The organism is Rhizobium terrae (assembly GCF_003425685.1).
GTDB classification, from domain to species: Bacteria; Pseudomonadota; Alphaproteobacteria; order Rhizobiales; family Rhizobiaceae; genus Neorhizobium; species Neorhizobium terrae.
This window is the reverse complement of sequence record NZ_QJKM01000025.1, coordinates 1-56,915: the sequence shown is the minus strand read 5'-3', so window position 1 is coordinate 56,915 and position 56,915 is coordinate 1. Positions and strand designations below refer to the sequence as shown.

The following is a 56,915-nucleotide window of genomic DNA, read 5'->3' as shown; positions in this document are numbered from 1 at the left end:
GGATTTCTTCGTCCGCACCGATCCGGATCTCTCCTACATGCCCGTGCCGGAGGAATTCCGTCTCCGCTTCGCCGCAAATATCAAGAACAGTCTTGAACCCTTCAGGAACGATGTCGAACTTTATGAGGCCGGCGCTGAGATCGTGCCGGGTCTGGCGACGATCGTCGCGTCTGGCCATACGCCCGGCATGGCCACTTTCCTTGTTCATTCGGGAAATGACCAACTGCTGCTGACGGCAGACCTTGCTTATCACCCCGTTGTGAATGTCGACAGACCATGGCTTCCAGGGCCCGACCGCGACAAGGAAACCGCCCTTTCGTCCCGCCGTCGCATCTTCGACAGAGCGGCGGCCGAGCGCATGCCGGTCCTTGGCTTCCACTATCCATTCCCAGGCCTCGGCCGGATGCTGAAGACCGATGGCGGCTACGCCTGGGTACCCGCCAACTGGCAGTTCTAACGAAAAAGCATCAGGAGCGATCTCATGGAGAAGTCGAAGATCAACAGACGCAGCTTCCTTGGAACGATGGGGGCAACTGCAACAGGGCTGGCGCTCGCGACCAACGCCACGGCGCAGACCCAGGCGACGAGCGCGACATCGCCAACTCCGCAATCAAACCAGAATGTGGTCACTCGTACTTTGCCGCGCACCGGCGAGAAGGTCACAGCCCTGGGCCTCGGCACCTTCCTGACCTTCGACCTGAAGCCAGGAGATCGGCGCGACGCTCTCCGACAGGTCTTCGAACGGTACGTCGCCGCAGGCGGTCGTGTGGTCGACACCTCGCCTCTTTACGGCTCGGCGGAAGTCAGTGTCGGCCAGTTCATGGGCGAGTTCGAAGGATCCTCCGAGATGTTCCTCGCCAACAAGGTCTGGTCGACAGGAGAATATCTTGGAGACGAAAGTCACGCGGTCGAAAGCTTCCGGCAGTCACGAATGCGGACATGGCGCGCGGCGATCAATCTGATGCAATGCCACAGCATCACCAATGCACCCGTCATCGTTCCGCTGATGAAGGCATGGAAGAAGGAAGGCCTCATAGGTCATGTCGGCGTGACCCATCACGAGTCGGCAGCGCAAGACCAGCTATTGACGTTCGTCCAACGCGGTGACGTCGACTTCATCCAGACGAATTACTCGATCTTCAACCGCGATGCCGAGCGCCGCCTTCTTCCGGCCGCGGCCGACAAGGGCGTCGGCGTCCTCATTAATCTGCCGCTGGAAAAGGCACGGCTGATGAAGGTGGTCGAGGGGCAGCCGCTTCCCGGCTTCGCGCAGGAGTTCGGGGCCAACAGCTGGGCGCAGTTCTTTCTGAAATGGGTCATGGCGCACCCGGCCGTCACGAGCGTACTCTGCGGCACGTCGAATCCCGATCACATGAGTGACAATGTCCAGGCGATGACAGGCCCGCTTCCGGACGAGCGGATGCGTGCCCGCATGGTTGCTCATATGGAGACGATTCCCGGCTTCGGCTCCATCGGCACGATGCCGTGGTATCCCGGCAAGGAGAATATGTATTCTGGCCTGATCCGAGAGGCGCAGGCGAACGCCGCGCAGCGCCTGCGGTAACGGCGCGTCGATTAAACCGCGATCACACTGGGAGACCGGCCTTGTCCTCCACCAGACGCTCGCTTCTGACGGCCTTTCTGACGCTGCCTCTCCTCGAGGCGGCGAGAACGAGAGCGTTTGCGCAGGCCGCTCCCGAACTGCCGCTCACTCCTGCATGTGACGACGGAGACGAACCGACGCTTGAACGGGAGGCTGGCCCCTTCTTCAAGCCGAACTCGCCGCTCAATCGCGATCTCTATCCAGATTCACCCGGCGGTGAGCGAATAACGGTCGCAGGGTTCGTACTCGACACTCGCTGCCGGCCCCTTAGCGGTGGTCTCGTGGAGATTTGGCATGCGGACGAAAATGGCGACTATGATAGCGTTGGTTTCCGCCTGCGCGGACACCAATTCAGCGACACGCAGGGACGCTGGTGGTTCAACACTATCGTGCCAGCGCTTTATCCCGGCCGAACACGCCATTTCCATTTCAAGGTCCAGCGCCCGGGTGGGCGCATCCTCACCACCCAACTTTATTTTCCCGCCGAGCCCCGAAACGCTGGAGACAGACTGTTTGACGAGGCGCTACTCCTCGAAATCAAGCAAGCCGGTGATGGAAGGTTCGCGCGGTTTGATTTTGTGATCTGACGACGGGTACGCCTGTAAGCGGGAAGTGTAAGGGACTCCGGCCCTCTCTCACTTTGAAATGAAGTGCATTACGTTTGCATAATGAAAACCGGCACAAGTCCGGTGCGGGGGTCCCAAACCCACGTGATTGCGTTTGCGACACATCACAGCAATCACCCTGGTCGCAGATGTGCGTACAACCCCTCACGGTCAGTTTCAGAACGCGACCGGCGAGCTCAGCCGTCTGCCGCAGGTGATCGCCGTCCTCCATCAAGCGCGGCCGGAAGCGCGCGCTTCAACAGACGCACTTCGGCTCCACCATCAAGCACCGCGGCGCTACTGCGTCCAGCTGCGTCGAACTATTCACGCAATCGCTACGATAACAGCAGATTAGCCACCCATTACGGCGTCGCATCCAAGGGTACGGGATCTCCCTCTGGTGCGGGCGCAGGGGCGTCGTCAGGCTTGCCGTCTTCGTTTTCCAAACCGAGTTGTTGAAGAATAAGGTCTTTGATTTGCTGTTCGATCGCCTCTCGATCTTTCTCGCTCATCGCAGCCAGCTTGTCTTCATTGAGCTCTCGATCCTTCAGGAAGAAATAGCGGATACGTTCGGCCGGCGTCATATTGGACACCTTCAAGAACTCGTCGGCCGCATCGGGTTTGTCGTCTTTGCTAAGAGCGGTGCGATTTGGCTTTTGGTCCAACACAATGCCATTGCTCTCCATTGACCACAGGGCATCGGCAAGCTTCGAGCCGTATCGAGTATCAAGAGAGACGGAGGGGGGATTTCCGCCTCCTTTTCCGTGCTGCGCCTCCCTGACGGTGTCTTGCCCAGGCAGGCGGGAGGTTGACTGCAGTAGGAGGGGAATTCTGGGGCTGCCTGCGACAATCATCTTATTGAGTCCCTTGAGCTATTCTACCTCTTGATCGCATCCGCGGCTTGCTCGTAGCTGTCGTTTCGGCGACCGAAGCCGACGACAGATTTGGCAGCGTTTCTGCCCGCGGCGTCAGCTCGGAAACTGTCTAAGGGACGTGGGGATCGACCATTGGCGCGCATCCTTCAGCTTCCGGCCCGGAGAGCTGTCGCTGCGTCTTTAAATGGGGCCGGAAGCTCCGTTCGTTCCGGCCCAGTGACGTTTCCTGCCATCCAGATTATGCGTTGAAGCCGGCGTCGACACTCAGAACGGCGCCGGTAATCAGACTTGCGGCAGGACCTGCAAGGAACGCGACTGCGCTTGCAACTTCACGGGGCTCGCCGAAACGCCCAAGCGAGGTGAGGCTGCGCTGATAATCCGCATTCTCGCCATCGGCCGGATTCATTTCGGTGTCCGTCGATCCCGGTAGAACGAGGTTGACGGTGATGCCTTGAGGGCCGAGTTCGCGTGAAAGGCCCCGAGTGAACGACAGAAGTGCCGACTTCGACATCGCATAGGCCGTGACGCCGGGGAAGGGGACGCGCTCCGCCAGAGAGGAGCCGAGAGAGATGATCCGGCCACCGGAAGACAGATGCGGGATTGCTGCCTGCGCAAAAAGAACCGGGGCGCGAACGTTCACATCAAGCATGGCCTGCAGGTCGGCGAGGGCCAGATCCGCGGTCATGCCGGCGGTTCCGATGCCTGCGCTGTTGACCAGGATATCAAGCCCTCCAAGCGCGTCGACCGTTTCGCTGACGGCCCGCCGAATGGCGTCCGGATCGGCACTATCGGCCTGAATCGCGAGCCCGCGTCGACCTTTTTCCTCGATAGTCTTGACCACCGATGCAGCTCTGTCAGCCGAGCGCTGATACGTAAAGGCGACATCCGCGCCGTTCTCGGCAAGCGCAACGGCGATCGCAGCCCCGATTCCTCGCGAGCCACCATTCACCAAGGCGCGTTTTCCAGACAATTCCATGATTTTCCCTTTCTGCAGTGATCGATGTACAAATGCGTAGAGCCGTTGCAAACGTCGGTCAAGTGATTTATGCAGTGGTCGATGCAAAATAAAATTTTGACACCTCCTCCCAGTCCACCATCGTCTCGCGCTCCACGCGGACGGCCGCGGGAGTTCGATCGCCAGGCCGCGCTTGCCACCGCCACAAGACTGTTCTGGATCAAGGGATATGAGGCGACTTCGATCGCTGATCTGACGGAGGCAATGGGGATCGGAACCAAGAGCCTCTATGCTGCCTTCGGTTCGAAAGACGAGCTCTATGCGGAAGCGCTCGAATACTACTACACGACCTATGAAGGGTTGGTCTGGACGCGCTTCCGGAAGGCGTCAACCGCGAGAGAGGCGGCGTTGGCATTCCTCGAGGATTCCGCGATCGCCATGACCGGCGGAGATAGCGATTTACCGCACGGGTGCATGGCAACGCTCGCTACTGTCGGCAGCGAAGGACACTCCGAACTGGCCGAACTCATGCGAGCGACGCGCGCAGGCGGCTTCGATCTCTTGAAGACGCGCTTTGACGCCGCGAAGAGCGACGGTGATCTTGAGCCCACGGCAGACACGACCAAACTGGCGAGGTTCGTGCAGATCGTCCAGAGTGGCATGGCAATCCGCGCCCGCGACGGAGCTGATCGCGCCGAACTGCATGCCGCGGCGGAATTTGCGCTTTCCGGCTGGGACAACATCACCGGCACCATCGATCAGAGCAAGGCCTGACCCTTTGAGAGTGATGGCCCCCGCAACTGGCTTTGAGGCCACTCCCTATTCAGAGCGGGACGAGCTTTCTGCGAAGCGGCTTGGAGAGCAGCCGACGGCTTTGGTGAAGGCGGTGCTGAACGCACTCGCCGACTTGTAGCCAACTGAAAAGGCGATTTCCTCCACCCTTGCTGTTCCAGTTTTGAGCGCCTCCTTGGCAAGCGCCATGCGCCACCGCAACAGGTACGAGATCGGACCGATCCCTACAAGCGACTGGAAACGGGTAGCCAAAGCGGAGCGGGAAACACCGGAAAGCTTGGCCAAAGTTTCGACCGTCCATTCGTGCGCAACATTCTCGTGAATGGCAAGAATGGCCTTGGCCGTGACCGGGTCTCGAAGGCCGGCAAGCAGGCCGCTGCTGGCTGGATCGACAGCTTGCTCCGGAAGACCCGACGTAGGCATTCTGAGTATTTCGACCAGCGCCAGTTCGACGAGACGCAAGATAATAAACTCGCTGGCCGGGCCGGGGTCGCGGCCTTCGGATTCCATCAACGTCAGCAGATTGTGGAGCCGATGGAGTTTGGGCGAATGAGATGGGATTTGAACGATCGGCGGGAGAAGCCCTGTCAGGAGATCCTCGTTGGCCGCTGAGAACAGAAATTTGCCCATGTGAAGCGAAATCGGTCTTTCCTGACCGGTGCCCAGCTTCAACCTTCCCTCCTGTTTGGTGGCCACCGCCGCTACGCTATCCAACGGCTCAACTTCCCGGCTGGAGGTGAGCGTGAAGGAAAGCGTTGTCCGAAGAAGCACGAAGTCGCCCTTTTCCAGCCATATCGGCTCGGAACCAGGTCGCACCAACTGGCAGATGCCGTCTTCTATCCAGAAAAACAACAGGTCTCCCAGTGCGGGGAAGCTCAGGCCCCAGTCGCCTGCGGCGTCCACGCCTCGGCCCAGGAGAGCGGCGCGCGGCCGAAGCAATCGGACGATATCAAGGAAGGGATCCATTTTGGGCTTTAAATAAAGTATCCTGGGGTTCGCATTATGGAGCGTGCAGAAGCGATAGCATATTCTGCCGGAAGATTGAACGAGGCCAAGGCCTCCATCGCCCGGAGTACCACAATGATTAAAGTCACCGCCGCTGATATCGACCGCTTTCTTGCCGAAGATGACGGCCAGCCCATCATCATGCTCAATCTCCTCCGCTTCAAGGCAGATGGGGGACGCCAGCGTTATCTCGACTACCTCGCCATGGCCGGACCGATCGTCGCCCGCTATGGGGCGGAAATCATGTTTGCCGGCGACGGCGCAACTGCACTCTGTGCTGAACCTGGTCAATCATGGGACGCGGTAGCGCTGGTGCGCTACCCGAAACGGGCATCCTTCGTCGACATGATCGCCGACCCGGCCTACGCCGTGGCAGATCCGATTCGGATGTCGGCGCTGGAAGAAGCGGTCCTGCAGCCGATAGAGGCAATGAAGCTTTAAGGGGAGGCATTCACGCACTTCGAAAAGGCTAGAAGGCCGTGCCGTTCTTTCCTCGCGGCGGTGTGAAGGAAAGGGCATTGATCGCCCTTTCCAAAATGCTTGTCCTTGCTGTCGACGAATTGCTGCTAGAGCAAATCTTCGATGCGGATTGGCAGGTGCCGGATCCGTCTGCCAGTCGCATTGTAGACGGCATTGACGACGGCTGCGGCCGCTCCGACCATCGCGACTTCGCCAAGTCCCTTGACGCCTGACATGTTGAGCTTGAAGTCGGGCTGGTCGATGAAATCGACGTCGATTGCGCCGATGTCGGCGTTGACCGGCACGACATATTCCGCAAGATCGTTGTTGAGCACGCCGCCGAAGCGAGGGTCTGTTTCACCGGCCTCACGAAGTGCCGCACCAATTCCCCAGACGACACCGCCCCTGACCTGGCTTTCCGCCGTGCGCCGGTTCATGACCCGGCCGCAGTCGGCAACGCTGACGACGCGTTTGACGCGCACACGCGCGGTTGACCTCTCCACGTGAACTTCAGCAAAATGGGCGATCCAGCTGAAGGCCATGAAGTCTGGATATTCTGGGCCGGTGGTGGATGGGATACCTCTGCGCAATTGCTCGATGATCTGTGCGTCTTTGCCGAGCGGGATCGTGTTGACAGTGACTTCCAATGAGGGGCGGCGGGTCCGGGCAAGCTGGACATGAACCGGTTCTTCCGACAATGGGGCACCGGTCAGAACGCTAAGCTCTTCCCGCAATTTCATGGCGGCGCTTCGCGCTGCCGGCGCAACGCTGCCCGTTCCCCATGAGCCGGCGGTTATATGCTGCGGCGCATGTCCGGTGTCTCCAATGTGAATATCGAGCTTAGCCGGGTCTACGCCCAGTATTTCGATAAGCTCAGCAGCGATGACGCTGCGGATGCCTTGTCCCATCTCGTGGCCGGAGGTTGCGATTTCGCATCGTCCGCTTGCGAAAAGACGAAGTGTTGTCACAGTGGCCGTCATCGATCCCTTGTAACTGCCGCATGCGACGCCGAGGCCTATAAGGTCGCCATTGTCCGCGACCAACGCGCCCGGATCGGCGATACGCCGGCTCCAGTCGAACATTTCGGCCCCGCGCCTCAAACAGCCCGCGAGATGACGGGATGAGTAGGGCTTGCCTGTGATCGGATCGCTTTGGGCGTCGTTAGCAAGCCGGAGTTCGACGGGATCCATTCCGACAGCCTCGGCGAGTTCATCCATCGCGCATTCCGTGGCATAGCTCGCGGGATGCTCATGGGGCGCGCGCTGATGTCCCGGGGTCTGGGTATCGACTCTGACGATCCGGTCATTTCCCTGCCAGGTATGATAGCCATACATGCGCGGAGGATTGGCGCCGTGATCACACGCAAACCCATCATATCGGCTGTTCTGCTGGACGGTTTCATAAAGCCCCGCCAACAGGCGCCCTTGTCCGTCCGCACCGAGCCGGACGCGGTGGCGGCTGCGCGGTCGATAGGACGCAGTATGAAACAGCTGACCGCGTGGCATCACGAGTTTTACCGGTCGGCGTAGCAGGGCGGCGGCACTTGCGACGAGCACGCTCTGCTCTTGAATCCCGTTCTTCTGTCCAAAGCCTCCTCCGGTATAGGGGCTTACGCCACGCAGCCGTGTGGGTTCCAGACCCATCATACCCGCAAGGCCGCCGGCGAAGGCTGACGCCGCCTGCGTCCCCTCATAAATCCTGAGTTCGCCGTCCTCGAATGCGGCAGTCGTCGAGATCAACTCAATCGGGTTATGATGCTGCTGGGGATGCAGATATTCGACATCGATACGATGATCGGCCGCAGCAAAGGCTGCTTCGGCGTCACCGGAAGAAAGCTGGCGGTCGGGCTGGGCCTCAGGACTGGCAAGCTCGTCTTCCATGCGAGCGCTAAATGGCTCCGGCGCATAGCGGACCTTGACGGCTTCCGCACCCTCGATAGCGGCTTCCAACGTGTCGGCAACAACCAGGGCAACGGGTTCGCCTCGGTGGCGCACGACCGGGCTTGTCATCGGCTGATGACCCTTGCCGGGCTGACCATAGGCACCGCGAGCGGCAGGCGTCGTCTTGATCTGCGAGAAATCTTCATGTGTGAAAATACGAACGACCCCTCGCACATTTTGTGCGGCAGTCGCGTCGATCGCTTCGATACGTCCCTTGGCGATCGTCGCTGGAACCGTCATCGCATGAAGCAGACCGGCGATCGGTTGGTCTGCCGCGTATAGTGCTCGACCCAGCACCTTTTCATAAGCATCGACCCGAGGGCGGTCAGCGGTCCGTTCCTGTGTCATTGCATCTTCCTTCCAGCTGTCATGATGGCATCGGCAAGCGTGCGAGCACCGAGTTCAATCTTGAATGCGTTGTGCTCGCCGGGTCGGGCATCGGCGAATGCCGCTCTGCCAGCAGCCAGCGCAATGTCCGGTTCGATCGTTCGAAGGTTTAAAAGCGCCTCTGCCTCGCGTGCCCGCCATGGCCGGGTGGCAACGCCGCCGAGAGCAATATTCGCCTGCCGTATGTGATCGCCGTCCATCGCCAGCGCCACGGCTGCCGAGGCGAGGGCAAAAGCATATGACTCGCGATCGCGCACTTTGAGATAGGTCGAGTTGCGGCCGGCCTCCGTCTTCGGAACTGATATCCCGGTGACGATCTCGCCGGCTTCGATCTCGAATTCGAGATGGGGAGTATCACCAGGCAACCGGTAAAATTCAGCGATGGGAACTGATCGTGGTCCCGCCGGACCTTGGATCTCCACTGTCGCGTCCATCGCCGTCAGCGCAACCGGCCAGTCGCCGGGTGATACGGCCGTGCAAGCGTTACTGATGCCGAGCACGGCTTGCCCGCGATCAAGCCCCCCAATCGCTGCGCATCCGGAGCCGGGCGCTCGCTTGTTGCAGGGGTAGGCGCCAATTGCGCCGTTCCTGAAATAGGGACAACGGGTGCGTTGCAGCAGATTGCCACCGACGGTCGCCATGTTGCGAAGCTGCTGAGAGGCGGCTTTCGAAAGGCTCTCGGCCAAGACGGGATAGTCACGGCGGACGACATCATTTTCGGCAACGTCTGCCATAAGCGCTCCGGCGCCAAAAAACAGAACGTCACCGCTTGTATCAATCCGGTCAGCCCCTTCCAGAGAGGCGATATCGACCAGATGGGCGGGCCGCTCAACACCGAGCTTCATCAAGTCGTAAAGAGTGGTTCCGCCAGCAATGTAGCGCGCACCTTCGCCTGCCGCGGCATATGCTTCGATGGCTTCGCGCACAGTTTTGGCTTGGACATAGGATAGTGATCTCATAGTTCAGCCCCGCTCGATCTGAGGAGCGGCCTGTTCGATCGCCGCAACGATGCCGACATAGGCTCCGCAGCGACAGATGTTGCCGCTCATATATTCCCGGATGTCTTCTGGTGTTGAAGCGTGCCCCTCTTTTACACACGCAATCGCGGCCATGATCTGCCCGGGCGTGCAATAGCCGCATTGCAGGGCATCGTGGTCGATGAAGGCTTGCTGCATGGGATGCAGGCCGTCCGCGCTTCCGATACCTTCGATGGTTGTGACCTCACGACCATTGACCTTGGCTGCGAGCGTCAGACAGGAAGCAATCCGTCGGCCGCCAATATGGACGGTGCAGGCACCGCACTGACCGTGGTCGCATCCCTTCTTGGCACCGACGAGGCCCAGTCGTTCACGCAACATGTCCAGCAGGGATGCTCTCGCATCGATATCGATTGCCGTTGGCTGGCCATTGACGCGGCAAGCTATGTGAACGGTGGTCCCGTTCTCGGGCAGAGAAGGAGAGGTTGTCACCTGTGTTTGCGCTTGTGCGGTCGCCGTCGATATCATTCCGGAGGCTGAAACGACCGTTCCAGCTTCCAGGACCTGGCGCCGGGTAAGGGGTAAGAACTGTGTGTCTTGCGGGTCCGTCATTCGGATCTAGCCTCCTGATGATTGCAACTGCGTTCGTTCGGAACCATTCTCTTCAAGCCGCCCAACCTTCCTGAACCTAGAGCAGCCCGACCGGGAAGATTAGGTGATCAAAGCTGCGCAAGGCGGTAAGTCTTCCTTCGCAATGGTGGTTCAATCTCGAAATCTCGGGAGGGACCCACCACACTCACGCACCTCACGTCGCTACCAGTGATGGGCGCCGTCGCCGCCGACCGATGCGATAGACCGCAGCGGGCGGCACGTTCGCGAGTGTCCCGCCAATGAACGTCGCCTTCAGGCCTAGCCGATCAAGCAGGGGCCTCGGGATCGGGCATCGTGGACCGTAAGTGAACTGGTAAAATGCACCATCATGACGAAGATGCGAAAAGGCACCTTCAAGAATGGCGATCACTTTTCGGATTGGCATTGATAAAAGAGGAAGACCGCTCAGGACCGCGCCAATTGGCGCCGAGGTCTGAAGTTCGATCTTTCGCAGTTGCGCCGCGTCCATCCGAAGGGTGGCCGCCGCCGGGAAGCGCATCGTAAGCTCGCGGGCGAAATCTACGCCATATTCCACAAGAATGAGATCCGACTCGCAAACTCCACGATTGAGCAGAGCTTCGGTGAAGACGCCCGTTCCAGGACCAAGTTCAATGACGGTTCCGGTACCCGCAGAGATCTCGCTGGTCATAAGCGATGCGAGCGCGCGTCCTGAAGGCGTAACCGAAGCCACCTGCAAAGGCGCAGAGAGCCAGGCACGAAAGAACAGGAGTGCATCTGCCGTTTTGCTGCTCATTGCGAATCCCCGCTCGGCCAAGCTTGCTTCGAGCAGCGAAGTTGCAGCCGCAATATCACGGCAATCAGCACTTCCACGATAATAAGAAACGCCAGGATCTTGAGGGCAAACGCCGAAGAGTTAATGCCCGGAAGCGCCATGACAGCCAAGTACCCGGCGGCGATGAACAACCCATTCCACAACACGATGCCCACCGCCATGCCGGACGCGAAACGTAGCATGCTTGTCCCTAAAAGCGCTGCCGCCAGGGGAGAGATCAACCTTACCGTGGGGATGAGCTGCGATGTGATGGCTATCGTCTGTTCCCGAGCTCGGAGGGAAGATAATGTTTGGTCGGTGCGTTGCGGGGAAACACCAATCCACTTGCCGACGAAATGGAGAAGTGCGACGGACTTACTTTCTCCGATAGCGCGCACAAGAAGGTACAGCGCAAGCGCGCCAATGAAGCTCCCAACTGCGGTGCCGGCCACAGCGGTATGAACTGACCATGCATCGTCATTGGCGGCAATGCCGATTGCTACCAGCACGCCGTGGGACGGAAGCGCGGGGACGAAGCGTTCCGCGAGACCGATCGAAAGAAGTCCGACGACACCGTATAGCGCTATCCAATCGACGAGATCTGCGAGCGGATCCATTCTTAGCTCCCTTGTCTCAGAGTCTGCGCGACGACAAGCGCATCTGGCGTCGTTGTAGGTTGGCCCTCGTATTCAATGCCGACCAGCTTTTCCGAGATATCCCAAAGTCTCTTGGCGACGTGGAGCTCATTTGCCTGTGGCGGGATTTGCGCCTCGGTAGGGTGACCGCGGGTTTCGCTTAGTCGATCAGGGCCATAATACTTGCCGCCGCGGGCATGCTGAGACGTGGCGGCAAACAGAGTCGGCAGTGCCCCTTGGGACGCGGGTTGAAACAAGAACCACAGCAGCGACCGCAGACGTCCTTGCGCGCTGCGGCGTCCCGGTGCGTTGTGCAGCAGGTTCGTCCGGGAAATGCCGGGATGAGCAGCGATGGAGGTGATACCCCAACCAGCCTCCTCGCTGCGTCGCTGAAATTCGAGTGCGAACATCAGGCAGGCGAGCTTCGACTGGCTGTAGACGGGCATGGGCTTGTAGCTTCGCTCCGCCTGCAGATCGTCAAAGTCGATCGCGACGTTCTTGCCTTTTGCGGCGATGCTGGAGAGCGTCACAACCCTTGGATCTCGTCCTTGCACCAGTAGCGGCAACAGGTGGCCTGTCAGGGCGAAGTGACCGAGGTAATTCGTGCCGAACTGCAGTTCAAAGCCGTCGTCAGTCGTCTTGCGCATCGGGGGCGTCATGACGCCTGCATTGTTGATCAGCACGTCAAGATGATCGCGACTTCCTTTCAGCCGCTCGGCAAGCGCCTCGATCGAATTGAGATTGCCGAGATCAACCTGCTCGAAGGTCACTGAAGCGTTCGACACCTTGTCGTTGATGCGCCGGATGGCTTCAGCTCCTTTCGTAGGATTGCGGCCGGCGAGGATCACCTCAGCTCCGGCTCCGGCCAATGCGATGGCGTCCTCGAAACCCAGGCCACCGGTTCCGGTGACGAGGATCGTGCGGCCTTGCTGGGACGGTATGTCGTCAAGCGTCCAGGGTTTGGACATGATGAGTTCCTTGATTCAGTGTTGGAAAAGTGGCCCGCCGGAGATGCGACGAGGGGTAGGCATCTCCGGCGGACAAAGGTCGCTGGGGGCGGGGCGACCTTCCAGGATCCAGAATGGGGGTTCAGGATCCAAGCCTATTCGGCGGCGATGTCGTTGATTTCGAGCGGGGGTCGTTCCGGCGCCTGACGCGTTCGTTGCATCCAGGCGGGATATTCGGGGCGGAGTTTGCTCACCGCATCGAGTTCGGCCAGTTCGTTTACGTCGAGCGACACTTCGTTCGACCGGATGCTGTCGTCGAGTTGACTGACCGTCTTCGCGCCGATGATCACGCTCGTGACATGTGTTTGGTGCAGCAGCCAGGCGAGTGCTATGCGAGCGACGCTCACGCCCTTCCGTTGGCCAATGCGCTCCATCGCTTCGATGACGGCGTAGGCATGATCCATCGCGACAGGTGGGAAATCGAAGGTCGTGCGGCGGCTGCCTTCGGCTCCCTGTTTTTCGCGAGAGAATTTGCCACTGAGCAGACCGCCGGCGAGTGGGCTCCAGACAAGGAGACCAAGCTTTTCCGCGTCGATCAACGGCACGATCTCTCGTTCGATATCGCGGCCAGCGACGGTGTAATAGTTCTGCGTCGTTGCGATCCTTGCCAGATTGAGCCTCTCGCTATGGCCAATCGCTCTCGCCATCTGCCACGCCGACCAGTTCGACACGCCGACATAGCGAACCAGACCCTCCCGGACGAGCGTATCAAGAGCTGCCAGGCTTTCCTCAATTGGTGTCACGGTATCGACGTTATGAAGCTGGTAGAGGTCGATGTAATCGACCTGCAGCCGTTTCAGACTTGCCTTGACGCTGTTCATGATATGCGCCCGCGAGTTGCCCGCCTGGTTTGGACCTGCCCCCATCGGTCCGCAGACCTTGGTGGCGATCACCACCTCTTCGCGTTGGATACCCAGGTACTTGAGCGACTGGCCAAGAACTTCTTCGGAGACGCCGCCGGAATAGATGTCGGCGGTGTCGAAAAAGTTGACGCCATGGTCGAGAGCGCGGGCAATCAAACCTTGGGCCTCTTCCTGCTGGACATTGCCCATGTTGGACCAGATACCCTGGCCGCCGAAGGTCATCGTCCCGAGGCAAAGCTCAGAGACGAAAAGACCAGTATTTCCGAGCGTGTTGTATTTCATCAAGCGCTCCTTCGCGGTGATGGTGAGGTCTCGTTGTCGGGGGGAACCCCTTGGCCTTGTTGGTGGCCGAGGAGTGCTGTCGGCGGCCTACCGTCTCAACCGAGGCCGCCGTTTGCGAAGACGTTCTGTCCATTCACCCATGCGCCTTCCTTCGAGCACAGAAGGGCAATGGTGCTCGCGATATCTTCCGGCAGCCCCAGGCGGCCCAGCGGCGTCTGCTCGGGAATCCCTCTGAGCGCCTCTTCCCCGTGCTGACGAAGAAGCTCTGTATCGACGGCACCCGGGGCGACCGCGTTGACCGAAATGTCGCGACCAGCCAGTTCCTTTGCGAGCACGCTCGAATACAGAACCTGGACCGCCTTGCTCGCAGCGTAAGCTCCGGTCCCGGGCGGCGGCGTCTTGATGATGCTCGAGCTGAGGCTGATGATCCGGCCACCATCCCGGACGCGGCGTGCTGCTTCGCGCAGGACGTTGAAGCTGCCCTTCACATTGGTCGCGATCATCCGGTCGAAAGCATCGTCGGTCATCTGGGCAAAGGGTCCGACATTCATGATACCGGCATTGTTGACGACGACATCGACGCCGCCGAATGCCTCATCATTGGCGTCGAACAGCGCTTTCACCGCTGCCGGATCCGCCACGTCGGCCTGCCGGAAGATCGCGCGACCACCGGCCGCCTCGATGTCGCGGACCACCTGAGCCGCGAGATCACGATTGGTCAGATAGTTCACCGTCACAGCGTAGCCGTCGCGCGCCAGACGCTTTGCCGTGGCGGCGCCAATGCCGCGCGAAGAGCCCGTGAGGATTGCCACGCGTTGTTCTGTGTTTCGGGCGGCTGTTTGCGTGGTTTGGGCGGACGCGATGCCGCTCATGGCGAGAGCCGACGGGACAGCGGCTGCGAGAGCCAGGAACGTGCGGCGGGAATTGCCGGTATCAGACATTGAGGTGTCTCCGTTTGACTAAGTTCAGAACGGTTCTGATGTTGCGTGGACGAGGACGTATTCAGCGTTGCCGAAGGAAAGCGCTGACCCGTTGGTTGGCGACAAGAAGGGCAAGACCTGACAGGATGCTCGCTAAGGGCACGATCAACAGGCCGAGTGCGAGACCATTCGGAATGTCTGCGGCACTTGCAGCGTCGCTGGCCACACCCACGAACAAGGGGCCAAGGGCCGGTCCGATCAGGCCGCTCCCGATCATCACGAGGCTCGATGCCTGTGCCTGACGACCCGGCCCGGCGACGAGATGCGCTGCACCAAAACCCCAGGGCAGCATGAAGGAGAATGAGAGCATCGAAGGCACGAACAGGGCGATTGCCATCCATCCTACCGGGACGAACAAAGCCGCAGTCGTGGTGACGCTCGCCATCAGGAAGAGGATGGCGGGGGGACCCAGAACCTTGCCGGAACCGGAGCGTGCCGCAAGGTCAAACCAGCGTCCGCCGCCCAGCGTGCCGACAATCCCCATCAGGCCCTGCAACAGGCCGAAAAAGATCCCTACTTCGGTTGCTGTAAAGCCGTGGGTCCGGATCAGGAACGGGACTGAAAAGGCGTAGAAAGGCGCGCCGGCAAAGCCGAGAAGGATCGTGCCGAGGAACAGCCAGCGGAAGGCCGGGGATGCCAGGAGTTCAAGGCTTGTCATGAGGAAGGGTTCGTTGCGCGTCCTTGCGTTTTGCAGACGGGGCGTCGGGCCTGCGACCAGTATCGTCAACAAGCCGATCAAGATGCCGATAGCACCCGCACCCATCAACACGATGCGCCAGCCGAAGGCATCTGCCATGGCACCGCCAGCGGCAAAACCTGCCATGGTTCCCAGAGGGATTCCCATCGCGAATAGGCCGATCGCAAGGCCACGTCTTTCAGGTTCGATCTTGCGGGCGATCAATGCGTGACCGGACGGGACGGCTCCCGCCTCACCGAAGGCAACGCCGAAGCGCGTGAGCGCAAGGAACATGAAACTTGCAGCAACGCCACCCAGCGCTGTCATCGCGCTCCAAACCAAAACGCATGATACCAGCACGAGCCGCGGCGAGCCGCGATCGGCCGCACGGGCAAGCGGTAGCGAAAGAAGGGCGTAACAGACTGCAAAGGCAAGGCCAGTTAGCAGCCCCATCTGTGTATCTGTCAGTGACAGGTCCGCCTTGATTTTTTCCGCCAGGATGAATGGGAGGATGCGGTCAATCTGTGAAAAAGCATTGATCAGGAGAAGCGTGGCGCAGATTGCGACGAACCGCCAACTTCCGACATATTCACTGCTGTAAGGTGCAGGCTGTACCCGCTCCGTTGTTGGATCTCTTGACCCGGCGACAATTTCTGCCATTTTGAGGTTACTCCTCGCTTGGTTGCACCCTTAAGCTAGACGGAGTGTCCAATGACCAGAATGCCCGAACTCTCAAGAAACTTGCCTATTCCTGCAGAAGAGGAGCTTATGCCGGGGCGGAGCCAAGTGCTAACCTGGCCGCGCAAACAGCCGGAGCCGCGCATGAATGCACCGCTGCTGGCTGCCGTGACGGACTACATTGAGTCACAGGGCGGGGGCCAAGGCCTGTTCCCTACAGCCATCGACGGCTTCAATATCGTTCGCTCATTCCAGTCGATGATGCCGATGCGAAATATCTATCGGCCGTCGCTCTGCGTTGTGCTGGAAGGGGCAAAGGAGCTCCATTTCGGGGACGAGCGACTGAGCTACCGGACGATGGAGTGCCTTGTGGTAAGCGTCGGTCTTCCAGCGACCGGCCGCATTGTCGAGGCCAGCGAAGAGGTCCCCTATGTTGGCGTCTTGATCGATTTCGATGTGGCAACCTTGCGGAACGTCCTTGAACAACTGGACGCCCTTCCGGAACAATCAGAGGAATCGGGCCCCTGTGCATTTGTTGCCAAAGTTGATCAACCCTTGGCCGACTGCATTTTGCGCCTGGTGAGATTGTTGGCCACACCGAAAGCAATTCCCGTCCTGGCGCCGTCGATCGTGCGTGAAATATGCTACTGGCTGTTGAGCGGGCCGCATGGCGGTGAGATTTGCAAACTTGCGCTGCCGGAATCGAACATCGAACGCGTCGTCAGGGCCGTATCAGTGCTGCACACCAATTTCGCAGAGACACTCCGGGTCGAACAGCTGGCACAAATCGCGCGAATGAGCCCGTCGTCCTTCCATCAGCATTTCAAGGCCTTGACCTCCATGACGCCGCTGCAGTTTCAAAAGCAGTTACGCTTGCTCGAGGCGCGCCGTCTCATGGTGACAGAAGCCGCCAATGTCGCTGAAGCGGCCTACAAGGTTGGCTATGAAAGCGCGTCGCAATTCAGTCGCGAGTATTCGAGAACTTTCGGCGTCGCTCCGAAGCAGGATGCTTTAACCCAGCAGCGCCTCCACACCGCGTATGCAAGTCGGACAGTCTCCGCATCCCCCTAGACTGCGGACGACGAGCGTCTCCATGAGATCTTGCTATAAAGCCAGTTGCGCCAAGTGCTACTGGCTCGTCAGGTACGCATGGGGGGCCACAATGGGTCCCTCCTGCGTTCAGCCTTGTAAGTCCCTCGACATGTGCTCCGCAGCGTCTTTCGATTTGTTGTTCAAAGCGCAAGAGCCGTAAGTTCTGGAATGCACCTCAAAGAATGTTCCAGAAGTGGGCCATACGCCGCACAACGATCCGCATAAGCTTAGTAGTCGGAGAATCAGTGACTTAGAGATTCTGATGAGCAGGTCGCAAGTCCATATTCTTTCAAGAGCTTAAGCTTACGGCAGCTTTGCGCCGATATCGTTGAAAACATCATTCGACGCGCTGTCGAGCTTGCCAATGCATTCCGCGGCGGCAAAAATATTCAGTTCATGCCCGCTCTGGCCGAGCATTGATGTCGAGCTGCCGCCGCGAATACGCGCAGTCAAATGAGAGAGGGAATGATCGCCGACATCATTGATCCAGAAGTCGCTCTAGGATCGGAATACCTTGGCATACATTCAGGCGGGCAAGGGTGCAGCGGAGTTCACAATTCCTGATTCACGCAGCTCGCGCCAGAAATCCGCAGGGACGGTTTCTTGAAGCGCTGCCCGGTCTTCGGCAATACGGCCCGGCTGGCTGGCGCCCGGAATGACCGCGGCAACGGCGGGGTTGGCCAGCGCAAACTGCAGTCCGGCCGCCTTCATGCTGATGCCGTAACGGTCGGCGATCGTTTTGATGCGGGCGATCTTTTCCCTCATCGGCGCCGTCACCGGTGCGTATTCGAAATTCGGTCCGCCAACCAGCGCGCCAGAACTATAAGGACCGCCGACCACGATACCGAGCCCCCGTTCGGAAACCATCGGCATGACACGCTGCAATGCGCGATCATGGTCGAGCAGGGTATACCGACCGGCCAACAAGAAGCCATCCGGCCGCGGTTCCTGCAATTCGAGCAGAAGTTCGATCGGCTCGACGCGGTTGACGCCAAGGCCCCAGGCCTTGATCACGCCTTCGTCGCGCAGTTTGTCGAGTGCCCTGAAGGCGCCCTTGCGGGCGGTTTCGAAAACATCGAGCCATTCGTCGCCATAAAAGTCCTGGGCAACGTCATGGACGAAGGCGATATCGATATGATCGGTATTCAGCCGCTTCAGGCTGTCCTCGATCGAGCGCAGGGTCGCATCGGCGGAGTAGTCGTTGACGATCTTGTTGGGGCGGCCGTATTTAAAGACGTCGCCCTTTTCGCCGAGATCACGGGCGCTGACATCCTCGACCTCATCGAGAATGACGCGGCCGACCTTGGTGCTGATGACGTATTGGTCCCGCGGCTTGTCAGCAAGTGCTGCGCCCATGCGGATTTCCGCAAGGCCGGCACCATAGAAGGGTGCGTTGTCGTAGTAGCGAATGCCGTCGTTCCAGGCGGCTTCCACGGTTGCCCGCGCTTCCGGTTCGGGAATGTCGCGGAACATGTTGCCGAGCGGGGCTGCGCCGAAGCCGAGCTTGCCCGGCAGGATATCCTTGATTGCCATTGTTGTGGTCCTTTGTTTGCGTCTGCCGAGTCAGGCGATCTGTGCTGCATCCAGCACGAGAGCGGTCCGTTCGGCGATATCGTTGATCTTCGAGAAATAATTTTGGAAATGTGGTGTCTCGCGATGGGCGGCGACCGCGGCTGTGTCGGTATAAAGTTCGTCGAGCACGAAACGGGTCGGATCAGCCTGATCCAGCCAGACGTCCCAGCGAAGGTTGCCGGGTTCCGCCCGGCACGCATCCACCATGCCGAACAGCAGCTCCTTCAGGTCTTCAGCCCGACCGCGGCGCGCGGCGAGGATCGCCATGATCTTGACGGGTGCGGACATGTTCTTCTCCAATGATTTTGGCTGGCAGTGATCTTGATCGGCGGGGCGCCTCGCAGCGCCCCGTCATGCCGTCGACGGTTCAGGCGGCCTTGGCCGTGGCGAGCGAACGGTCAAGGGCAGCGACCAGCCTTGCAGCCAGCGGCTTGTCCGAACGCGGGTTCTGACCGGTGATCAGTTCGCGGTCCTCGATGACGTTGGGCTCGAAATTGACGGGCGTGGTGATCACCTCTCCGCCAGCGACCTCGAGGGCGTCGACCACATTGAAGTAGAGCTTGGCTTTCAGGATATAATCCTCAACGACCGTCTCTTCGGTGTTCGAGAACACCGTCATTTTGTAACCGGCATATTGCCAGTCCTTCGCCCATTCCTTTGCCTTTTCAGGCGCACCGGCAACGAGGGCGGCACGGAACTCACGGGCATGCGGCATGGCAGAAGCGATTGCGATCGGGCCATGGCAGAGAAGCGCGGTCGGCTTTGCCTTGTCATGGAAGTGGCGCAGGATTTCGCCGAGATCTGCATCCTGCATCAGATCGACGACGGGGGCCTGGCCGCCCGGAACGAAGACGCCCACATAGTTGTCGAGACCTTCCTCGAAGACCGAACGCAGCGTGCGCGGGGCGTTCATGGCCGGATCGTTGGCATAATAGTCCTTGCCGCGGCGATAAGCCGCCTCGTCGCCCTCGAAATGGTCGACGCTGTCGGATGCTTCGTCGATATGCGGCTTGGTGCCATCAGGCGTGGCGAGAACGATCTCGTAACCGGCGTCGACTGCGGCCATGGCCGGCACGACGGTTTCGTTGAGATACTGGCCCGTGGCGCCGGTGCGGCCGCCCTGGACTTCGATGCGTGTGGCGTTGGAGCCGATCAGAAGAAGTTTACCCTTGCTCATTTTAGTCTCCATCAGGTTTGCCGTGGGGCTTGGTTGCCATCCTTTTCGGATGTGCTGACTATGCTCCTGACCAGAACATTTCGGAAATTTATTTGTTTTATTCCAGATATTCACATGGCATTATAGCTGCATGCGATATGACCTGAACCTGTTGCCCGTCTTCGTGGTGCTCATGGAAGAACGGAACGTCACCCGCGCCGCCGAGCGGCTGGGCATCACCCAGCCCGCGCTGTCGAACGCTCTCAACAGGCTTCGCGAGACGCTGCGCGATCCGCTGTTCATCCGCGAGCGCTACGGCATGCGGCCAACTCAGCTTGCCGAGGAGATGGCGCCGATGATCGGCGCGGCACTCGCGCAGTTCGACGACCTGATCACAGGCCAGCAGGATTTCGATCCGGCCAAGGCAACGCGATCCTTCACGCTGGCGCCAAACAGCTATGTGGAATTCGTGCTCATGCCCTCGGTGGTCGCCCGGTTGAGAGAACGGGCGAAGGGCATCAAGCTTCGCCTCGTTCCCTATGGCAGCGACCTTGCGGAAACCGGTGTCATATCCGGAACCACGGAAATGGTTTTCGGCCGGATCATCGACCCGCCGGACAATCTCGTCGTGCAGCATCTGATGGATGACGGACTTGCCTGCGTCGTTCGGGCGGGTCACCCGGAGATATCAGACAGCATTTCCCGCGAGCAATATGAAGGGATGATGCATGTGAACGTCCTGCCGCCCGGCCGACTGCGCGCCGGCCTGTTCCAGGCGCTCGGTCGGCAGGGGCTGAAGCGCGACGTGGCCGTTTCGGTCACCCACTTTCTGGCCGTGCCCGAAATGATCGCGGTGACGGATTACTGCGCGACGCTACCGCGCCTCATCTGCCGCGGACTTGCGCGGGACCCCCGCGTAAAGGTGGTGCCTGCACCGGTCGATCTTGGCACGTTCCCCGTCGAGATGGCTTGGCATGTCCGTTACCGCAACGATCCAGCCCATCGCTGGCTGAGGACAGTAATAACCGAGGTCGCGAAAACAGTGTCGGCAGATGTGGCGTTGAAAGCGTGACTCTCGACGACCTCGAGCCGGGGCATAAAATACCCTTATGCCACAAGGCATGCTTCTCAGACATTGACGCTGGTTGGGCTACCCGTCGTCGGTTCGATTCCTTTCAACTGCAAGGCAGAAGCCGCTACATGGGAATCGTCTCTGTCGCCGAACTGGCGCAACGGAAACCCATGTGTCCGGTGGTCGAGTGCCGTGTATTGCTGCTTCGGGCGGCCACTCTGTAGCGATTGCAGTATGACGCATGGCAGAGATAGGAGCCGCCGCGAACGACCTTGAGTTCGCTTGCCGGAGGACCTTGCGGATTCTGCCGTGTCTCTACGCGTTCGGCCTGATGCCATGTCGCTCTGAAACTGTCGGCGCACCATTCCCAGACATTTCCCACGACTTCATAGAGGCCTAACCCGTTGGGCGGGAAGGCTTTGACCGGGGCCGTGCTCAGATATCCGTCGCCGCCGCTGTTAAAGCCTGGAAATTCCCCCTGCCATATATTGCACATATGCTGTCCGCCCGGGGTCAAATCGTCGCCCCAGGGATAGGAGGCCTGATCCAAGCCGCCGCGCGCCGCCTTTTCCCATTCTGCCTCGGTAGGCAGACGCTTGCCGGCCCAGACGGCGTAAGCTTGGGCGTCGTTCCATGAAACATGAACGACCGGATGATCCGTTTCGTGCATGTAATCTGATCCAGGCCCATACGGACATCGCCAATGGGTATGCCGGACGGCGAGCCACCACGGTGCGCCATCCACCGATGCGTCGATGATCTCGTGCTCGGCGTCGGGATGAAGTGCGGCGTTGAAGACGTAGGACCATCCAAACCGTTCCGCGTCGGTGACGTAGCCGGTGTCGAAACAGAATGCCGCGAATTCGGCATTTGTGACGGTCGTCGCGTCGATCATGAACTCATCGAGTTCGACGCTCCTGATAGGGCTTTCACCGTCTTCCGGAAAGCAGCCGCTGTCGCCGCCCATGCGGAAAGAGCCGCCGGGGACGCGAACCATGCCTCGAAGATCAGTCGCCGACCGGGCGCCAAAGCTCGTGACATTCTTTTCGTCCTTCATCCGACCCGACGGCGTACAGCAATTTCCGACCATGGCTCGTTTCCAGAAAAGTCATCTGCGTTCATTCGAGCAATATTGACAGATAGCTGAAACAAGCGAAAGGTAGGACGTCCAACCTTTGAGTACGTAAATGTCGATTATTCAGTCCAGCGAACGAATTCTTGCTTATGTCGATGAGGCTAACCTCAAGATCGGCGACCAGCTTCCGGCTGAGGTTGACCTTGCAAAGGCCCTCGGAATGAGCCGGAACTCGGTTCGTGAAGCCTATGCCAAGCTCACGGCGCGTGGTGTTCTCGTGCGCCGGCACGGCATCGGCACGTTTCTCGCAAGGCCCCAGATCCTGAACGATTTCGCCCACCGTAGCGGCTTCTGGCAGATGATCGACAATGCCGGGTTCGAGCCGTCGCTGCGCATCATTTCCGATAGTCTCTCGACACGCGACGACGAGATGACGGTGCACCTGGTGCCACAGGTCCAGGGCAAGGCAAGGCGTCTCGAATGGCTGTTCCTGGCTGACGATGTACCGGTCGTTTTCATTCAGCATGCGATTTCACCGGCAATGCGCCTCGATCATATCGACTGGTCTAAAGTCAATAATCTGCTCACCGCTCTGGGAGATCAGATCAATCCGGTCGATGCCGAGCTTGAGGTGATGAACACCGCCGTCAACGCGTCCACGCTCGTGGCCCGCTATCTCGACATGCCCAAAGGTGCGGCTGTTCTTCACGGCCATGCCAAGGTTCATGCCGGCGACGGGACGATCCCGATCGTTTCCCGGCACTGGTCGAACCCCGCATACACCGCGATCACCCAACGCAAGCCTCTCGCGGGGGACCGACTCGATCCCTCCGTCTAGTCGAAACGAAGCGCCAATCAGAAGGCGCACAGAAAACGAAAAAGGAACAGCCATGCACAGCCGCCGCAAATTCTCCAAACTTCTTGCTCTATCGACAGCCCTCGTAACCGGGTTTGCCGTCTCTGAGGCTGCAGCCCAGACAATGATCCCCGTTCGTCTCGGGGCCGATGCCTACACGACCGGAGCGCAGATCTGGGTCGCCAAGGACAAGGGTTACTTCAAGGAAGAGGGTATCGACCCGCAGGTGTCGATCTACGCAACGGGGATTGAAAGCCTGGATGCCGTCTTGACCGGCCGCACCGACATTGGCGTTGGCCTTGACTTTCCCACAGCCTTGCGCATGCAAAGCCGCCAGCTGACGATCCTGGCTTCCATCTTCAAGTCCAATCCGGGCTGGCACAAACTGGCAGTCGGCGACAAGATTAAAGGACCGCAGGATCTAGCCGGAAAGACCTATGGTATCGCCAGCGGAGCGGCGCAGCATCTGGTGACTGTCAAATACCTTGAAAATCATGGTGTTTCTCCGGACAAGGTGACGCTGACACCGTTCTCCAGCCTGATCGAGATCGTTGCTTCTCTCAAGGCAGGCCGCCTCGACGGCGCCTTCGTCTGGGCCGACGGAACGAAGCAGGCGACCGACTCCGGCTACAAGATCCTTGCCGATGATAGCGAGGCAAAGCTCAATCAGCGCGCCTATATCAATGCGAATACGGCGTTCGCCAAGGCTTATCCGGATGCCGTTGTCCGTGTCCTGAAGGCTATCGAAAAGGCGACAGCTTTCATCAATGAGCACAAGGAGGAAGCGGCCGTCATCATCGCCTCGAATACCAAGGCGCCCAAGGACACGACCTACAATCTTCTCAAGCTCAACGATTTCCAGCTTGAGCTGACCGATGACGACCGCGCGTCGTTCAAGACGATCGCGGACTTCGCCTCCGGTATCCTGAAAACAAAGGTCAGTTTCGAAACCGCGGTCGATCCCAGCTATTTGGCCAAGGCCGACCCGACAAAGGTCAATCTGTCCAAGTAATCAAAAAACGGACACGGTTATGTCATCGACTGTTCAACATTCTGACCGCGGCGGGTCGGCGCGGGCCGGCAGCGCTGTGGATTTTGCCGAAGTCGGCATGGCTTATCCCGGCCAGGCGGCCGGCAGCGAACTGATCCTCGCGGATGTTTCGCTCTCCATTCCCGAAGGCGAGTTCTTCGTTCTCGTCGGCCCGAGCGGTTCCGGCAAGTCCAATTGCTGAAGCTGGTTGCGGGAACCGCGTCGGCGACGGAAGGGGCGGTAACGACCTTCGGTGCGCCGATCATAGGCCCGGCCCAAAGCCGCGGTATGGTATTCCAGTCCATCGATGGCCCGCTTTTCGATTGGTTGACAGTTCAGGACAATGTCGCCTTCGGGCCGAAAATGGCTGGAGCCAGCAAGACCGAGCGCAAAGAAATCGCAGGGCGCTACATCGAACTCGTTGGCCTTAAAGGTCACGAAGGGAAATTTCCCCACGAGCTATCGGGTGGCATGAAACAACGTGTGCAGATTGCGCGCACACTGGCTGCAGGCCCCAAAATCATCCTGATGGACGAACCCTTTGCCGCTCTCGATGCCTTGACCCGGCGAGTACTGCAGCGGGAACTCGTTCGTATTTGGAGCGAGACAGGCTGCACATTTGTCTACGTCACGCACGACATTCGCGAAGCCGTTCTGCTCGGCCAGCGCATCGGCGTCATGACCCGGGGGCCACGCGCCAACATCCGACAGGTCTATGACATCGAGCTGCCCTATCCGCGCGACGATCTGGATTCGCGGTTCGCCAATATCGTCCGCTCCCTAGAGGCGGATATCGAAACGGAGGCTTCCGGCCAATGGGCAGACATTTAAATCCCAGCCTTTCCGTAGCGGGTGTCGTGGCGTTCGTTGTCCTTTGGCAGATCGTCTCGTCCACCATTATCGACCCGTTCTTCCTGCCGCCGCCTTCCGATATCGTCTTGGGCTCGTCGGAACTCGTTGCTGATGGCACGCTCGCCACCTCCATCCTGATCAGCCTCATGCGCATTTTGGCTGGCTGGCTGCTCGGTAGTGCCATCGCCATTCCACTTGGGCTGATGGTGGGGATCTCGCAGACGGCGCGGGCGGTGGTCGATCCGTTCATCCATTTCTTTCGTTTCATTCCTGCGATAGCGCTCGTGACGCTGTTCATCGTCTGGTTCGGTGTGGGCGAAATATCGAAGATCCTGCTGATCGCCTATGCAACCGCCTTCATCGTGATGGTCAACACCGCAAGCGGCGTCAGCGCCATCCCCGTCGATAAGCTCGACGCCGCGCGGTGTCTCGGTGCGCGGCCTTCCCAGCTCTTTCGCGAGATTGTCATTCCAGCCAGCATTCCCTCCATCTATGTCGGCATGAGGCTTGCGCTCGCCTCCTCTTTCTTGGTCATCGTTGCGGCCGAAATGCTCGCGGCGGAATCGGGCCTCGGCTACATCATCTGGACGTCGAGGCTCTACTTCCGGATCGACTGGATGTTTGCCGCGATCGTGGCGCTGGGGCTTCTGGGTTATCTGACCGACCGGAGTTGGAAGATTTTTGGGCGGCGCCTTCTCAAGCGCTACCTGCGCGACACGATCAAATATTGAACCGCACACCTAAAGAGGCGCGGCGAGAAAAGCCGCGTCTTGTCTCCCGCTGCCATTGTCCGCGGGGACGTCTCTTCATCCGCATTTCGGAGCATGTCATGGAAGATCGCACACGAGCTCATAATATCGGCCGCACCCATCATGAATCGACGCGCTGGTATGCGCCGAAAGTACTGCCGGCGGAGGGCAGCCCGAACGTCGTCTACGTTGTGCTGGACGATGTGGGATATTCCGATCTTCGCTGCTTCGGGTCGGATATCGAAACGCCGAATTTCGACAGCCTGGCCGAACAGGGGCTTCGCTACAGCAATTTCCATACAACGACACTTTGCTCGCCGACGCGCGCATGCCTGCTGACCGGCCGAAATCATCATGCAGTTGGCATGCGATACCTGGCGAATGTCGACATGGGCTGGCCGAGCGGCCGCGGTGCGATCACGCCGCATGCCGCGACCATTGCCGAGATGCTGAAAGACAAAGGATACAGCACTTTTGCCGTCGGCAAATGGCACTTGGCCCCGACGGAGGATGCCAATGCTGCCGGTCCATTCGATCAGTGGCCGCTCGGCCGTGGCTTCGAGCGGTTCTACGGCTTCATGAACGGCGGCACCAACCATTTCTATCCCGAACTGGTCGAAGATAACCGGCTCGTCAGTGCGCCGAAGACACCGGAGGAAGGCTACCATCTCTCTGAAGATCTCGTGGACCAGGCGATCCAGATGCTGTCGAACCAGATCTCGCTGACGCCGGACAAGCCGTTTTTTATGCACCTATGCTTCGGAGCAGGGCATTTCCCGCATCAGGCTCCCCGCCACATGATCGACAAATATCGCGGACGTTTCGATCATGGTTGGGATGAGGAACGCGTTCGTCGGCTCACAAAGCAGAAAGCCTCCGGGCTGGTTGGTGCTGATGTCGAACTTCCGCCGTCCAACGCAGGTGTCGCGAAATGGGAGGAAGTTGACGCCGACGAGAAGGCCGTCGCATTGCGCTTTCAAGAAACTTACGCGGCCTTCCTCGATTATACGGACGCACAGTTCGGCCGCCTCTTGGAATTCCTCGATCGTACCGGGCGACGCGAGAACACCTTGATCGTGCTGATTTCCGACAACGGCGCCTCAGTCGATTGCGGGCCGGAAGGCACAACCAATGTGCTGCGCTGGTTCAACCAGCTGCCCGAATCGGCATCGGACAACCTCGCACAGATCGATGAAATCGGCGGACCGAGCAGCTATGCGAACTACCCTTGGGGTTGGGCGCAGGCGAGCAATACCCCGCTGAAGCTTTACAAAAGCTATACCCATGGCGGTGGTGTTCGCGACCCGCTCATCGTGTCATGGCCGAAACGCATTGCCGACAAGGGAGGCATCCGCCATCAGTTCCATCATGTGACTGACATCACCCCAACCGTTCTCGAGATTTGCGGTGTATCGGCTCCCGAAACCTACCGGGGCCTTTCGCAACTGCCCATCCATGGCGTTAGCTTTGCCTACAGTTTCGATGCGGCTGAGATGCCGACCCGCAAGCAGACGCAGTATTTCGAGATGTATGGGCATCGCAGCATCTGGCACAAGGGCTGGAAGGCCGTGACCCGTCACCTGCCCGGATCATCGTTCGAGACGGAGCAATGGGAACTCTATCACCTCGACCGGGACTTCTCGGAGCTCCGCGACCTTGCGGCGAACGAGCCTGAAAAGCTTCAGGAACTCAAGGAGCGCTGGTGGGCCGAGGCCGGCAAATACGATGTCATGCCGCTCGACGATAGCGATAACCTCTTCAAGCCTAACCCGAAGCCTGGCTCCGTTCGTGGCCGCAATCGCTATGTTTATTACCCTCCGATTTCGACGATTCCGGCCGAAGCCGCCCCTCTTACACAGGATGTGTCCCATTCCATCTCGGTGGATATCGAGATTGACGACGGCTGCCCCGACGGCGCCATCCTGACGGCAGGAAACCTGCATGGCGGTTATGGCCTCTTTGTCGCAGAAAAGCGGCTGCAGTATGCCTATAATTACTGCGGGGATTATACCTATCTGGTGGCCGATCGGCCGCTTCAGCCGGGTCGGCACAGCGTAAAGTTCGTTTTCGAGAAAACCGGCACGCTGTCTGGAGACGGATCGTTGTTTATCGATGATGTGAAAGTTGCGGCGGCGCCCATACCGCGGGTTTTGTTGCGCACTTCGCTTGCTCCTTTGACGCTCGGTAGCGCGACGCAACCTCCGCTGACCCCAAAGCTTTCGGGAGTAAGCGCTTTCGACGGGCGTGTGAGGCGAGTAATCTACGAACTCGGCATGGATCGCGAGATGGTGCCGGACACGCTGGACGTCGACTGATGGGGTCGACCCAAGAGGATGGGTAAAAACACCGGGCTTTTTCGATACTGATCCCGGCGCAGAGAATGCGAAAGCGCTGCCGCTTCTGCGCGACGGTGCAAAGATCGCGGTCGCCTGTGCTGTCATCACATTCACGCCAGCCGATGGTGGCTATTAGGAGACGCGGGCTTGTAACAAAAGGGCCGCTCGTTCAATTCCTTCACATCAGGTTTTTTGTCAACGGTTCATTCTGTCGTCATTACAAAGCCTCCCTTGTTCGCGGATCCATGGTCTGAGCCCATCGCTTTACCGGCTCGTTATCGAGCCTGTACAACCTCACATCTGGTCGCCGCTCCTGGCGGCAGGCACCAACTTCCCGCTTTCGCGGGCACGGGCTCAGGAGAACGAGACCAATCTCAAGATCGGCACTTGAAGCCAAAAGGAATCCCGGTTCGTTCACCTGGATCCGTCAGGGCTGATCACACCCTGAGGATTTGAATTCTCGTGTCACAGGCAAGAGCAAGGTCCCTTCGCCGGGACGATGGATGGGTTAGGCCGCAGTGAGGTAAGCAGCCCCAGTGGACTGCGCGTTTCTAGATTGGCCAACCGGTCCTCAGCAGACCCCATAAAGCAGCGACCCCGCGTCGACTGCGGACAGAAGCAAGCACTCGGCGAGGGATTAGGCTCAAGAGGGATTGACTCGCTAAAGCCCGTTACAGAAGCGACCTCACTCTGCCACTGTGCGAGCCGCTACTCACCCCTGATGGGCTCTCAAGAGCAATATAAATCATCCGGCCTAGATTTTCTGGACCGCAACTTCGGCAAAAAAGTACATTCTCTTCAACCAAGCCAATCGACGGTTCACTGCAATGGCCACGGCAAGGCCAACTATAAAAAGACCTCAGTTAGACCGCAAGATACGTCAACCGGACTCTTGCCGGCAATTGGGATCTCGCCGAGAAGAGCCTTGACAAGCGCCTGCTGCACCGGCGGGACGGCCGCATATCCGTTGACGAATGTTTTGCATTCCGGCATGTGGTAAAGCAGGAAGGGCGTTCCTAGCGAGACATAGACGGTCGGAAGATAGTCCCATAGCCGTTCCATCGAATGCGGGAAGAGCCCGTGAAGATCTTCCCAGTGCGGCCCGAGGTTTTCTTTGGCCGAAACACCTTCTTCGGCCATCAGATACATGCCGATATCGTGGGCGGCTGCATCGATTGCATCGCCTTTGCGATGAAGCGTGACCTCAAACCCTCGTTCTCGCAGGATATCTGCTACCTGGAGCTGGGGCAGCGGGCCGGAAGGACTCATACGGCTGTTGAGTTGCGCCAGTAGAACGCGGCTGTGCCGCTTCGGATCTAGAGGCAGCAGGGCCTGGGTGTCCTTCACCAGCGTGATCGCGGCCTCCGATGCCGATCGCGACCATCCGACATGTTCGGCGCAGCCGAGGAAACGGGCGCGATCCGCTTCGGGCCATGGGCGACCGCCGGTTTGATGCAGCTTCATCGACGCCTTGAGGGCGAGGACGCGCAAGACGGCCTCATCGACTCGTTCAGGCGTCAGGGCACCGTTTTTGAGTCCTCCCTTCAAATAGCCGAGGTCTTCGTCGAGGTCCTCAGGAAACAGGAGAATGTCGCATCCGGCGGCGATGCAAAGCGGCACAAGATCGCGCCGGGCGCCGCGGGCATTGAAGCCGACCATGCCGGATGCGTCGGAAACAACTACGCCGTTGAAGCCCAGTTCCTCTCTTAGCAGCGTCGTGGTCAGGTCGTAATTCAGCGTTGCCGGCATATGCGCCGGGCTGTGGGCCGCCGATCCGAGTTCCGCGGTGTAAGCGGGGAGCGTGATATGACCTGACATCACGACCTGCACGCCCTTGGCAATCGCGTCGGCATAAATTCTGCCGAAGCTTTCGCGCCATTTCGCCATCTGCATCGTGTTGTGGGTGGTGGCGAAATGCTGATCGCGGTCGTCCAGTCCGTCACCCGGCCAGTGCTTGATCGAGCTTGCGAAGCCGGCGGATCGCGCGCCCTGCTGATAGGCGGTGGTCATTGCCATGACGGTCGCGACGTCCGAGCCGAACGAGCGGGTATTGACCACGTTGGAGCGGAAATTGACGGCAAGATCGGCAACCGGTGTCCAAGAGATGTTGAAGCCAAGATAACCGCCTTCACGACCAGCGACGACGCCCATGCGACGCGCGTGCTCGGCGTCTCCCGTCGCTGCGATCGCCATCTGGTTCGGGTAGGGGGTCCCCGATGCGACGCTGCTCTTTTCGGAAAACTCGATATCGCAAGTCATCAGGAGTGGAATCGCGGTATGCGACTGGAGGAATTGGGCGCTTGCGCGCAGTTCCTGCTCCGACCGCGAGGGCATGCGATGGATGCCGCCGACATGGCGTTCAAGGGGGATCACGAGTTTTTCCGGGGATAGGTCTCGGCAGAGAGGCAGGACGATCTGTCCGAGCTTTTCATCGAGCGACAGGCCTTCGAAGGTGGATTTCACCCATGCGAGGGCCTCTTCATCCAGGTGAAAGGGATGACCCGCAACCTTCTTCAGAATGTTCTCGGTCATCAGAGACGCTTTCCAGTCTCTGCGTCGAATATGTGAAGACGCTCTTCCGACAGGTCGAGCCGGACCTTGTCGCCTGACTTTACTTTGGTGGAGGAAGGCGTCCTGGTGGAAAGGCCGATGTCGCCGCGCCTGCACCAGACCATCCTTTCCGCGCCCATCGGTTCGACGACATCCACTTCCACGGCGAGACCCAATGCTGCCTCGTCCGCTTGCAGAGCCATATCCTCGGGACGGATACCGACAATCACCTTTCGGCCATCAACCAAGGGCGACGACAAGGCGGCAGCGATGCGCAGATTTTCTCCGTCGACGATCGCATCACCGCCCTTGACCACGCCCTCCAGGAAATTCATGGCAGGCGAGCCGACGAAGCGGGCCACGAACGTGTTTGCGGGCTTGTTGTAGATCTCGTCCGGCGTGCCCTGCTGCTGGATGATCCGGTCCTTCATGACTACGATGCGGTCGGCAAGCGTCATCGCCTCGATCTGATCGTGGGTCACGTAGATCATGGTGGACTTCAGGCGCTGATGGAGGCGCTTGATCTCGACGCGTAAGTCGGAACGCAGCTGGGCGTCGAGGTTGGAAAGCGGTTCGTCGAACAGGAATACGCCCGCATCGCGCACCACGGCGCGGCCGATCGCCACGCGCTGTCGCTGGCCGCCGGAAAGCTGGGACGGCTTGCGGTCCAGCAACGGCTCGACCTGCAGCATTTTCGCGACATGTGCGACGCGCTTTTCGATCTCCGGCTTTGCCACCTTGGCCACCTTTAGGCCGAAGCTCAGGTTGCCCCGAACACTCATGCGGGGATAGAGCGCATAGGACTGAAAGACCATCGCGATTCCGCGGTTTTTAGGCTCGACATTGGTCATGTCGTGGCCGCCTATCAGGATCTGCCCTTCGGCGACGTCCTGAAGACCGGCGATCGCATTAAGAAGCGTGGACTTGCCGCAACCGGAAGGCCCGAGCAGTACGATGAATTCCGAAGCCGGAATGTCGAGGTCAATGCCTTTCAGAACCTCGACCTGCCCGTAGCGGATTCCGAGGTTTCGAAGCTGTACGCCTGTCATGATTACCCTTTCACGGCGCCGGATGCTACGCCGCGAACAAACCAGCGGCCCGACGTGAAGTAGACGAGGAGGGGGATGACCGAGGTGAGAAGCGTTGCCGCCATTTCCACGTTGTATTCCCGCTCCCCGTAGGTGGAGTGCACGATATTGTTGAGCTGGACGGTCATCGGGGCATAGTTGATGCCGCCGAAGACGAGGCCGACGATGTAGTCGTTCCAGATGAAGGTGACCTGCAGGATGCCCGCAACCGCAATCATCGGCACAGACATCGGCAGCAGGATCGAAAAGAAGAACCGCCAATACCCCGCGCCATCGACCCGGGCTGCCTTGAAGAGGTCGATCGGGATCGACGCGAAATAGTTGCGGAACAGCAGCGTCACCACCGGTAGCGCGAATACGACATGGACCGCGATGACGCCGGCGAGCGAGTTGAACAGGCCGATCGTCGAGGTGATCCGCACCAACGGATAGATCAGCACCTGATAGGGAAAGAAACCGCCGATCAGCAGGACCGTAAACAGCACGTTGGCGAAGCGCACCCGCCAGAAGCTCAGTGCGTATCCGGTCACCGCACCGGCTGCGATTGCTAGGGCAACACTCGGTATGGTGATCAGGAAGGAATTGACAAAGCCGACCTTGAGGCCTTCGCAGCGCAATCCCGTGCAGGCGGAATTCCAGGCTTTCCACCAATGTTCGAAGCTGAATGCGTGCGGCAGGGATAGGAGCGTGCCCGAACGGATCTCCTCCATCGATTTGAACGCCGTGACGATCATCACGTAGAGAGGGATCAGCGCCACGATCGCGAGAACGATCAGCAAAGCATAGACGAGAGCGCGGGAAAACGGAGCCGCATACGCATTGCGGCGGACAGGGGCCTGACTGTTTGTGATGGTCATCTTGCAGCTCCCTTGCGACGGTCCTTGAGATACAGGAGAGGCACCGCGACCACGAGGACAAGAAGCAGCAGCGTCGTCGCCGCAGCAGAGGCAAGGCCGACCTGTTGGCGTTCGAACATATGGTCGATGATGAATTTGGCCGGTACGTCCGTCGCGATACCCGGCCCGCCTCCAGTCATGGCGACCACGACATCGAACAGGCGCACGACGGTGAGCGACATTAGCACCAGGGCGGTCGCGATGCTTGCCCCGATGCTCGGCATGATGATGAAGAGATGAGCCTTCCAGGCCGGGATGCCCTCGATGCGGATCGCCTTCCAAAGGTCGTCGTCGACGCCCCTCAGTCCGGCGAGGAGGACGACCATGACGAGACCAGACGAATGCCAGATGGCGGCGATGATGATCGTGAAGATCGCCATGTCCGCGTTGACGATCCAGTTGAACGACGCATTCTCGAAGCCAAGCTTGCGCGCCACGTCGGCAATGCCGAAGTTCGGGTCAAGCAGCCAGCGCCAGACAAGGCCGGTGACGATGAACGACATGGCGAATGGATAGAGGTAGATCGTCCGCAGCGCGTTTTCGCCTCGCACGCCGCGATTGATCATCGCGGCCATCGAATAGCCAATCAGCAAGGTGGCCGGAATGAAGATCGCTGCAAACAGCGCCATGTTGCCGAGTGAGACCTGCCACCGGGCATTCGAGAACAGGTTGATGTACTGGGCAAAGCCAGCGAACCTGTAGTTCGGCAGCATGGAGGAGCGGGTAAAGGATATGCCCGCCGCCCACAACACGCCGCCGACATAGACGGACAGGACGACGAATGCGACGGGGACAAGCGTCAGGACCGCCTGAAGGCGACTGCTTGAAGGCGACCTCACGAACACGAGAAACTCCGAATATCTGGTCATTCGGGGGAGGTGGCGAGGCGCACTCCCCCGGTCTTGGGGTCAGCTCGCGGAAAGGCCCTTTGCGTAGGCCTCGATGAATTGCTCGGCGGTCAGCCCGCCCTTGGTCGAGAAGCGGGTGATCGCATCCTCGACCGCACCGACGATCGCCGGTGTAAACATCATCTGGTCGCTCCCCGTCGAGAGCTTGGCATCGTTGAAGAAGCGAGACGCCTCAGCGATGCACGGGTTGAGCTTGGACGTGTCCGCACCCTTGAGGATCGGGATCGTGCCATTGGCGACCGCAAACGCGGTCTGGGTCGGCACGTCGGCGAAAGCCTTGAGGAGCAGGTCCTGTGCCTTGGTCATCGCCGCATTCTTCGGCTCCGGGAAGAGGAATACGTCGCCCGAGATCACCATGCCCTGTTCCGGGTTGATGATCGCGCACTCGTAGTCCGTGCCTGCCGTCTTCCCGGCGGCCGCGAAGGCACCGTTCAGCCACGTGCCGCCCTGCGTCATCAAGGCTTTGCCGGAGATCACGAGATTGGTCGAATCCGGCCAGGAACGGCCCGGCGCGCCGGCGTCGGCATAGTCCCTGAGCCTTCCGAAGACCTTGACTGCTGCCTTGAATTTTTCACCACGCACTGCGGAGGCGTCGCGTTTGTAGATGACCGCATCGTAGGTTTCGCGACCTGCGACACCGAGAACGACGGCATTGAACATCAAACGCTGCCAGCGCGGCTCGCCGGACGGCGCAAACGGTGCGAGGCCTGCTGCCTTCGCCTTGTCGAGCGCGGCAAAGACTTCATCCCAGTTCTTCGGCTTGGCGACACCAATCTTATCGAGGATCGGCTTATTGAACCAGAACCAGTTCGCGCCGTTACCGGAGATCGGAAGGGCCCAGATTTCGCCGTCGACGATACCGGAATTCAGCAGCGCCGCCGGCATCTTATTCTGCCAGCCGTCGGCCTTGGCTGTTTCCGTCAGATCACGAAGCAGGCCGTTGTCCTGGAGTTCAACGAACTGTGCGCCTGTGTTGAACAGCATGGCGGCAGGCGGGTTCCCGCCGACCACGCGGTTGACGGCCGTCGAGCGGGCGTTCGGCCCACCCGAAATGGCGTTGTCGACCCACGTCCCACCGAGCTCGGTGAACTTCCGCGCCAGAACCTTGACGCCGGCGGATTCCGCCGCGGAGGTCCACTGATGGATGACTTCGGCCTTGATGTCTTCGGCGTTCGCAGATGCTGCGAAGCAAAGTGCAGTTGCGGCGGTCGCTGCAAGAAGCAATTTGGAAATCAATGTCTGCTCCTCCTCCTGAATTCCAGCGGGCAGACTATCGCCACGGTATTCCATTCGTCAAATAATGGAATTGGCAACGTCCATAATCGTCGCTTATAGATATGAGGATCAAGTGCTCCCGCCATATTCCGTATGGGCGTGATTTTTATTCTTCGTCGGTTTCCAGCGATAATTCCGTAGCCACCGCGACGAAGCGTTTCCCAAGTGAATTCAGCTGTCTGCCGGCGATTTTCTGCATCGCGAATTGTCTCGACGCGATATGTTCCGCCAGAGGAATGGCGGTCAGTATGCCGCGTCGAATTTCGTCGCGTAAAAACTGATCCGACAGAATGCTGACGCCATCGGATCGCTCCACGATTGCTTTCAACACGCTGAAGGGTGCGGCTTCGACGAGGTTGGCCGGAAACGGTATGCCGTTCGTCATGAACAGGGCTTCGATCTGTTTTCGGAAAGCACCGCCGGGGGGCGGCATGATCCATGTCGAATCGGTGAGTTCGACGAGGGAGACCTGCTGCCGTCCCGCCAGTGGGTGACCTGCTCTGACCACGATAACCGAACGGGCGGTGAAAAGAGGAATTTCCTCCACGTTTTCGGGAGTCGGCCTTTGCCCCACATTCGAAATCACCAGATCGATTTCGTGAGTGAGGAGGCGCTCCATCAGTTGTTCGTCCGTGCCTTCGGTCACCGCAATCGCAGCATTCCCATTCTCCCTGAGGATGTGGGCGATGACCCGAGGCAGGATGCTGCCCGTTGCCAAGGGTGTTCCTCCGACGCGCAGAGGACCTTCGGCGCCCTGCCGCCGTGCCTCGAGTTCCCGGCGTGCGAGCTGCAGTATGGCTTCAATGCTCTCGGCGTGCCGGATAAGAATCTTGCCCATATCCGTGAGGATGGCACCGTATCGACCGCGATCGACGAGATGCATGCGCGTGATATCTTCCAGCCGAGCAATGCTGACCGAAAGAGCGGGCTGCGAAATGCCGAGCGCCTCGGCGGCCTTCTGAAAGGAGCCGGCGCGGTCGATGGCGAGGAGATAGCGAAGCAGTCTCGGTTCGAGATCCATAATATCCCAATAGGCCAGCCAATTTCCTAAGCTATTATAGATTCAGCCCGGTTGCGACAATCACGCCCCGATAAGCTGTTCTGCGAGTTACTTGCCCAGATAGGCCGCTTCCCAGCGGCCGGATTTGATGTTTTCCTTCGTTGAAGTCAGCAGCATGTCTATGAAGCGTTTTGCAGCCAGCGTCCGCTCCGAGTTTTCCAGCAATGCGATAAGCCAGGTGACGGACAGGCCTTCTATCGGTGCCCAGGCAAGCTGGGTCAGCGGTGAATTGACCATTCCGCAGAATGGCATGATAGCGAAACCCACATTGCGACGAATAAGATCGTCCATCGGGGCATATTCGGTTTCGACAGCGACTCTTGCGCGCCGGCCGATGCGGGCGAATTCGGTCTCGATGAGTGTTCGCAAACCGTCGGGGCGGGGCGTAAGGATCAACGGTCGATCTGCCACCATTTCGAGCGTGATGGGCTGTTCCGGTGACAGGCCGCTGCCGGCAGGTCCGACGAGGTACAGCTGTTCCTGCAGCAGCGGTTCCGTGTGCAGGTCCGGCTCCGTAAGCGGCGCGGCCAGAATGCCGATATCGATATCGCGAAAGAAGATCGCTTCGCGAAGCTGGAAGGAGTGCGCGCCGCGGACACGAAGGCGCACATGCGGATAGGTCTCGACGTAGCTCGCTACCAATTCGCCGGTGAGCACGCGCCCCATGAAGGGCGGCGCACCAAAGGCAAGCCGCCCGGAAGGCGTGTTGGCCGCATGCATGACTTCTTCCGGAACCCGCGCGATCTCTTCCAAAATAGCCTCGGCTCTTGCGCGGAAAACTTCCCCGGCCGGTGTCAGCGTCAGACCACGGCCGGTGCGGTGAAAAAGCGAAGCGCCTATTTCCTGTTCCAGGGCAACGATCTGCCGGCTTAGCGCCGGCTGCGAGATGTCGAGCTTTTCGGCGACACGTGACAGATTGCCGAACTCTGCCGCTTTCAGGAAATATTCCCATTTTCGAAGGTTCATCGTATTGCCCCCCACTGCGGCCCAGATATGCCTTTAAAGTTATAGCTGAACTGCCGTTCTGTCTATTGATGTAAGGCGGCGCAATTGGAATAGTCGCGATGGGTTGAGGAGTCCCGCATTCGAGGAGGTATTCATGCTCAAGCGCACAATTCTCATCGCCAGCGTTGTCATTGCTGGTGCGGCCCCTTCGTGGGCTGAAACCAAGATCGCCATCGGCACGCCACCCATTGCTGAAGTGGAAGCTGCCTTCGTTGCCAAGGACGAGGGCCTGTTCGAAAAGAACGGCCTGAGCGTCGAGTTCCTGCCGACCGGTTCCAACCAGACGCTCGTCGCAGCAATGGTCGCCGGTTCGCACCAGATTGTCGCTGTTTCGCCGACCGTATTGCTGCAGGCGGTCGATAGCGGCATCGATCTCGTGGTTGTTGCCAATTGCGGCGTGACCGCTCCCCGCACGGCAAAGAATGCCGGCTTGGCGGTGCGTGGCGGCGTCGAGATCGGCAAGCCTGAAGATCTCAAGGGCAAGAAGATCGGCACGCCGAGCATTGGCGGCACGCTGGATATTCTCTTCCGCCAGTGGCTGAAGCAGAAGAATGTTCCGGAGAAAGGCGTCACCTTCATCGAAGTGCCTATCCCGAATACGGCGGACGTTCTGAAGGGCGGTACGATCGATGCGATCATCGCCGGTGAGCCGTCGCTCGGCCGCGCCGTTGCCCAGGCGAACGGCACGGTTGCCTTCAACTATATGTCCGACCTGCCGGAAAACCTGCCCTACACGACCTTCGTCGCCACACGCGACTGGGCCAAGGGGAATGCGGCAACCATCAAGTCTTTCCGCGCGGCGTTTGCGCAGGCAGCGGAATACGTGGCTGCCAATCCGGCCAAGACCCGCGAAATCGTCTCGAAATACACGAAGCTGCCGATCGAGGTGCTGAACAAGATCGAGCTACCGGAATGCCGGACAGTGCCGACCAAAGCTGCACTCGATTATTTCGAAAAGGCCATGCGTGATGGCGGCATGCTGACCGGCAAGATCGATACCGCCACGCTGATCGCTCCCTGATGCGTAACCGATGACCGGGGCGCCATCTGCGTCCCGGCAGCCTTTTCCAGACTGACAGGTGATATCCATGGTCCAGATGACCGGCGCGGAAGCGCTGACCCGTTTGCTCGTGCCGGAGGCCGTGCCCTTTGTATTCGGCATCGCCGGCGGCAAGTTGAACCCGTTTCTCCACGCTATCTCGCGCGAGCCCTCGATCCGTTATCTCGGGGTGCGCCACGAGGCCTGCGGCCCACTGATGGGAGCTGGGATCGCTGCTGCCAGCGGGCGGATTTGCGTGGCGCTCGGAGAGATGGGGCCGGGGTCGTCCAACCTGGTGGGAGGCCTCGGCACGGCCTTCAACAACAATCTGCCGTTGCTGCTCGTCACATCCAATAACCATCTCGCTGCGTCCTATCCCCATCGCGGCATGTTCATGGATCTCGATACACATGCGCTCTTGAAGCCGCTCACCAAGTGGAGCGCGGTGGTGCATGACGGGCGCCGGCTGCCGGATCTGGTGCGCGATGCCTTTCGCCATGCCCTGACCGGACGGCGTGGGCCGGTTCATCTCGATGTGCCGCAGGAGATTTTCACGGCGAAGTTCGGTTTCGACGAGGAGGCACTTTCGCTGCCGCCGGAAAGCTACCGGGCCGTCGATGGTCCGCGTGCGCCGGCCGCCCAGATCGCCCGTGCAGCCGATATGCTGGCCGCGGCAAAGCGCCCGGTGCTGATTGCTGGCGGCGGCGTCGTGTCGGCCAATGGCGGCGATCTTTTTCGCGCGCTTCTGGCTCGGATGCAGGCGCCGGCTCTGCCAACCCAGATGGGCATCGGCACGGTAGCGACCGATTCTCCCTTCTTTATTGGCCATGGCGGCATTATCGGCGGCGATGCCATTCCGGTGGCCCTGGCGGAGGCGGATGTCATCCTGGCGGTCGGCTGCCGCTTTTCCTCCTGGATGTGGGATGATGGTGGCGCCCTCGTGAAAGGCGGCGCGGAACTCATCAATATCAACATCGATCCCATGAGCCTCGGCGCCAATGCGCCGCATGCGCTCGGCATCTGGGCCGATGCGGCGAGCGCGCTTGCCGACCTGCTGACGGCGCTGGAAGCCCGCGGCATGCCCGACCGGTCCGTGTGGCTGGAACGGCTGCGCGGCATCTATGCGGGATATCGCGGCAAGCTCGACCGGATGAGTGAGGACGAGGGCGCTATCATGCATCCCGCCCGGCTCGGCAAGGCGCTTGGAGAGCTTTTGCCGGCGGATGCGCTGATCGCCTATGACGGCGGCCACACATCATTCTGGAGCAACGATCTGACGCCGGCCGCCGTCGAGCGAACCCGTTTCCACGAACCCGGCATGTGCCAGCTCGGCTTCGGAACGCCCTATGCGGTTGCGCTCAAGCTCCTGCATCCGGAACGGCCGGTGTTCAACATCTGCGGCGATGGCGCGTTCGGTTTCACGCTGTCCGAACTGGATACGGCGCGGCGTTATGGCCTGCCGATCATCAACATCATCCATAACAATGCCTCCTGGGGCGTCATCAAGATGGGGCAGCGCAAGACCTACGATTTCTCGTTCGGCACGGATCTCGACGGCGTGGACTATGCCGATGTGGCGCGCGGCTTCGGTTGCCACGGGGAGCGGGTGACCACGGAGGAGGAAATCGGCCCGGCGCTTCAGCGCGCCATGGCGTCCGGCCTGCCTGCCGTCATAGACTGCCATGTCCGCTTCGAGGCGCATCCGAGCATGCCATATTTTGCGAAGATGAATGCTTATGGATTCCAGAAGGGTGTGGGCGGCGGGCCTCATGCCGCGCTCGTCAAGGGAGCTTGACCATGCCCGTGACTCAGCTTTCCACCAGGCTTCCGCACGGTGCCGCCGGTTCCGCTCCCGCGGCCAGTCAACCACGGATCCGCATCCGTGACGTGACGCTGTCCTACGGGCCTTTGCAAATTATCGGTGGTGTCAGCCTGGATATCGTGCCGGGCGAAACCATCTGCATCATCGGGCCGTCCGGCTGCGGCAAGACGACCTTGCTGCGCATGCTGGCCGGCCTCGCCCAGCCAACGAGCGGCAGTGTCGAACTGGATGGTGCGGTGATCGGCGGGCCGAACCGCTCGGTCGCGATCGTTTTCCAGGACTATGGAAAGGCGCTGCTGCCCTGGCGCACGGCGGCCGGCAACGTATCGCTGGCGCTGGAAGCGCGCGCCTGCCCGCGAGCCGAGCGACCGGCGATCATCCGCGAATTGCTGGAGAAGATCGGTCTTGGCCGCCATACGGAGAAATATCCGGCTGAAATGTCCGGCGGTATGCAGCAGCGCCTGCAGATCGCCCGCTGCCTGGCCCAGGAGCCGAAAGTGCTGCTGATGGACGAACCGTTCGGCGCGCTGGACGCGATGACCCGGCAGGCGCTTCAGGACGAGGTTCTCGGACTGGTCGCAACGACCGGCGCGACCATGGTCTTCGTCACGCATGACCTGGAAGAAGCGATCTATCTCGGCGATCGCATCGTCTGCCTGCAGCCCAATCCGGGCCGGGTGGGGCGGATCGTCGATGTGCGCCTTGCGCGGCCGCGTGACCAGCTTCTGACCCGCGAAGATCCTGAATTCCTGCGCCTGCGCCGCGAGCTTTACGATCTCATCAAGGACGATCACCAATGAGTGCCTCGACCTTGTTCAAGAACGGCTGGCGCGCTGCACTCCTGCCGGTCGCGCTTGTCGTCATTGCCCAGGTGGCGGCGACCGTCACGCAGCTGGAAAGCGACAGCCTGGCAAGCCCGCTCGATATCGCGCGGGCATTCGTATCCGTCATGGCCGATGGATCGCTCCTGCGCGCGACGCTGGACACCTTGAAGGCCGCAGCCATCGGCTGCGTCGTCGGGGTCGGGGCGGGCTCGCTTCTCGGTATCGTACTTGGCCTCTTCCGTATCGCGGACGATGCGCTCGATCTGACCATCGAACTGTTGCGGCCGATCCCCGTGGTTGCGCTCATTCCGGTGGTGATGATGCTGCTCGGGTTTGGCGCGAAGATGGAGATCGTCATCATTTCGCTTGGCCTGCTGTGGCCCTCCGTCGTGCTGGCTCGCGTGGCGGTGAAGGAGGTGGAGCCGAGGCTGATGGAAGTATCCAATATGCTGCAGCTCGGCTTCACGGATCGGCTGGTGAAGATCGTGCTGCCGGCCGTGCTGCCGCAGCTCTTCATGTCGCTCAAGCTTGCCGCCGGTTACGCGCTGGTGGTGGCGGTCACGGTCGAGATCACTGCCAATCCGCTGGGCCTCGGCTATGGCATCATGATGGCGCAGCAGGCACTGAGGCCTGCGGAAATGTTCGCATATCTGATCTGGATCGGCGCCATCGGCTGGCTGATCGGCGTGCTGCTCAACATGGCGCAACGCGGCTTCTTTCCGGCTTTCGTCAAGGGAGAGCGACGATGAAGAATTTTTCCCTGCGCAAGCTGCTGCTCGGCTGCGCGACCCTCGTGCTTTTCATCCTGGTCTGGAAGCTTGTTACCGATGCGAAGCTGATTTCGCCGATCTTCTTTCCCGGCCCCGAGCGCACCTATGCCGCCCTGGAAAAAGGGCTCTCCGGCGGAGCGCTGCTGACACAGACGCTGGAAACCGTGCAGCGCATGCTGCTCGGCTGGCTGCTTGCCTCGTTCGTGGGCGTTTTTCTTGGATCGCTGGTCGGAATCTCGAAGCGGGCTCGGGCGTTTATCGCGCCGACGCTGGAGCTGCTACGGCCGCTGCCGGCCTCGGCCATGATCCCGATCGCCATCGCTTTTCTCGGTTTCTCGGACAATATGGTGCTCGTCGTCATTGCCTTTGGTGCGCTCTGGCCGATGCTGCTTGCAACGATCCACGGTTTTGCCGCCATGGAGCCGCGGCTTTACGAGGTCAGCGCGGTCCTCGGCCTCAGCCGTGGCCAGGTGATCTGGAAGCTGGCATTGCCCAGCGCCATGCCGATGATCCTCGCCAGCCTTCGGCTCGGCCTGACCATTTCGCTCATCCTAGCCGTGGTCGGGGAAATGCTGGCAAGTCGGGCGGGTCTTGGCCAGAGCATCCTTGCTGCCAGCCGCAGTTTCCGCTCGGCCGATCTGTTCGCCGGCATCGTCATCCTCGGCGCGGTCGGTCTCGTCGGCAGCCGGCTTCTGTCCTTTGGCGAACGCCGCCTTCTGCGCTGGCAGGCCGTCAACCGATAATCGAATGTCCAACAGAACTGGATTTCAAGCATGCTCAAACTCACAGATGCTTCAACTATCATTGATACCGCGCTTGCCGAAGGTCGCGCCCGTTCGCTTGCTCCACTCGCCGTGGCAGTCTTAGACGCGGGTGGTCATCTGGTCGCCTACAAGCGGGAAGATGGCGCCGGCATCGTTCGTTTCGATATCGCCTACGGCAAGGCTTGGGGGTCACTCGGCATGGGGTTTGGCACACGGGAACTGACGGAGCGCGCGGCCAAGAACCCGGCTTTCATCACCGTGCTGGCTTCGGTCAGCGCCGGGCGCATGGTGCCTTCGCCGGGCGGCGTGTTGATCCTCGATACCCAGGGTATCGTCGTCGGAGCTGTCGGCATTTCCGGCGATATCGGCGACAACGATGAACTCTGTGCAATTGCAGGTATCGAAAAAGCAAGTTTTCGCGCTGCGCCGAAACTCGTGGCATAATCAGGGGAGGTTTTGATGAACCAGAATGTTGCAGATCACGGGAAGCCCCGCGAGTTCGTCCGCCTCAATCCGGTGACGGGCGAGACCGCCAGCACCGCAGCGGCGTTTACCGCAGCCGACGCTGCTGCCGTTGCCGACAAGGCCTTTGCCGCTTTCTCCTCCTGGTCGGAAAGCGGCCCGAATGCGCGGCGCCAGTTGCTTATGAAGGCATCGCAGGCGCTGACGGCCAAGAAGGACGACCTGATCCGCATGATGCAGACGGAAACGGGTGCGACCGCAAGCTGGGCCGGCTTCAATGTCATGCTCGCTGCCAACATGATCATCGAGGCGGCTTCGCTGACTACCCAGATCAAGGGCGAGGTCATCCCGTCCGACAAGCCCGGCTGCCATGCCATGTCGATGCGCGAAGCGGCCGGCGTGTGCCTCGGCATTGCGCCCTGGAATGCGCCGATCATTCTCGGCGTGCGTGCCATCGCCACGGCGCTTGCCTGTGGCAACACGGTAATCCTCAAGGCCTCGGAAAAATGCCCGGCCCTGCATAGCCTGATCGTCGAATGCTTCCAGTCCGCCGGTTTCCCGGACGGTGTCGTCAACGTTGTCACCAACGCGCCGGAAGATGCGGCCGATGTGGTGAACGCGCTGATCGATCATCAGGGTGTGCGCCGCATCAACTTCACCGGTTCGACCGGTGTCGGCAGGATGGTCGCTCGCCGCGCGGCGGAACATCTGAAGCCCGTGCTGCTGGAACTCGGCGGCAAGGCGCCCTTCCTGGTGTTGGAAGATGCCGATCTTGACGAGGCCGTAGCGGCCGCAGCCTTCGGCGCCTTCTTCAACCAGGGCCAGATCTGCATGTCGACCGAGCGGATCATCGTCGTCGATGCGATCGCCGATGCCTTCGTGGAGAAATTCCGCGCCAAGGCTGCGACACTGGTCGCGGGCAATCCGGCGGAAGGCAAGACGCCGCTCGGCGCAGTGATCGGCATCGAGACGATCGGAAAGGTCCAGTCGCTGATCGACGATGCCGTCTCGAAAGGCGCCAAGCTTGCCGTCGGCGGCAAGACGGAAGGCGCGCTGATGTCGGCAACCGTCGTCGATGGCGTGACCAAGGACATGCGCATCTACGGCGAAGAGAGCTTCGGCCCGGTCGTCGGCGTGCTGCGGGCGCGTGACGAGGATCACGCGATCGAACTTGCCAATGACAGCGAGTACGGCCTGTCGGCATCCGTCTTCACCGGCGATGCTGCCCGCGGCCTGCGGGTTGCCCGCCGCATCAAGTCCGGCATTTGCCATGTCAACGGCCCGACGGTGCATGACGAAGCCCAGATGCCGTTCGGCGGCACCAAGGCATCCGGTTACGGCCGCTTCGGTGGCCCGGCAGGCATTGCCGAGTTTACCGAGCTGCGCTGGATCACCGTCGAAACGCAGCCGGGGCATTACCCGATCTGATCCGGTCGGGATTTTTAATCTTTCAAATACGCATGGGGGAGGAAAACTTGCGATTTTTGTATTGGAGTTTGCTGGCGGGTTTCGCCTTGCCGGCCCATGCGCAGATGTAGGCCAATCCGCCTTCCGTCGCGGAGGGCGTCCGCGCCTTCGGCGACAGGCTTGGCCCGGACGTGGTGAAAGGCGTGACGGAGATCTACAAGCCGCTGCACGAGGCAGCCTCGAAAGAGGGCGTGACCGTTATGAAGGACATCGCCTACGGGAGCGGCGAGCGCCAGAAGCTCGATCTCTATGTCCCTTCGGGTCTTCCCGCCGGGGCGAAAGTCCCCGTCCTGGTTTTTGCGCATGGAGGCGGTTTCGTGCGCGGCGACAAAAAAGACGTTGCCCATTTCGGTACCTATTTTGCGCAGCATGGAATCGTAACCGCGCTGATCAACTACACCTATGCGCCGCAGACGAGCTTTCCGTCCGGCGGTGAGGATGTCGGCAAGGCGGTCGCATGGTTGCGAGAGCATCTGGAAGCGCATCCTGGCAATGTCGGCTCGATCTTCGTGTCGGGCAATTCCGCCGGTGCCACGCACGCGGCGACCTACGGATTTCTGACCTCAGCCGGCAAGCCGGATGACGGCGTGCGCGGTCTAATCCTGATTTCGATACCGACAGCCGATGCGGAAGACCTCGCCCAGCAGGACAAGGTCTATTACGGCGAGGACGCGTCGAAATATCCCGGCATGTCGATCATCCGCCGCGTCGCAGACCGGAAATTGCCGATCTTCCTGGCTGTGGCCGAAAACGACATGCCGTCGATCCAGCGTCAGAACAAGCGGCTCGTCGATGCGCTGTTTGCCCGCGACCGCAGGCTTCCGAACTACAACACGGCGCTCGGCCACAACCATATTTCGATCATCGAACATTTCGATACCGCCGACGAAAGCCTTGGTCCCGATATTCTCGAATTCATCCGCGAAAACGCGGCTAAATGAATTTCCTGTTCGGCTAGGATCAGGCTGGTGGCGTCGTGTCGCCGGCCTCACTTGTTTCCAGATCGGCCCTGATGAATTGGGCCGTCTGGTCGTAGTGCCGGTGCAGCAGACGCACGGCCTCTTCCGTATCGTGTTCGAGAACCGCCTTGGCGATGTCGGCATGTTCCTGGCTGACCTTGCGGACCCGGAATGCCTTGCGGCTGGACAGCGCGCGGTAGCGATTGAGGCGGTCCGCCAGCTGTTCGCAGAAGCCGATCAACGGGCGCGAGCCGCAGCCGCCGATCAGAAGCGCATGAAAGGCACGGTGCAGCCGCTCCCATTCCGGATTGCTTTCGAAACGGTCGGGATTGAGCGAGCGGGGCGCCCGGTCCAGTCGGTGATGCGCGACAAGAAGGGCTTCCTCCCATGCCGGGTTGGCGTTTGCGATCGACTCGCGCAGGGCAAGCCCCTCCACCCAGGACCGGGTTTTCGTCAGCTCTCCCAGTTCTTCCAGACTGATCGGCTTGACGAAGAAGCCGCGCTGCTCCTTGCCGATCACCAGGTCTTCCGTGGTGAGCCGGTTCAGGGCCTCGCGCAACGGCGTCTGCCCCGCTTCGTAATGCTCCATCAGAAAACGCAGCTGTAGCTTGCGGCCGGGCTCGAGCTGAGCCGACAGGATATCCGCCTTCAGCCGCTCGTAGATGCTGGTGGCAAGCGTAGCAGGGGTTTCCAGCCCCTTGTTCGGCGTATCGACGTTCATTTGGCTCCCACGGTTCAAATCAAGTTTTATATACACGACCATGTTCAAATCGCAAAATTTATAAATTCGGGCTTTACGCGTAGAAGTTTGTAGATTATTCAAAAAGCTAACAGAGGAGGACGGGCGTGAGTGAAAGCGTGAAGGCAACGGGTCGGTTCAAGAGCGGCTGCGGTTGCGGCGGCATCGACGTTCACTGTCATGTCGTTCCGGCCCAGTTTCCGCTTGCCCCCGGCGGCGCCTCGATCCGCGGCTGGCCTTCCATGACCCCCGTGAGCGATTGCCACGCGACTGTTATCATCGACGAAAAGCCCTATCGCGCCGTCAGCGATGCCTGCTGGGTTGCCGAACGGCGGCTGGAAGAAATGGACCGCAGCGGCATCGAGATCCAGGCGCTGTCCCCCATGCCGGAACTTTTCGGCTACTGGATCGACGCGAAACCGGCCAAAGATCTGGTGCGCCATGTCAACGACGTGATTGCCGCGCTTGTCGCGGAAGGCAAGGGCCGTTTCGTCGGGCTCGGCGGCCTGCCGATGCAGGACATCGACCTTGCGATTGCCGAACTGCATCGCATCGTCGGCGAACTCGGTTTCCGTGGCGTCGAGATCGGCAGCAACATCAACGGTGTCGCAATCGGTGACCCGCGCTTCCATCCGTTCTTCGCGGAGGCCGAGAAGCTCGGTGCCGCCGTCTTCGTTCACGCGGTGCGGCCGGCCGGCATGGACCGTCTTGTCGGGCCGGCCCCACTGCAGCAGGTTCTCAGTTATCCGACCGATGTCGGCCTTGCCGCCGCATCCGTCATCACCGGCGGGCTGCTGCTGAAATTCCCGAAACTGCGGATCGCCTTCAGCCATGGCGGCGGCACCTTCGCCTCGCTGCTGCCGCGCCTGGAACAGGGCTATTCGGCGTTCCCGGCGATCAGGGAGATCATGCCGGAAGCGCCTTCGGCGCAGGCACGGCGTCTCTACGTGGATACGCTCGTCTTCGACAAGGATACGCTGCAGCGCACAGTCTCGATCTTCGGCGAGGATCGTGTGCTGCTCGGCACCGACTATCCGTTCAATTTCCGCGAGAAGGAACCCGTCGGCCGTATCGGGGAAGCCTTCACCGATACGGGCCTTCGCGGGCGCCTGACATTTGCGAATGCGCGAGCCTTCCTCGCGCTGGATGAGGTTTGACCAGATGACAGACTTTCCCGTCTCCGACCTGCGCAGCGTCGAAATCGGCACGCCTGATCTTGCCAGCTCCGTCGACTTCTATACCCGCGTCTGGGGACTGGATGTGGTGGCCGAAGTCGGCGACAAGGTTTTCCTGGCGGCGACCGGCGACGACTTCCATGTTCTGGAACTGAAGCAGAGCGACCGTGCAGAACTGCGCAAGATCACTTTCCGCGTCCGCTCTGCCGAAGACCTGGCATCGCTGTTTGCCAAAACGGTTGCTGCGGGCTGCACCGTGATGCGAGAGCCGGGACCGGCCGACGCGCCCTCGGGCGGTCAGCGATTCGTCATCCGCGAGCCGCAGGGCTCTGTGCTGGAGTTCGTCCATGGCGACCAGCAAAAGCAGGGCACGATCGTCGCCAGCCGGCCGAACCGGCTTGCCCATGTCAACATCAACAGCGCCCAAATCGAGGCACTTTCGAGCTTCTACCAAGACGTCCTCGGCTTCCGCCTGACGGACCGCTCCAAGCTCATGGCCTTCCTGTGCTGCAATAACGACCACCACGCGGTGGTGCTGGCCGAGGCACCCGCAAACGGCCTGAACCATATCGCTTTCCTGATGCCGGACCTGGAATCCGTCATGCGCGGTTCCGGCCTGGTCGTCGACAAGGGACATCCGATCGGCTGGGGCGTCGGGCGCCACGGACCGGGAGACAATGTCTTCGCCTATTTCATCGATCCGCAGGGCGTGGTGATCGAATACACCGCCGAAGTGCTGCAGGTCGATGACGGCTACCGCGTCCGCGGGCCGGCAGAATGGGTATGGCCGCCCGGCCGCACCGACCATTGGGGCATAGCGCCTCCGAAAAGCGACGCCTGCAAGAAGGCACAGATTTCCATCGGATTTTCCGGCGTCTGACACCGCCGTTCCAGTTTGCAGAGGCTTTCCCGTGACGAACGAGACCGATATTTCGAACCGTTATGACGTGCTGGTGGTGGGCTTCGGCCCAGCCGGCGCTGTTGCCGCCGGCATGCTCGGCGCACGCGGCCATTCCACGCTGGTCGTCGACAAGCTGGCGGGCATTTACGACAAGCCGCGTGCCATCGCGATCGATCACGAGATCCTGCGGCACTTCGACAACATGGGTATTGCCGACGAGGTCCTGCCCTATATCGCACCGTTCACCGCGTCCCAGCACTTCGGCGCGCAGGGACAGCTCATCCGCCGTATCGACATGGTGCCGGAACCCTATCCGCTGGGCTACACGCCGAGCATGGTATTCACCCAGCCGCCGGTCGAGGCGGTGATGCGGAAGCACGCCAAAAGCTTCGATTGCGTGACGGTCGAGCTTGGCACGGAAATGACCAGCCTCGATCCGCAGGCGGACGAGGTCGTCGTGACGCTGAAGGATGCCTCGGACAAGACCCGCAAGGTCGCCGCGAAATACCTGGTCGGCTGCGACGGCGCCTGGAGCCAAGTGCGCGAACAGTCGGGCATGAAATTCGAGGACCTGGTCTTCGACGAGCCGTGGCTGGTGGTCGACGTGCAGGTTCATGAGGACGCCCTGAGCAAGCTGCCGCAGACATCGGCGCAGTTCTGCAATCCGGCACGGCCAACAAGCTATATCATGGGGCCGAAAAACCATCGCCGTTGGGAGATCATGCTCCTGCCGGGTGAAAATCCGCGCGAGATGGAAAAGCCGGAGAATGTCTGGCAGCTGCTATCGCCCTGGCTGACCCCCGAACAGGGCGATCTCTGGCGCGCAGCTGCCTACCGCTTCCATGCACTGGTGGCCGACGACTGGCGCCGTGGCCGCGTGCTGATCGCCGGCGATGCCGCCCACCAGCAGCCGCCCTTCATTGGGCAGGGCATGTGCCAGGGCCTGCGCGACGTTTCCAATCTCGCCTGGAGGCTCGACCGTATCCTCAAGGGCAAGTCGTCCGCAGATCTGCTCGACACTTATACTGTGGAGCGCAAGCGGCATGTCCGCGCGCTGACGGGCAAGATCAGGGCTATAGGCCAAACCATCTGCGAACGCGATCCGGCCGCCGCCGCCGCGCGCGATGCCAAGATCCTCGCCGAAGGTGGGGGCAAGCCGCTTACCATCACCCGCCAGGAAATCGTGCCGCCGATCGAGGAGGGACTGATCGCGTCTGAGGGCACCCCGGCACGAGGGCTGCTCTTCCCGCAGCCGGCGATCGTCGAAGGCGCGTCTTCGCGCCTGCTGGATTCGTTCACCGGACCGGAATGGCGGCTGGTCCTCGATGGTCGCCGGATCGGGACGGGCGAGGGCGAAGCACTGGCTGAAGCGATCGACGGAATCGTGATCAGGGCCGTTGCCCCTCAGGGCGACGACAAAGCCGACCCGACCGCACTTCGCGAAAAGGACGGCGTACTTTCCGCCTGGTTCGATCGCCATGGCGCGATCGCCGCGATCGTCCGCCCGGACCACTACGTTTTCGGCGCAGCACAGAATGTCGAAGCGCTTCGCCAGCAGATAACCGACCTCAGCGCCCGCCTCGCCTGACGGCTTCAGATGATGCGCTTTCGATAAAGATACCCTTGCAGGAGTAAGACAATGAGACTTTCCACCGTCAAGATCGCCGGCCGCACCACCTGGGGCGTCATCGAGCGCGAAACCTTCCGCGACGCAGGCGCAGCACTCGCCGGCCGGTATGCCGACCTCAAGGCAGCGATCACCGCGAATTTCGCAGGCGTTGCCGAAGCCGCCGCTTCCGCCGCCGCCACGCCGACCGCCGAAGTCGAATGGCTGCCGGTCGTGCCCAATCCCGACAAGATCCTCTGCGTCGGCCTGAACTACGAGACGCACCGCAAGGAAACCGGCCGCAGCGAAGTCGAAAATCCGACGATTTTCTCGCGTTACGCCAATAGCCAGACCGGTCATCTCGCACCGATCATCCGACCGAAGGTTTCGACCCATCTCGATTTCGAGGGCGAGCTCGCCGTCATCATCGGCAAGCCGGGCCGTTATATATCGCGCGCCGAGGCCATGAGCCACGTTTCGGGTTACGCCTGCTACAACGACGGCAGCGTTCGTGACTTCCAGTACCACACGCACCAGTTCACGCCGGGCAAGAATTTTCCGGATACCGGCGCATTCGGTCCTTGGATGATGACGCCGGACGAGCTCGGCCCGCTGGCAGACCTGCGCCTGCAGACCCGCCTCAACGGCCAGGTAGTACAGGACGCGACCTTTGCCCAGATGATCTTCGATATCGCCCGCCAGATCGAATATTGCTCGAGCTTCACGCGCCTGGAAGCCGGCGACGTCATCGTCAGCGGCACGCCCGGCGGTGTCGGCGCCAAGCGCAACCCGCCGCTGTGGATGAAGGCGGGCGACGTGGTCGAAGTCGAGATTGATCGCCTCGGCATCCTGCGCAACCCGATCACGAACGAACCGCACTGATACAACTTGTCGCGGGGGCCGGCCGGGAGAGGTGGACCGTCCCATGTGAACCACTGGACTATTTGACTTCAACGGGAGGACGACATGTCGAAATTTTCAAGACGCATTTTCATGGCAGGCGTCGCTGCTAGCTTCGCTCTGGCCAGCGGTTCTGCCCAGGCGGCTGACTGGCCGCAACGGCCGGTTACCGTGGTCGTGCCGCAGGCGGCCGGCAACAGCCCTGACGTGCTATGCCGCATCATCACGGACAAGCTGTCGCGCGCGCTCGGCCAGCAGTTCATCGTCGAGAACAAGGCAGGCGCTGCCAACGTGGTAGGCATGCAGTCCGTGGCTCGTGCCACCAATGACGGCTACACGTTCGTGTTCGCCACCTCGGCCGCGCTGGTCACCAACCCCTATACGATCAAGGCGCTGTCCTACGATCCGATCAAGGATTTCGTACCGGTCGCCATGGTGGCGAAGAGCCACCATGTGCTTCTCGTCAATCCGAAGGTCAAGGCAAACAACCTTGCCGAACTGATCGCGCTCGAGAAGCAGGCACCCGGCTCGCTGAGTCTTGCGGTCGACGGACCACGCAATATTTCCGGCCTGATCGCCCAGGCGATCAACAAGGATGCGGGCACGAAAATGGTGCTGGTTCCCTATAACACGATCTCCAACGCCGTGCAGGACACCATCAGCGGCCGCACGCCGGTGACGATCCAGTCGGCTTCCGTCGTCGAACCGTTCATCAAGGACGGATCGCTGCGCCCGATCGCGGTTGCCGGCAACCAGCGTATCGCTTCGCTTCCCGATGTGCCGGCGATTTCCGAAACGCTGAAGAGCGTCGAGCTGCAGGGCTGGTTCATGATCATGGCACCGGCAGGAACGCCGGCCGCGATCGTCGAGACGATGAGCAAGGCCGTTGCCAAAGCCATTGCCGAGCCTGACGTGCTGGAGCGCGCGCCGACCCTCGGCTTCGAGATGGAGAAGGGCGATAACACCACGCCGGCCGGCGCCAAGAGCTTCCTGGCTGCGCAATACGCCTATACCGGCCAGATCCTCAAGGAACTCGGCGTCGAGCCGAACTGAGGCCGGACCAAAACGGACCCAGGAGGAGGCGGACAATGAACGAGATTAAGAATGCGACGGGGAGGAGCACGATTCGTGCTCCTCAAAACCTCGCTGGCGGACTGGCGCTTGTGGCGGTTGCCGCGCTGGCGCTGTGGCAGCTCCGGGACCTGACTGCCGGTTCGCTTTCGGAGATGGGATCAGCCCTCATGCCGCGGGCGCTCGCCGTCGGGCTCGGTCTGATGGGTCTCGCTCTCGCCGTCTCGGCTTTCCTGCGGCCCGGCCTCATCATCGAGAGGACGGAGCTTCATGGCCCCGTTCTCGTCCTTCTCGCCATCGTCTTTTTTGCCGTGACGATCCGGCCGTTCGCCATCGGCCCGGTCACCATACCCGGCCTCGGGCTGATCATTTCGGCGCCGGTGGCCATCGTCATCGCCGGTCTTGCGACGCCCGAAGCCCGGTTCCGCGAACTCGTGGCGCTCGCGCTCGGACTGACGCCGTTCTGCATGCTGATGTTCGGCGATCTTCTCAACCTGCCGATCCCGATCTTTCCGGCATCCCTGATCGGTTCCTTCCCCGATGGCTGGTCGCAGAAGGCGGTCCTGCGCATCACCTCGGCTGTGATGCTTGCGGCGACAGTCGTCGTCTTTGTCACCGACAGACAGAAATCCATATCCGATCAGGGGAGTGAGGGCTGATGGACACGCTGATTTCCAATCTCTCGCTGGGTCTTTCGGTCGCACTCGGCCTCCAGAACCTCGCGCTTGCCTTTCTCGGTTGCCTCGTCGGCACGCTGATCGGCGTCCTGCCCGGCGTCGGCCCGGTGGCGACCATCGCCATGCTCCTGCCGATTACATTCAGCCTCGACCCGACCGGCGCGCTCATCATGCTCGCCGGCATCTATTACGGGGCCCAGTATGGCGGATCAACGACCGCCATTCTCGTCAACATTCCCGGCGAGGCAACCTCGGTCGTCACCGCGCTCGACGGCCACGCCATGGCGCGCCGCGGCCGTGCCGGTGCGGCGCTCGGCATTGCGGCGCTCGGCTCGTTCTTTGCCGGCACGGTCGCGACGATCTTGATTGCGGCAATGGGCGCGCCGCTGACGCGGGTTGCCCTGCTGTTCGGGCCGAGCGAATATTTCGCGCTCATGATAATGGGCCTCGTCTTCGCCGTGGTTCTGGCTGGAGGTTCGCTCCTCAAGGCCGTGGCGATGATCATGCTCGGACTGCTGCTCTCCACCGTCGGCACCGATCTCGAAACCGGCGACCAGCGAATGACCTTCGGGCAACCCTTCCTCTGGGACGGCATCGATTTCGCCGTGCTGGCCATGGGTGTCTTCGGCGTCTCGGAAATCCTGCGCAATCTCGGTCAGTCTGAGGACCGCGACGTGGTGCGCGGCGCAATCAGTCGTCTCCTGCCCAACCGGAAGGAACTGCGCCAGTCCGTGGCACCCGTGGTGCGAGGCACGCTTCTCGGCTCGGCCTTCGGCATCCTGCCGGGCAATGGCGCGATTCTTGCCCCGTTCGCCTCCTATGCCGTTGAAAAGAAGCTCGCCAAGGACCCCAGCCGGTTTGGAAAAGGCGCGATAGAAGGTGTCGCCGGCCCAGAATCGGCCAACAATGCCGGCGCCCAGACCTCGTTCATTCCGCTGCTCACGCTCGGCATTCCAGCCAATGCGGTGATGGCGCTGATGGTCGGTGCGATGACGATCCACGGCATCATTCCCGGACCGCAGGTAATGACAGGCAATCCGTCACTGTTCTGGGGCATGATCGCGTCCATGTGGATTGGCAACCTGATGCTGCTGATCATCAACTTGCCGTTAGTCGGTCTCTGGGTCCGGCTGCTGAAAGTTCCTTACCGGCTGCTATTCCCAGCCATCCTGGTCTTCTGCTGCATCGGCATCTATTCGATCAACTCGCAGCCCACCGATGTGCTGCTAATCGGCCTCTTTGGATCCCTCGGCTTCCTGCTGATCAGGTTCGGCTTCGAGCCGGCGCCCATGCTGCTCGGCTTCGTGCTGGGAAAGTTGATGGAGGAGAACCTGCGGCGAGCGCTGATTCTGTCGCGCGGATCGCTCTCGACATTTGTCACCGAGCCGATTAGCGCCGGCCTTCTCGCCGTGTCAGTCATCTTACTTGTGATCGCCCTGGTACCAAACATTCGCAAAGGACGAGACAAGGTGTTCAGTGAATAATTTTTCTCCGAAATTTCGCAAGAACATAGCCATGATCAGGCTGCTTTCTGACCCGAAACGCGATCGTGCGAACTCTCTACCGGTCGCACAGAACTATATTCCCACCCCGCCCGGATCTGCGCCTGCTGAGATTAGAAGGAATACCGATGATCTGGCAGGCTCTTATCTGACATCCACCATCGCGTCGTCAGATTCATTCCACGTCATTTCCGTGCCGAAATAATCAAGTCTAAATTAATTTATAACCATCTGATTTTATATTTGCCTCCTGGATCGGGCGACAATCGAGTTTGCGTGCCCGGGGAGTTTCTATCAGGGGTTTGCATGACCAGATTGTTGTGGTCTCTTTCTTTTCGCGCGCTTTTGACGGTCCTTGCGATCGTACCGTTGGCGGCTGTTGCAGTGCTTGGTGCGACCGTCATCCGAGACGAATTCCGAAATTACCAGAAGCTGAGCGGCGCAGCAGCGCTGGAGCGTCTGGCCGGAGCAGGCGGACAGCTCATGCTCGCCCTGCCGGTGGAAAGTGCATCCTCGCCCGACCAGCGCGCGCAGATGCGCCAGAAGACGGATGTTGCCTATAGGGCGGTCGTGACGAGCTATGGCGACGTTATTGCGGCCGGGTACGACGATCAGATCCTGTCGGGCATCAAGCGTGGCCTGGACGAGCGATATGCAAAGCTCGCTGAGTTCCGCTCCAAGGTGGATGCTGGCACGATCGATGCCATGACGCCGCTCCTCTACATGCAGCCGATTTCCGCAGCGTCGATCCAGGTTACGGCGCGTGCCGGTAACATCATGGAAGATCGGGACCTCCAACAGGGCGTCACAGGCTACAATGCATTTCTGCAATTCAACGAAGGTTATCTGGTCCTGAACCGGATCGGCATGCAGTACGTCAAGAACGGGACCTTGTCGCTTGAGGAGTTCGCGCGCCTCGGCGCCGCGACGACCCAGATTCGCATCTATGGCCAGCTCGTGCGCGAGTTCGTCAACCCTTCCGTCGTGGCGCGGCTGGATACCTTCATGCAGTCTCCTGCCGGGCGCGTGCTTCAGCAGAAGATCGACGATATGTCGAAGAATACCGCCTATACGCCGGCGCCCGCTGATCTGGAAACCTGGACCAAGACGATGGCGGAGCGCCGCGATTTCGTCGGGCAGTTGCTGGTCGATACCGCAGGCTCCGTCCACGCCAAAGCCGTGTCAAAGCTTGAGGACGCCCATTCCTCGCTGGTGACTGCGCTGACGGTGCTCGGTGCGTTCGTCATCGCGGCGATTGTTCTGTCGGTCGCGATCGCGCGCCTGTTGTCCAAGTCGATCCGTCGGATCGGGGAACGGATGTCGAGCCTTGCGGCGGGTAATACGGAAGAGGCTATCCCCTATGCAGACCGCAAGGACGAGATCGGCCATATGGCGCGCTCCGTGGAGGTTTTCCGCGAGGCCGCAATCCGCAACCATCAGCTCGAGGCGGAAGCAGACGCGAGCCGTCGCCGTTCGGAAGCCGAGCGGATCGAACTGCAGCAGGTGACTGAGGCGGAGGCCGAAGCCCGCCTGACGCAGGCGACCGGCGCACTGGCCGCCAACCTTCGCCGTCTGGCCGCAGGCGACATGCAGTGCGAGTTGCACGATGCCCTGGCCCCGCAGTTCGAAGGTCTGCGCCATGACTTCAATACGTCGGTCCGCCAGCTGCGCGATGCGCTCCTCAGCGTGGGCAACTCAGTTTCGACCGTCAACAGCGGTTCGAAGGAAATCTCGGACGCTTCCGACAATCTGTCGAAGCGCACCGAACAGCAGGCCGCCTCGCTGGAAGAGACCGCTGCAGCACTGGAGGAAATCACCTCCAACGTCGTCTCGACGTCGAAGCGCACCGCCGAGGCCCGCGATGTCGTGCGGGATGCCCGCATCCGCGCCGACCAATCCGGCCAGGTGGTCCGCAATGCGGTCGCAGCCATGGAGCGGATCGAGAAGTCGTCGCAGCAGATCGGCCAGATCATCGGCGTCATCGATGAAATCGCCTTCCAGACCAACCTGCTGGCCCTGAACGCCGGCGTCGAAGCCGCCCGTGCCGGTGAAGCTGGCAAGGGGTTTGCGGTCGTCGCCCAGGAAGTGCGCGAACTTGCGCAGCGTTCGGCGAATGCCGCCAAGGAGATCAAGGGCCTGATTTCGAACTCGGCCGTGGCCGTGTCCGAAGGCGTCAAGCTGGTCAGCGATACCGGCGAGGGGCTTGCGGCCATCGAACAGCTTGTCCAGACGGTGACGTCGCATATGGATGCAATCGCCACGGCAGCGCAGGAACAGTCGGTCGGCCTTGCGCAGGTCAACACCGCCGTCAACCATATGGACCAGTCGACCCAGCAGAATGCCGCCATGGTCGAAGAGATGAATGCTGCCGGTGCGGGTCTTGCACAGGAAAGCTCCAAGCTGAGCGATCTTCTTTCGCAGTTCCAGTTTGGCCATGCCGGCGCATCGAGCCAGCTGGGCGACACCGCCGCCCGTATGCGTGCCCCCGCACCGGCAACACAGGCTCGCCCGGTCGTTGCCGCACCGAGCCGTCCGGCGATCTCCCGTGCACCGGTCTCGCGCGGCAACACAGCCGTCGCACAGGCAACGGATGACTGGCAGGAATTCTGAGAAAGCCATTTGGGCGCCGCTGTGTATTCTCTTGAGAAGCACGGTTCGCCGGAGCGAAAGAGGGGCGGCATGTGCCGCCTCTTTTATTTTCTGGGTGCCTGCAGATCACGACCCCTTACCGGGCGGGATCCTTCACCGCCTCATAGGTCTTGAACTCGTTGTTGTAGAGCTCGCCATCGATCCGCTCGACCTTGCGCATGTAGATGTTCTGGACGATGTCGCCGGATCCGGCATTGATCGTCACCGGTCCACGCGGTCTGGCAATTTGGGTGCCCTTGGCTGAGCCAAACCGACCCGTCGCAGGTTCGATCCCGTTGTCTTCTCTATTCGGCGTGGTGAGGTCAAGCACCTTCTGACTGTCCGTAGCTATGGTGATTGATGTCTTCGCAGTCTCGCGCTTCTCTCCGGGCTCGGCCTGCGTGGCCCTCCCATTATGGGATCAGAAGAATGAGGCGGAACAATCTAATCGGCGATCTGATCGCAATAAACGACCGTACCAAGACAACCGCGCGAACTCACCCCATCCATCGTCCTGCGAAGGACATCTTTCCACCGGCAGCGGAATTTTCTTGTCTCCTTTGGTTCTTGTCACCTTGGTTGCTAGCTACGTAGCAACAGGCAAGCTCTCCCGTGTCCAGCAGAATTCGGTTCCATCGCTCCACATGCGATGCATGATCACCGCAAGCCGTCGCGCCAACGCGACAACCGCCTTTTGCCTGCCGCGGCGTCTGGCGATGTTCATCGCCCACGCTTTTAGCCACGACCATTTCTTGACGTTTACAAGCAGGACTTGTGCTGCCTCGTACAGCAGGGATCGCATCATCGCGTCACCGCAACAGGATACTCGCCCAACCCGTTTGCTTTCACCAGACTCGTTCAGTCTCGGCGTCAGCCCGAGCACAGAACCGACCGC

General features: G+C 60.5%; 54 protein-coding genes and 1 pseudogene (1 of these 55 running past the window's edge). 29 read left to right on the top strand and 26 right to left on the bottom strand.

Annotated features, from left to right (window positions below):
• The 3 genes in view from DMO26_RS30315 to DMO26_RS30305 are tightly spaced (at most 41 nt apart) and all read left to right on the top strand, a layout consistent with a single transcriptional unit that may run on beyond the window.
• Positions 1-457, top strand: the 3' end of a protein-coding gene (locus tag DMO26_RS30315; RefSeq protein WP_117196045.1) for an MBL fold metallo-hydrolase. The gene continues 536 nt to the left of window position 1, outside the view; 457 of the gene's 993 nt are visible here — the last part of the coding sequence; its start codon lies beyond the left edge, outside the window; the stop codon is at positions 455-457.
• A gap of 24 nt (positions 458-481) precedes the next feature.
• On the top strand, positions 482-1,564 hold the full coding sequence (locus tag DMO26_RS30310; RefSeq protein WP_117196044.1) for an aldo/keto reductase: 1,083 nt from the start codon (positions 482-484) through the stop codon (positions 1,562-1,564).
• 41 nt (positions 1,565-1,605) lie between these two features.
• On the top strand, positions 1,606-2,190 hold the full coding sequence (locus DMO26_RS30305; protein WP_117196043.1) for a dioxygenase family protein: 585 nt from the start codon (positions 1,606-1,608) through the stop codon (positions 2,188-2,190).
• Between the two features lie 380 nt (positions 2,191-2,570).
• Here the strand turns inward: DMO26_RS30305 and DMO26_RS30300 are convergent, their stop codons facing one another.
• Together DMO26_RS30300 and DMO26_RS30295 are read right to left on the bottom strand one after the other, a co-directional pair.
• Positions 2,571-3,062 carry a hypothetical protein gene (locus DMO26_RS30300; RefSeq protein ID WP_162895124.1) on the bottom strand — a complete coding sequence of 164 codons (492 nt, stop codon included), beginning with the start codon at positions 3,060-3,062 and terminating at the stop codon, positions 2,571-2,573.
• Between the two features lie 259 nt (positions 3,063-3,321).
• Positions 3,322-4,062: an SDR family NAD(P)-dependent oxidoreductase gene (locus DMO26_RS30295; RefSeq protein ID WP_162895127.1), complete on the bottom strand. Its 741-nt coding sequence runs from the start codon at positions 4,060-4,062 to the stop codon at positions 3,322-3,324.
• 78 nt (positions 4,063-4,140) lie between these two features.
• On the opposite strand from DMO26_RS30295, the gene DMO26_RS30290 reads away from it, so the two are divergent.
• Positions 4,141-4,812 (top strand): TetR/AcrR family transcriptional regulator, encoded by a 672-nt coding sequence (locus DMO26_RS30290; RefSeq protein ID WP_226951471.1) that lies wholly within the window; start codon positions 4,141-4,143, stop codon positions 4,810-4,812.
• 45 nt (positions 4,813-4,857) lie between these two features.
• On the opposite strand, the gene DMO26_RS30285 is transcribed toward DMO26_RS30290, so the two are convergent.
• Entirely contained in the window at positions 4,858-5,796 is a 939-nt protein-coding gene (locus tag DMO26_RS30285) for an AraC family transcriptional regulator (RefSeq protein ID WP_117196039.1), read from the bottom strand.
• Positions 5,797-5,910: 114 nt separating this feature from the next.
• On the opposite strand from DMO26_RS30285, the gene DMO26_RS30280 reads away from it, so the two are divergent.
• Positions 5,911-6,276 (top strand): DUF1330 domain-containing protein, encoded by a 366-nt coding sequence (locus DMO26_RS30280; RefSeq protein WP_069610530.1) that lies wholly within the window; start codon positions 5,911-5,913, stop codon positions 6,274-6,276.
• 125 nt (positions 6,277-6,401) lie between these two features.
• Here DMO26_RS30280 and DMO26_RS30275 read toward each other — a convergent pair whose 3' ends face one another.
• From DMO26_RS30275 to DMO26_RS30235, 9 genes are all read right to left on the bottom strand, one after another.
• On the bottom strand, positions 6,402-8,582 hold the full coding sequence (locus tag DMO26_RS30275) for a xanthine dehydrogenase family protein molybdopterin-binding subunit (RefSeq protein ID WP_117196038.1): 2,181 nt from the start codon (positions 8,580-8,582) through the stop codon (positions 6,402-6,404).
• Positions 8,579-9,580, bottom strand: coding sequence for an FAD binding domain-containing protein (locus DMO26_RS30270; RefSeq protein WP_117196037.1), 1,002 nt, complete (start codon positions 9,578-9,580; stop codon positions 8,579-8,581). Before DMO26_RS30270 ends, DMO26_RS30275 begins: the two co-directional genes overlap by 4 nt.
• Positions 9,581-9,583: 3 nt before the next feature.
• A complete protein-coding gene (locus DMO26_RS30265; protein WP_117196036.1) occupies positions 9,584-10,210 on the bottom strand; it encodes a (2Fe-2S)-binding protein in 627 nt (208 codons plus the stop codon).
• 193 nt (positions 10,211-10,403) lie between these two features.
• Positions 10,404-11,003, bottom strand: a complete 600-nt coding sequence (locus tag DMO26_RS30260) for a class I SAM-dependent methyltransferase (protein ID WP_117196035.1) — start codon at positions 11,001-11,003, stop codon at positions 10,404-10,406.
• Positions 11,000-11,638 (bottom strand): DedA family protein, encoded by a 639-nt coding sequence (locus DMO26_RS30255; RefSeq protein WP_117196034.1) that lies wholly within the window; start codon positions 11,636-11,638, stop codon positions 11,000-11,002. Before DMO26_RS30255 ends, DMO26_RS30260 begins: the two co-directional genes overlap by 4 nt.
• Before the next feature lie 2 nt (positions 11,639-11,640).
• A complete protein-coding gene (locus DMO26_RS30250) occupies positions 11,641-12,624 on the bottom strand; it encodes an SDR family oxidoreductase (RefSeq protein ID WP_117196033.1) in 984 nt (327 codons plus the stop codon).
• Between the two features lie 134 nt (positions 12,625-12,758).
• Complete coding sequence (locus tag DMO26_RS30245; protein WP_117196032.1) at positions 12,759-13,808, bottom strand: aldo/keto reductase; 1,050 nt, start codon at positions 13,806-13,808, stop codon at positions 12,759-12,761.
• Positions 13,809-13,903: 95 nt separating this feature from the next.
• A complete protein-coding gene (locus tag DMO26_RS30240; RefSeq protein WP_117196031.1) occupies positions 13,904-14,749 on the bottom strand; it encodes an SDR family oxidoreductase in 846 nt (281 codons plus the stop codon).
• Between the two features lie 61 nt (positions 14,750-14,810).
• Positions 14,811-16,004: an MFS transporter gene (locus DMO26_RS30235; RefSeq protein WP_404947099.1), complete on the bottom strand. Its 1,194-nt coding sequence runs from the start codon at positions 16,002-16,004 to the stop codon at positions 14,811-14,813.
• 282 nt (positions 16,005-16,286) lie between these two features.
• Between DMO26_RS30235 and DMO26_RS30230 the strand changes: the two genes are divergently transcribed.
• Positions 16,287-17,213, top strand: coding sequence for an AraC family transcriptional regulator (locus DMO26_RS30230; protein WP_117196053.1), 927 nt, complete (start codon positions 16,287-16,289; stop codon positions 17,211-17,213).
• A 546-nt stretch (positions 17,214-17,759) separates the two neighbouring features.
• Here DMO26_RS30230 and DMO26_RS30225 read toward each other — a convergent pair.
• From DMO26_RS30225 to DMO26_RS30215, 3 genes are all read right to left on the bottom strand, one after another.
• Positions 17,760-18,767: an aldo/keto reductase gene (locus DMO26_RS30225; protein WP_117196030.1), complete on the bottom strand. Its 1,008-nt coding sequence runs from the start codon at positions 18,765-18,767 to the stop codon at positions 17,760-17,762.
• A gap of 30 nt (positions 18,768-18,797) precedes the next feature.
• Entirely contained in the window at positions 18,798-19,094 is a 297-nt protein-coding gene (locus DMO26_RS30220; protein WP_117196029.1) for a putative quinol monooxygenase, read from the bottom strand.
• Between the two features lie 79 nt (positions 19,095-19,173).
• Positions 19,174-19,983 carry a type 1 glutamine amidotransferase domain-containing protein gene (locus DMO26_RS30215; RefSeq protein ID WP_117196028.1) on the bottom strand — a complete coding sequence of 270 codons (810 nt, stop codon included), beginning with the start codon at positions 19,981-19,983 and terminating at the stop codon, positions 19,174-19,176.
• Positions 19,984-20,113: 130 nt separating this feature from the next.
• Between DMO26_RS30215 and DMO26_RS30210 the strand changes: the two genes are divergently transcribed.
• Positions 20,114-21,034 (top strand): LysR substrate-binding domain-containing protein, encoded by a 921-nt coding sequence (locus tag DMO26_RS30210; protein ID WP_117196027.1) that lies wholly within the window; start codon positions 20,114-20,116, stop codon positions 21,032-21,034.
• Between the two features lie 124 nt (positions 21,035-21,158).
• Here the strand turns inward: DMO26_RS30210 and DMO26_RS30205 are convergent, their stop codons facing one another.
• A complete protein-coding gene (locus DMO26_RS30205; RefSeq protein ID WP_205421283.1) occupies positions 21,159-22,031 on the bottom strand; it encodes a formylglycine-generating enzyme family protein in 873 nt (290 codons plus the stop codon).
• A 190-nt stretch (positions 22,032-22,221) separates the two neighbouring features.
• Between DMO26_RS30205 and DMO26_RS30200 the strand changes: the two genes are divergently transcribed.
• From DMO26_RS30200 to DMO26_RS30180, 6 genes are all read left to right on the top strand, one after another.
• On the top strand, positions 22,222-22,947 hold the full coding sequence (locus tag DMO26_RS30200; protein ID WP_117196025.1) for a GntR family transcriptional regulator: 726 nt from the start codon (positions 22,222-22,224) through the stop codon (positions 22,945-22,947).
• Positions 22,835-23,977, top strand: coding sequence for an ABC transporter substrate-binding protein (locus tag DMO26_RS30195; protein ID WP_162895123.1), 1,143 nt, complete (start codon positions 22,835-22,837; stop codon positions 23,975-23,977). The genes DMO26_RS30200 and DMO26_RS30195 overlap by 113 nt, the downstream gene beginning before the upstream one ends.
• A gap of 19 nt (positions 23,978-23,996) precedes the next feature.
• Entirely contained in the window at positions 23,997-24,197 is a 201-nt protein-coding gene (locus DMO26_RS34210; protein ID WP_205421282.1) for a hypothetical protein, read from the top strand.
• Positions 24,191-24,826: an ABC transporter ATP-binding protein gene (locus DMO26_RS30190; RefSeq protein ID WP_205421281.1), complete on the top strand. Its 636-nt coding sequence runs from the start codon at positions 24,191-24,193 to the stop codon at positions 24,824-24,826. The genes DMO26_RS34210 and DMO26_RS30190 overlap by 7 nt, the downstream gene beginning before the upstream one ends.
• On the top strand, positions 24,811-25,578 hold the full coding sequence (locus DMO26_RS30185) for an ABC transporter permease (RefSeq protein ID WP_117196023.1): 768 nt from the start codon (positions 24,811-24,813) through the stop codon (positions 25,576-25,578). The genes DMO26_RS30190 and DMO26_RS30185 overlap by 16 nt, the downstream gene beginning before the upstream one ends.
• Before the next feature lie 98 nt (positions 25,579-25,676).
• Positions 25,677-27,911 carry an arylsulfatase gene (locus tag DMO26_RS30180; protein ID WP_117196022.1) on the top strand — a complete coding sequence of 745 codons (2,235 nt, stop codon included), beginning with the start codon at positions 25,677-25,679 and terminating at the stop codon, positions 27,909-27,911.
• Positions 27,912-28,778: 867 nt separating this feature from the next.
• On the opposite strand, the gene DMO26_RS30175 is transcribed toward DMO26_RS30180, so the two are convergent.
• The 7 genes from DMO26_RS30175 to DMO26_RS30145 form a co-directional block, all read right to left on the bottom strand.
• Positions 28,779-30,464 (bottom strand): glycoside hydrolase family 3 protein, encoded by a 1,686-nt coding sequence (locus DMO26_RS30175; RefSeq protein WP_117196021.1) that lies wholly within the window; start codon positions 30,462-30,464, stop codon positions 28,779-28,781.
• Positions 30,464-31,531 (bottom strand): ABC transporter ATP-binding protein, encoded by a 1,068-nt coding sequence (locus DMO26_RS30170; protein WP_117196020.1) that lies wholly within the window; start codon positions 31,529-31,531, stop codon positions 30,464-30,466. The genes DMO26_RS30175 and DMO26_RS30170 overlap by 1 nt, the downstream gene beginning before the upstream one ends.
• A 2-nt stretch (positions 31,532-31,533) precedes the next feature.
• Positions 31,534-32,427 (bottom strand): carbohydrate ABC transporter permease, encoded by an 894-nt coding sequence (locus DMO26_RS30165; RefSeq protein ID WP_117196019.1) that lies wholly within the window; start codon positions 32,425-32,427, stop codon positions 31,534-31,536.
• Positions 32,424-33,311: a carbohydrate ABC transporter permease gene (locus tag DMO26_RS30160; protein WP_117196052.1), complete on the bottom strand. Its 888-nt coding sequence runs from the start codon at positions 33,309-33,311 to the stop codon at positions 32,424-32,426. The genes DMO26_RS30165 and DMO26_RS30160 overlap by 4 nt, the downstream gene beginning before the upstream one ends.
• Before the next feature lie 63 nt (positions 33,312-33,374).
• The gene (locus tag DMO26_RS30155; RefSeq protein ID WP_117196018.1) at positions 33,375-34,610 is read right to left on the bottom strand and encodes an ABC transporter substrate-binding protein; all 1,236 of its coding nucleotides are present in this window, start codon (positions 34,608-34,610) and stop codon (positions 33,375-33,377) included.
• A 145-nt stretch (positions 34,611-34,755) separates the two neighbouring features.
• Entirely contained in the window at positions 34,756-35,670 is a 915-nt protein-coding gene (locus DMO26_RS30150; RefSeq protein ID WP_117196017.1) for a LysR family transcriptional regulator, read from the bottom strand.
• Between the two features lie 87 nt (positions 35,671-35,757).
• A complete protein-coding gene (locus tag DMO26_RS30145) occupies positions 35,758-36,675 on the bottom strand; it encodes a LysR family transcriptional regulator (RefSeq protein WP_117196016.1) in 918 nt (305 codons plus the stop codon).
• A gap of 133 nt (positions 36,676-36,808) precedes the next feature.
• Here DMO26_RS30145 and DMO26_RS30140 point away from each other — a divergent pair, with 133 nt between their 5' ends.
• The 8 genes from DMO26_RS30140 to DMO26_RS30105 all read left to right on the top strand — a co-directional run bounded on the left by DMO26_RS30140 (position 36,809) and on the right by DMO26_RS30105 (position 44,803).
• Complete coding sequence (locus DMO26_RS30140; RefSeq protein ID WP_117196015.1) at positions 36,809-37,735, top strand: ABC transporter substrate-binding protein; 927 nt, start codon at positions 36,809-36,811, stop codon at positions 37,733-37,735.
• 67 nt (positions 37,736-37,802) lie between these two features.
• A complete protein-coding gene (locus DMO26_RS30135) occupies positions 37,803-39,548 on the top strand; it encodes a thiamine pyrophosphate-binding protein (RefSeq protein WP_117196014.1) in 1,746 nt (581 codons plus the stop codon).
• 2 nt (positions 39,549-39,550) lie between these two features.
• Positions 39,551-40,375: an ABC transporter ATP-binding protein gene (locus DMO26_RS30130; RefSeq protein WP_117196013.1), complete on the top strand. Its 825-nt coding sequence runs from the start codon at positions 39,551-39,553 to the stop codon at positions 40,373-40,375.
• Entirely contained in the window at positions 40,372-41,148 is a 777-nt protein-coding gene (locus DMO26_RS30125) for an ABC transporter permease (protein ID WP_117196012.1), read from the top strand. Before DMO26_RS30130 ends, DMO26_RS30125 begins: the two co-directional genes overlap by 4 nt.
• Positions 41,145-41,912: an ABC transporter permease gene (locus DMO26_RS30120; protein ID WP_117196011.1), complete on the top strand. Its 768-nt coding sequence runs from the start codon at positions 41,145-41,147 to the stop codon at positions 41,910-41,912. The genes DMO26_RS30125 and DMO26_RS30120 overlap by 4 nt, the downstream gene beginning before the upstream one ends.
• Positions 41,913-41,942: 30 nt before the next feature.
• Positions 41,943-42,377 carry a GlcG/HbpS family heme-binding protein gene (locus DMO26_RS30115; protein ID WP_117196010.1) on the top strand — a complete coding sequence of 145 codons (435 nt, stop codon included), beginning with the start codon at positions 41,943-41,945 and terminating at the stop codon, positions 42,375-42,377.
• 15 nt (positions 42,378-42,392) lie between these two features.
• On the top strand, positions 42,393-43,823 hold the full coding sequence (locus DMO26_RS30110; RefSeq protein ID WP_117196009.1) for an aldehyde dehydrogenase: 1,431 nt from the start codon (positions 42,393-42,395) through the stop codon (positions 43,821-43,823).
• A 182-nt stretch (positions 43,824-44,005) separates the two neighbouring features.
• Positions 44,006-44,803 carry an alpha/beta hydrolase gene (locus tag DMO26_RS30105; protein WP_162895121.1) on the top strand — a complete coding sequence of 266 codons (798 nt, stop codon included), beginning with the start codon at positions 44,006-44,008 and terminating at the stop codon, positions 44,801-44,803.
• A 19-nt stretch (positions 44,804-44,822) separates the two neighbouring features.
• Here the strand turns inward: DMO26_RS30105 and DMO26_RS30100 are convergent, their stop codons facing one another.
• Positions 44,823-45,542, bottom strand: a complete 720-nt coding sequence (locus DMO26_RS30100) for a GntR family transcriptional regulator (RefSeq protein WP_117196007.1) — start codon at positions 45,540-45,542, stop codon at positions 44,823-44,825.
• 125 nt (positions 45,543-45,667) lie between these two features.
• Between DMO26_RS30100 and DMO26_RS30095 the strand changes: the two genes are divergently transcribed.
• The 8 genes from DMO26_RS30095 (at position 45,668) to DMO26_RS30060 (ending at position 56,002) form a co-directional block, all read left to right on the top strand.
• Positions 45,668-46,717, top strand: coding sequence for an amidohydrolase family protein (locus DMO26_RS30095; RefSeq protein WP_117196006.1), 1,050 nt, complete (start codon positions 45,668-45,670; stop codon positions 46,715-46,717).
• Positions 46,718-46,721: 4 nt separating this feature from the next.
• Positions 46,722-47,615 carry a VOC family protein gene (locus DMO26_RS30090; RefSeq protein WP_117196005.1) on the top strand — a complete coding sequence of 298 codons (894 nt, stop codon included), beginning with the start codon at positions 46,722-46,724 and terminating at the stop codon, positions 47,613-47,615.
• A gap of 31 nt (positions 47,616-47,646) precedes the next feature.
• The gene (locus tag DMO26_RS30085) at positions 47,647-49,224 is read left to right on the top strand and encodes a bifunctional 3-(3-hydroxy-phenyl)propionate/3-hydroxycinnamic acid hydroxylase (protein WP_117196004.1); all 1,578 of its coding nucleotides are present in this window, start codon (positions 47,647-47,649) and stop codon (positions 49,222-49,224) included.
• 51 nt (positions 49,225-49,275) lie between these two features.
• Entirely contained in the window at positions 49,276-50,124 is an 849-nt protein-coding gene (locus DMO26_RS30080) for a fumarylacetoacetate hydrolase family protein (protein ID WP_117196003.1), read from the top strand.
• 84 nt (positions 50,125-50,208) lie between these two features.
• Complete coding sequence (locus DMO26_RS30075) at positions 50,209-51,195, top strand: Bug family tripartite tricarboxylate transporter substrate binding protein (RefSeq protein ID WP_117196002.1); 987 nt, start codon at positions 50,209-50,211, stop codon at positions 51,193-51,195.
• 35 nt (positions 51,196-51,230) lie between these two features.
• The gene (locus DMO26_RS30070) at positions 51,231-51,872 is read left to right on the top strand and encodes a tripartite tricarboxylate transporter TctB family protein (protein ID WP_117196001.1); all 642 of its coding nucleotides are present in this window, start codon (positions 51,231-51,233) and stop codon (positions 51,870-51,872) included.
• Positions 51,872-53,374 carry a tripartite tricarboxylate transporter permease gene (locus tag DMO26_RS30065; RefSeq protein WP_117196000.1) on the top strand — a complete coding sequence of 501 codons (1,503 nt, stop codon included), beginning with the start codon at positions 51,872-51,874 and terminating at the stop codon, positions 53,372-53,374. Before DMO26_RS30070 ends, DMO26_RS30065 begins: the two co-directional genes overlap by 1 nt.
• Before the next feature lie 324 nt (positions 53,375-53,698).
• Positions 53,699-56,002 carry a methyl-accepting chemotaxis protein gene (locus DMO26_RS30060; protein ID WP_117195999.1) on the top strand — a complete coding sequence of 768 codons (2,304 nt, stop codon included), beginning with the start codon at positions 53,699-53,701 and terminating at the stop codon, positions 56,000-56,002.
• A gap of 115 nt (positions 56,003-56,117) precedes the next feature.
• Here DMO26_RS30060 and DMO26_RS34595 read toward each other — a convergent pair.
• Both DMO26_RS34595 and DMO26_RS30050 read right to left on the bottom strand, forming a co-directional pair.
• Positions 56,118-56,261, bottom strand: a pseudogene (locus DMO26_RS34595) (ABC transporter substrate-binding protein); the annotation flags it as partial.
• Between the two features lie 345 nt (positions 56,262-56,606).
• The coding region (locus DMO26_RS30050) for a transposase (RefSeq protein ID WP_162895120.1) at positions 56,607-56,915 on the bottom strand (309 nt) is incomplete at its 5' end.

What these genes read in the sequence shown, in the direction of transcription:
- DMO26_RS30210 (WP_117196027.1), top strand. Translation starts at nt 20,114, where the DNA reads ATGCGATATGACCTGAACCTGTTGCCCGTCTTCGTGGTGCTCATGGAA.
- DMO26_RS30100 (WP_117196007.1), bottom strand. Translation starts at nt 45,542, where the DNA reads ATGAACGTCGATACGCCGAACAAGGGGCTGGAAACCCCTGCTACGCTT.
- DMO26_RS30185 (WP_117196023.1), top strand. Translation starts at nt 24,811, where the DNA reads ATGGGCAGACATTTAAATCCCAGCCTTTCCGTAGCGGGTGTCGTGGCG.
- DMO26_RS34210 (WP_205421282.1), top strand. Translation starts at nt 23,997, where the DNA reads ATGTCATCGACTGTTCAACATTCTGACCGCGGCGGGTCGGCGCGGGCC.
- DMO26_RS30245 (WP_117196032.1), bottom strand. Translation starts at nt 13,808, where the DNA reads ATGAAATACAACACGCTCGGAAATACTGGTCTTTTCGTCTCTGAGCTT.
- DMO26_RS30280 (WP_069610530.1), top strand. Translation starts at nt 5,911, where the DNA reads ATGATTAAAGTCACCGCCGCTGATATCGACCGCTTTCTTGCCGAAGAT.
- DMO26_RS30135 (WP_117196014.1), top strand. Translation starts at nt 37,803, where the DNA reads ATGGTCCAGATGACCGGCGCGGAAGCGCTGACCCGTTTGCTCGTGCCG.
- DMO26_RS30240 (WP_117196031.1), bottom strand. Translation starts at nt 14,749, where the DNA reads ATGTCTGATACCGGCAATTCCCGCCGCACGTTCCTGGCTCTCGCAGCC.
- DMO26_RS30145 (WP_117196016.1), bottom strand. Translation starts at nt 36,675, where the DNA reads ATGAACCTTCGAAAATGGGAATATTTCCTGAAAGCGGCAGAGTTCGGC.
- DMO26_RS30110 (WP_117196009.1), top strand. Translation starts at nt 42,393, where the DNA reads ATGAACCAGAATGTTGCAGATCACGGGAAGCCCCGCGAGTTCGTCCGC.
- DMO26_RS30140 (WP_117196015.1), top strand. Translation starts at nt 36,809, where the DNA reads ATGCTCAAGCGCACAATTCTCATCGCCAGCGTTGTCATTGCTGGTGCG.
- DMO26_RS30130 (WP_117196013.1), top strand. Translation starts at nt 39,551, where the DNA reads ATGCCCGTGACTCAGCTTTCCACCAGGCTTCCGCACGGTGCCGCCGGT.
- DMO26_RS30300 (WP_162895124.1), bottom strand. Translation starts at nt 3,062, where the DNA reads ATGATTGTCGCAGGCAGCCCCAGAATTCCCCTCCTACTGCAGTCAACC.
- DMO26_RS30080 (WP_117196003.1), top strand. Translation starts at nt 49,276, where the DNA reads ATGAGACTTTCCACCGTCAAGATCGCCGGCCGCACCACCTGGGGCGTC.
- DMO26_RS30170 (WP_117196020.1), bottom strand. Translation starts at nt 31,531, where the DNA reads ATGACAGGCGTACAGCTTCGAAACCTCGGAATCCGCTACGGGCAGGTC.
- DMO26_RS30150 (WP_117196017.1), bottom strand. Translation starts at nt 35,670, where the DNA reads ATGGATCTCGAACCGAGACTGCTTCGCTATCTCCTCGCCATCGACCGC.
- DMO26_RS30065 (WP_117196000.1), top strand. Translation starts at nt 51,872, where the DNA reads ATGGACACGCTGATTTCCAATCTCTCGCTGGGTCTTTCGGTCGCACTC.
- DMO26_RS30255 (WP_117196034.1), bottom strand. Translation starts at nt 11,638, where the DNA reads ATGGATCCGCTCGCAGATCTCGTCGATTGGATAGCGCTATACGGTGTC.
- DMO26_RS30285 (WP_117196039.1), bottom strand. Translation starts at nt 5,796, where the DNA reads ATGGATCCCTTCCTTGATATCGTCCGATTGCTTCGGCCGCGCGCCGCT.
- DMO26_RS30260 (WP_117196035.1), bottom strand. Translation starts at nt 11,003, where the DNA reads ATGAGCAGCAAAACGGCAGATGCACTCCTGTTCTTTCGTGCCTGGCTC.
- DMO26_RS30225 (WP_117196030.1), bottom strand. Translation starts at nt 18,767, where the DNA reads ATGGCAATCAAGGATATCCTGCCGGGCAAGCTCGGCTTCGGCGCAGCC.
- DMO26_RS30070 (WP_117196001.1), top strand. Translation starts at nt 51,231, where the DNA reads ATGAACGAGATTAAGAATGCGACGGGGAGGAGCACGATTCGTGCTCCT.
- DMO26_RS30180 (WP_117196022.1), top strand. Translation starts at nt 25,677, where the DNA reads ATGGAAGATCGCACACGAGCTCATAATATCGGCCGCACCCATCATGAA.
- DMO26_RS30195 (WP_162895123.1), top strand. Translation starts at nt 22,835, where the DNA reads ATGCCGGCGACGGGACGATCCCGATCGTTTCCCGGCACTGGTCGAACC.
- DMO26_RS30115 (WP_117196010.1), top strand. Translation starts at nt 41,943, where the DNA reads ATGCTCAAACTCACAGATGCTTCAACTATCATTGATACCGCGCTTGCC.
- DMO26_RS30250 (WP_117196033.1), bottom strand. Translation starts at nt 12,624, where the DNA reads ATGTCCAAACCCTGGACGCTTGACGACATACCGTCCCAGCAAGGCCGC.
- DMO26_RS30165 (WP_117196019.1), bottom strand. Translation starts at nt 32,427, where the DNA reads ATGACCATCACAAACAGTCAGGCCCCTGTCCGCCGCAATGCGTATGCG.
- DMO26_RS30075 (WP_117196002.1), top strand. Translation starts at nt 50,209, where the DNA reads ATGTCGAAATTTTCAAGACGCATTTTCATGGCAGGCGTCGCTGCTAGC.
- DMO26_RS30275 (WP_117196038.1), bottom strand. Translation starts at nt 8,582, where the DNA reads ATGACACAGGAACGGACCGCTGACCGCCCTCGGGTCGATGCTTATGAA.
- DMO26_RS30215 (WP_117196028.1), bottom strand. Translation starts at nt 19,983, where the DNA reads ATGAGCAAGGGTAAACTTCTTCTGATCGGCTCCAACGCCACACGCATC.
- DMO26_RS30205 (WP_205421283.1), bottom strand. Translation starts at nt 22,031, where the DNA reads ATGGTTCGCGTCCCCGGCGGCTCTTTCCGCATGGGCGGCGACAGCGGC.
- DMO26_RS30060 (WP_117195999.1), top strand. Translation starts at nt 53,699, where the DNA reads ATGACCAGATTGTTGTGGTCTCTTTCTTTTCGCGCGCTTTTGACGGTC.
- DMO26_RS30120 (WP_117196011.1), top strand. Translation starts at nt 41,145, where the DNA reads ATGAAGAATTTTTCCCTGCGCAAGCTGCTGCTCGGCTGCGCGACCCTC.
- DMO26_RS30220 (WP_117196029.1), bottom strand. Translation starts at nt 19,094, where the DNA reads ATGTCCGCACCCGTCAAGATCATGGCGATCCTCGCCGCGCGCCGCGGT.
- DMO26_RS30270 (WP_117196037.1), bottom strand. Translation starts at nt 9,580, where the DNA reads ATGAGATCACTATCCTATGTCCAAGCCAAAACTGTGCGCGAAGCCATC.
- DMO26_RS30290 (WP_226951471.1), top strand. Translation starts at nt 4,141, where the DNA reads ATGCAAAATAAAATTTTGACACCTCCTCCCAGTCCACCATCGTCTCGC.
- DMO26_RS30265 (WP_117196036.1), bottom strand. Translation starts at nt 10,210, where the DNA reads ATGACGGACCCGCAAGACACACAGTTCTTACCCCTTACCCGGCGCCAG.
- DMO26_RS30200 (WP_117196025.1), top strand. Translation starts at nt 22,222, where the DNA reads ATGTCGATTATTCAGTCCAGCGAACGAATTCTTGCTTATGTCGATGAG.
- DMO26_RS30090 (WP_117196005.1), top strand. Translation starts at nt 46,722, where the DNA reads ATGACAGACTTTCCCGTCTCCGACCTGCGCAGCGTCGAAATCGGCACG.
- DMO26_RS30230 (WP_117196053.1), top strand. Translation starts at nt 16,287, where the DNA reads ATGAATGCACCGCTGCTGGCTGCCGTGACGGACTACATTGAGTCACAG.
- DMO26_RS30310 (WP_117196044.1), top strand. Translation starts at nt 482, where the DNA reads ATGGAGAAGTCGAAGATCAACAGACGCAGCTTCCTTGGAACGATGGGG.
- DMO26_RS30175 (WP_117196021.1), bottom strand. Translation starts at nt 30,464, where the DNA reads ATGACCGAGAACATTCTGAAGAAGGTTGCGGGTCATCCCTTTCACCTG.
- DMO26_RS30125 (WP_117196012.1), top strand. Translation starts at nt 40,372, where the DNA reads ATGAGTGCCTCGACCTTGTTCAAGAACGGCTGGCGCGCTGCACTCCTG.